Below are 57,153 nucleotides of genomic sequence, written 5' to 3' on the forward strand. Positions count from 1 at the left end.
CGCAGCTGGCGGCGGCGTTCAACGCCGCACTGGCCAACTTCCCGAGCCCGCAGGCGTTCGTCGATGCCCTGGTCGGAGCTTTCGCGGCGATCAACCCGGCGTTGGGTGTGCTGGCCAACGCGTTCACCACGTTCACCGGTCAGCTGAACGCGACCATCCAGGCCGGAATTGCGGCCGGGCTCACCGGATTCCAGGCGTTGCTCGACGCGCTGGGTAACCCGCTGAGCGCGCTGTCGGCAGCGTTCCAGGCAGCACTGGAGGCGTTCCCGAACCCGCAGGCGTTCATCAACGCTCTGGTTCAGGCGTTCGGCAACATCGACGTCAACCTGGGTCTGGCACTGCAGGCCATCATCAACGCCTCGATCGACGGCCCGCAGGCCTTCCTCGAAGCGCTGGTGTCGGGCGGGGCGGCACTGGCGGCGGCGTTCAACGCCGCACTGGCCAACTTCCCGAGCCCGCAGGCGTTCGTGCAGGCGTTCGCCAACGCATTGGCGGCGCTGAACCCGACGTTGGGCATCCTGGCCAACGCGTTCACCACGTTCACCGGTCAGCTGGCCACCACCATCCAGGCCGGCATCGCGGCCGGTGGGACAGCGTTCCAGGCAGTGCTCGACGCACTCGCCAACGGGGCCACCGCGCTGTCGGCGGCGTTCCAGGCGGCTCTGGCTGCCTTCCCGAACCCGCAGGCGTTCGTCAACGCGCTGATCAACGCCATCGGCAACATCAATGTCGACCTGGCGCTGGCGTTGCAGGCCGCGCTGAACGTGAACCTTGATGGGGCACAGGCGATCATCGACGCGTTGGCCAACGGAGGTGCACAGCTGGCCGCGGCCTTCAACGCGGCTCTGAGCAACCTCCCGAGTCCGGCGGCGTTCGTCAACGCCGTCACCGGAGCGCTTGGTGGTGGCCTCGAGGTCGCCCAGCAGGTGTTCAACCAGGGCGCAGCAGCACTTCAGGCTGGAATCGACGCCGGTGTGCAGGTGGGCAACCAGCTCCTCAATGCACTCGGCAACGGGCTGGTCCAGGGCGGTGCGGCTCTGAACGCGGCGATCAACGCCGCGCTGGCGGCCTTCCCGAACCCGGAGATCGTGGTCAACGCGCTTGCGAACGCGGGCGCACAGATCGCCGCAGGGCTGAACACCCTGGTCAAGTCGATCAATGCGAGCCTGGGGATCAACATCAGCTTCAACATCGGTGGCATTCACATCGGTGGCGGTATCAACGCCGGTGGTGGAGCGGGTGCTGCGGCCTTGGCCGCGGCCGGTGCCACGGCTGGTGCCGCGGCGGGGGCCGCCACCAAGGTGGCGGGTGTCAACGACACGGCAACGAGCACCAGCGGCAATGCGCCGACTGTCTCGCTGAATGTCGCGGATTCCCCGGCGCCGACGTCCTCCAAGACGACGGCACCGAGCACGAAGGTCTCGGCTCCCAAGCTGAACCTTCCTGCACCGCCGAAGATCTCGTTGCCCTCGGCACCGAAGATCTCGCTCCCCGCGCCGCCGAAGATCTCGCTGCCTGCGCCGCCGAAGGTGTCGCTGCCGTCGCTGCCGAAGCCGTCGACCAAGGGATCCTCGGATACCAAGGCCGGCACCAAGGCCGACAGCTCCAGCAAGGGCTCGGACTCGGGTTCGGGCTCGGCCAAGAGCGGATCCGCCGGCAGTGCGAAGAAGGGCGCTGCCTAACCAGCACGAAACGAACTGTGGCCCTCTCCGAAAGGAGGGGGCCACAGTCGTTGGTGCGACCGTTCACCAATCGATGACGGCGGCTTCTTTGCGCTCGGTGATAGGGCGAGCCAGACCCTGCTCCTCGCAGATCCGCTGCAGGTTGGCCAGCGTCTCGTCGAGGCCGGGGCCGAGGCGCGGTCCGGGAGTGAAATCGGCAGGCAGGTGTTTCATGCCCTGGATGACGCCGATCGTCTCGTAGTGCACAGTGCCTTCCTGGTCGCAGACGTAGTCCGGCATCCGGTCGAGGACGGCGGTGACCATCGACTTGAACACCGTCCTGGCCACGTTCGACCCGACGCAGCGGTGCACGCCGATGCCGAAGCTGAAGTGACGGTTCCCTTTTCGGTCCAGCACAACCTCGTTGGGCTTGTCGAAGACCGAGGGATCTCGGTTCGCCATTGCCCACGACAGCCACAGCCGCTCACCCTCTTTGAAGCGGTGGCCCTCGACCTCGACGTCCCCGGCGAACGTGCGGCCGTCACCGGGAGCGGGGGTGTAGTAGCGCAGGAACTCCTCCGTGGCGGAGTCCAGCAGCGCATCCCGTTCGCGACTGAGCCGTTCCCGCTCGGCCGGATGCTCGCTCAGCCATTCCAGTGAATGGGCGGTCAGGGCGGTGGTGGTGTCGAAGCCCCCGCCGATGATCAGCCCGAGGTTGCCCAGTATCTCCAGATCGGGGGCGGGCTGACCGTCAATCCGTAGTTGCAGCAACGCGTTCACCAGACCGGGCCGCGGATTTTCGCGGACCTCCATCATGGTGGTGACCATGTCGAGACCCATCTGCCGGTTCATCTCGGCGACGCGCGCGGCGTCGGGCGAGTGTTCCGGGGTGGACACCGACAGGTGAGCGGGCTCGCTGTAGACCGGCCACTTCTGCAGCTCGATACCCATCATGGCGAGGGTGAGCACCGCGGGCACGATGTTGGCGAGGTCATCGACGAAGTCGATGTGGCCCGACTCGATCTTCTCGTCGAGCGACGCACGTACGATCTCGTCGACGAACGGCACCCACCGCTTGACCGCGGCGGGGGACAGGTACGGGTTCAGCGCGCCGCGGTACGAGCTGTGTTCGGGCTCGTCCATCTCCAGGATGCCGCCGCGAACCACAGTGGCCCGCTGAGCCTTTGGGATCGTGATGCCTTTGTAGGGAGTCTCGCCGGTGAGGTCGTGGTGGTTGGAGACCACCGGACAGCGCGCGAGCTCGAAGACCTCCTTGCTGCCGGCGGCCACCCAATGACCGTCGTAGACATCGGTCCACGCCATCGGGCAGCGGGACTGCATCTCTTCGGTGATCTTCTCGAACTGCTGCCGGTATTCCGGCGTGTGCCGATCGAAGTGATAGGTCGGCTGCTTTCGTTCGGTGTCGTCGGTGACGTCATCGATACTCAAGGCATTGTCTCCCTTGATATTTGGCTGGCAAAAACTGGAGGTCAGTCCTCTTCGATGAGGATTGCCTGTTCAGGACAGGAGTGTGCGGCTTCGCGGACGAGCTCGATCTGGTCGGCCGGCACCTCTTCGGTCACCGGCGACGAGCTGCCGTCGATATCGCTGAGCTCGAACATGTCTGGAGCGATCATGGCGCACAGCGTGTGTCCCTGGCACCGGTCCTGGTCGACCCGAACCTTCACGGATTCCCTCTCAAATCTCTTGATAGTTCCGGTGTTCAGACGTGGTAGTCGTACCACTTGAGGTAGCCGCCGGCATCCACGCGCAGCTGCATACCGGTGACGTAGCGGGCCTCATCTGACGCCAGCCACAGCACCGCATTGCTGATGTCCAGCGGCTCGACGAAGTTGACCTTCATCGCCTGCTGGATGCCGAAAACCGGTTCGGCGTCGGCGCGGGTCGGGTTTTCCAGATCCGGCCGGAACGAGCGGTACATCGGATCGCTCTGCAGCATGTCGGTGTTGCAGTTGGTCGGGTGAACGACGTTGGCCCGGATACCGCGCACGGCGAGCTCGGTGGCGAGGTCGTGGACATAGTTGGACAGCAGGCGCTTGGCGACCATGTAGGACATCCCGCCGGGGTCCGCGCCAGGGTTGTCCTTCTGGTGTGCGTCCATCAGCGCCGCGGTCGAGCCGGTCGCGATGATCGAGGCGCCCGCCTCGAGATGAGGGAGTGCCACCTGGATCGCGTTGATGGTTCCGATCAGGTTGGTGTTGATGACGTCGCACCAGGCCTGCAGTGGGGGTTGCCCTTTCATCCCGGCGATGCCGGCCTGGGCGACGACGATGTCGACCTTGCCGAACTCGGCGAGCCCTTGGTCGAGAGCCGTCTTGAGTTCGGCGGCCTCACGAACGTCGGCCTGCGCGGTGACGATGCCGCGCCCGGTCTTCTTGACCAGTTCGGCGGTCTCCTCGAGATCCTCGGGGGTCGCCATCTTGTAGCCGATGGTGTCGATGTCCTTGCACAAGTCGACAGCGATGATGTCGGCGCCTTCTTCGGCCAGCCGCAGGGCATGGCTGCGGCCCTGCCCGCGCGCGGCACCGGTGATGAAGGCAACTCTGCCCTGGACTCGTCCCACAGGTATTCCTCTCTCTGACTGCTGTCTCGTTGTGTTGAAAAGTCTTGTGGTGCCGTTGCTCAGGTGTGGGCGGTATCGAGGAATCGCCGAAACGAGTGGCGGCCCGAACCGCCACCGGTTACCAACGCCGTCTTCACCAACGGTCTCCGTCGCGGTCGGGATAGGGCAGACACGCGTCACCACAGCGTGCACATCCGGTCGTGTCGCCGGTCCAGCGGATCTCGTAGTTCAAGAATCGCCCTTTCTGATATGAGAACGCTACTCTCGGTGTGATCCATTTCGCAAGACACTTCGGCGCAATGTGTCTAACTGCGGAGATGCCACGCCGGACCGCACCACGAGGGTGCGTCCTGGATGTGACGTGTTCGGCCAACGCGGCTTGAGTTCTCTCGCTCCGAATGTATGATTCGCCGGAGATGAGAACCGAGTTATCCGACGACTGGAGGAGTTGCTGATGTCGGCCCAGGACACAACGGTCACCATCGCAAGCGGCGAGCACGCGGGGCGGGGCCAGGTGTCCGAGCGGCACATGCTGATCGACGGCCGGCTCGTCGGCGCGCAGCACACCTATCCGTCGATCAATCCCGCCACCGGAGATGTGGTGGGCTACGCGCCCAATGCAGATGTCGCCGACGCCGAGCGCGCGATTGCCGCGGCCCGGGCAGCCTTCGACACCACCGGCTGGTCCACCAACGTCGAGCTGCGAATCCGGTGCCTCGAGCAGTTGCACACCGCGCTTGTCGAGCACAGCGACGAACTGCGTGCGCTGACGATCGCCGAGGTGGGTGCCACCAGAGCGTTGACCGAGAGCGCCCAGCTCGATGACCCGATCCGGATCGTCGGCTACTACGCGAACCTGCTGAAGACGTATTCGATGTCCGAAGACCTCGGCGAGATCGAGAGCCGAGGGCAACGCCACCACCGCTGGGTCGAGAAGGAAGCCGCCGGCGTAGTGGCCGCGATCATCGCCTACAACTATCCGAACCAGCTGGCGTTGGCCAAACTGGGTCCGTCGTTGGCGGCCGGATGCACGGTCATCCTCAAGGCCGCGCCGGACACCCCGCTCACCACGCTCGCGCTCGGTGAGGTGATCGCGAAATACACCGACATCCCCGCCGGCGTCATCAACGTGATCAGCTCCACGGACCCCGCGGTCGGTGCCGCACTGACCACCAGCCGCGACGTCGACGTCGTGACCTTCACCGGGTCGACGGCGACCGGACGCAAGATCATGGCAGCGGCCAGCGACACCATCAAGAAGGTCTTCCTGGAGCTCGGCGGCAAGTCGGCGATGGTCGTGCTCGACGACGCCGATTTCACCAACTGCGCCATGATGGCGGCGTTCATGATCTGCTCGCACGCGGGCCAGGGCTGCGCGATCACGACGCGGCTGCTGGTTCCCCGCACGCACCACGACGAGATCGTCGAGCTGGTGAAGAACTTCATGGGCATGGTCCGCTACGGCGATCCGGCCGACCCTGCTACGTACATGGGTCCGCTGATCAACGACACCCAGCGCGAGAAGGTCGACGCCATGGTCCGGCGCGCGGTGGCGGCCGGCGCGACCGTCGTCATCGGCGGGAAGAAGGTCGACGGCCCGGGCTTCTTCTATGAGCCCACGCTGATCACCGGAGTCGACCCCGACAGCGAGCTCGCACAGGAGGAGATCTTCGGGCCGGTCCTGGCGGTCCTCGCCTACGACGACGACGACGATGCGGTGCGGATCGCCAACAACTCCATCTACGGGCTGTCCGGCGGAGTGTTCGGCGGCCAGGACCGTGCGCTGGCGATCGCCCGGCGGATTCGCACCGGCACGATGGGCATCAACGGCGGCAACTACTTTGGCCCGGACAGTCCGTTCGGCGGCTACAAGCAATCCGGTGTCGGCCGCGAGATGGGTGTGGCCGGCCTTGAGGAATTCCTCGAGCGCAAGACGCTCGCGGCGGTGGTGTCGTGAGGCCGCTCGACGGGGTCCGCATCCTCGAGGTGGCGATGTACGGCTTCGTGCCGTCGTGCGGTGCGGTGTTGGGGGAGTGGGGCGCCGAAGTCATCAAGGTCGAACACGCGGTCACCGGTGATCCGCAACGGGGCTTGCGGCAGACCGGTTCTCTGCGGGTCGAGGGTGACCCGAATCCCAATGTGGAGCACGCCAATCGGGGCAAGCGCAGCATCGGACTGGACATGTCGGTACCGGAGGGCAAAGAGGTTCTCTACGAACTCGCCCGCCGATCCGACGTGTTCCTGACCAGCTTCCTGCCCGGGCACCGCACCAAGTTCGGCATCGACGTCGAGGACATCCGCGCGATCAATCCGAACATCATCTACGCGCGCGGTAGTGCCTTCGGTCCGCGTGGCCAGGAGTCGGAAAAGGGCGGTTACGACATGACCGCCTTCTGGTGCCGCGCGGGCACCGCGGCGACGATCACACCGCCGGGAACCGAGGGCATGATCGCCCCGCCCGGACCGGCCTACGGCGACACCATCTCTGGCACCAATCTCGCAGGTGGAATCGCGGCGGCGTTGTTCAAGCGCGAGCGCACCGGCGAGGCGTCGGTGGTCGACGTGTCACTGCTCGGCAGTGGCCTGTGGGCGATGGGCCACACCATCGCGCTGACTCAGCATCTCGGTGAGCAGTTGGTGGCACCCGTGCCGGGCGTGCACGGCTCACCGATCAATCCGCTGGTGGGTCTCTACGAGACCGCCGACGGCCGCTACATCTCGTTCGTGATGATGCAGCCGACCAAGTTCTGGGCCGACGTGTGCCGCCACATGGATATCGCCGAGTACATCGACGATCCGAGGTTCGCCGGCGTCGAGCAGATCGCCGCCAACACCGCTGACGCCGTGGAGATTCTGGGCAAGGCGATGGCCACCCGGACCCTGTCGGAATGGTCGACGCGGTTCGCCACGCTGGCCGGACCGTGGGCGCCGGTCCAGGACACGCTGCAGGCCGCAGCCGATGCGCAGGTACGGGCCAACGAATACCTGGTGAAGGCAGGGGAATTGGAGCTGGTCGCCAATCCGGTGCAGTTCGACGTCGCCGCGCCGCAGAGCGGCCCGGCGCCGGGATTCGCCGAGCAGACCGACGAGATTCTCACCGAGCTCGGCCTGGACTGGGACCGCATCATCGAACTCAAGACCGCTGGCGCGGTCACCTAGGTCGCGCCGGAGAATCCATGCCCTACATCGTCGCCATTGGCACCTACCTACCCTCATGGGGGTGTGACGCGCATCGCATTGCCGGCGATGACGAGGACGCCATCACACTCGCTGTTGAAGCGGGCCGGGCGGCGCTGTCCGAGGGTGGTGCCGTCGAGCGGGTGGTGCTCGTCAGCCGCGACCTCCCGCTGGTGGAGAGCAGCAATGCGGCGGTTCTGCTGGCGGGTCTCGGTTTGGATCCCGAACTCGAGGTCGACGAGCGGCTCGGCGGTGCGCCGGCCACGCTCGATGCGGTCAGCTCGGCCCGGCCGCGCACGCTGGTCATCGGCTCCGACTTGGATCCGGCCGGCGCAGCGGCGATCCTGACCGGCGAGGATGGATTGCAGGTTCGCACCGCCGCGCGCGTGGCCCGCAGTCTGCCGGTCCGCACCCGCAATGCCGACGGGGTGGTGCACGACTACGGCGACCCGCGGCTGCTGCACGAACGCGGGCTGGTCGCCTCGCTGGCTGCGGCGTGGCTCGACACCCCGGTCGCGCTGGCCGGTGTCGACCATGACCGCGCGATCGAACTGTGCGGCGGCGAGGCGCCCGTCGTGCCGACAGCGGGTGCCAGTGCTGGGCTGTTCGCCCTGGCAGCGCTGGCGGAGTCGAATATCAACGGTCCGTTGGTGGCCGTCGAACAGGCCAGCCTGTCCGGCGTCACGGTGGCCGGCGGCGGTGCCGCCGTGTACCGGCGGGAGCCGACGGCGCAGCCGCGACCGCAGACCAGAATTGTCACCGGCCCTGACATCCCTATTTCCCTTGCTGCCTATGAGCGGGCTTTCGAAGCGAAGGTGCGGTGGGAGGCCGGGCGCCACAGCGGCAGTGCGGAATTGGACTTCCCACCCCGCTACCACCTTGACGATGCCGGCCGGCTGGCCACCGACTACGAACTGGTGCCGCTGCCCCGGGTGGGCAGCGTGTACACCGAAGTCACGGTTCACATTCCGGTACCGGGCCTGCGGACTCCCTACTCGCTGGTGATCGTCGAGCTCGACGGAGTTGCGGTGCGGGCACTCGTCAAGGTCACCGGCGTCGAGGCGGGCACGGTGCGGATCGGCGATCGCGGCCGGCTCACGCTGCGCCGGGTGGCTGTGCGATCGGGTGTGCCCGACTACGGGTACGCGTTCGAGCCATATGAGTCCGCTGCACCGCGGGAACCATCCGTCCGGTCATGGGGTGCGGCATGAGGCGTGTCGCCATCGTCGGGGCCGGCATGACGGCGTTCGGTGAGCACTTCGCCCTCGGGCTGAAGGACCTGCTCCCGATGGCGTTCGCCGAGTGTGCCGCCCGGGTTGACAAGGGCGTCAACAAGTCTGAGATCGACGCGGCATGGTTCGGCGCGATGGGAACCGCCGACGGCTTCCCGGCGGGGATCCTCGCCGATTCGCTCGGACTGCCCGACCTGCCGGTGACCCGGATCGAGAATTCCTGTGCGACCGGCAATGACGCGATTCGCAACGCCCTGTACGGCATCGCTTCGGGGGCAGCAGACGTCGCGCTGGTGATGGGCGCGGACAAACTGCGGGAGACCGCGTCCAAGCAACTGCTGTGGGAGTGGGAGGCGATGGCCCGCGACATGGCGTGGGACTATCCGTTGGGATTGGTTGCGCCCGCGGGGTTTGCCCTTCATGTTGCGCGTTATTTGCACGAAACCCCGGCCACCCGTGAACACATGGCGATGGTGGCGGTCAAGAATCACCGGCACGGGCTGTCGAATCCGAAGGCGCGGCTCCGTTTCGAGGTCACCATCGACGAGGTGCTCGCTGCGCCGATGGTGGTCACGCCATTCGGTGTTTACGACTGCGCGCCCCAAAGTGACGGTGCCGCAGCACTTTTGTTGGCCGCCGAGGAAGTCGTGGATCGTTTCACAGACCGGCCGGTGTGGATCCGCGGGGTGGGGCTCGGGCTGGATTCCGTGATGCATCAGCACAAGGCGGACATGACGACGTTCCCGGCGACGACTCGCGCGGCGAAAAGAGCCTTCAGTATGGCAAATTTGACGCCCGCTGATATCGATGTGGCGGAAGTTCACGATTTCTTCACCGGCATCGAACTGATCAGCTATGAAGATCTCGGCTTCGCCGAACCTGCGGAGGCCTACAAGTTAATGGAGGCCGAAGTGACATGTGTGGGTGGAGCTTTGCCGGTGAATCCCAGCGGCGGCCTGAAGGCCAAGGGGCATCCACCGGGTGCCACCGGAGTGGCCCAGTGCGTGGAGCTCTTCGACCAGCTGCGCGGCGAAGCCGGCAATCAGGTGGACGGCGCCCGAATCGGACTGGCTCACAACATCGGTGGGCCGACGGCAGTCGCTGCGGTGACGATTCTGGAAGGACCGGGTGACCATGGCGGGTAAGGGGGTCGATCGTTGGTCGCCGGGCATTGCGTTGAGCAGTGCGGCTGGTCCGATGCAGGCTATTGGTGGCTTGTTTGCGATGTCGGCGGATGCTGTGCGGTTCATTTTTCGGAAGCCGTTTCAGTGGCGGGAGTTTTTGGAGCAGGCGTGGTTTGTGGCGCGGGTGTCGTTGGCGCCGACGTTGTTGGTGGCGATCCCGTTCACGGTGTTGGTGTCGTTCACGCTCAATATTTTGTTGCGGGAGTTGGGTGCTGCTGATCTGTCGGGTGCGGGGGCGGCGTTTGGTGCGGTGACTCAGGTGGGCCCGTTGGTGACGGTGTTGATCGTCGCGGGTGCCGGGGCGACGGCGATGTGTGCGGATTTGGGGTCGCGCACGATCCGTGAGGAGATCGACGCGATGGAGGTGCTGGGGATCAATCCGGTGCAGCGCCTGGTGACTCCGCGGATGTTGGCTTCTGGACTTGTTGCGCTTCTGTTGAATTCGTTGGTGGTGATCATCGGGATCTTGGGTGGCTATGTGTTCTCGGTGTTCGTCCAGGATGTGAATCCGGGGGCGTTCGCGGCGGGGATCACGTTGTTGACCGGGGTGCCCGAGGTGATCATCTCGTGTGTCAAAGCGGCGTTGTTCGGGTTGATCGCCGGTCTGGTGGCGTGTTATCGGGGGTTGACGATCACCGGGGGTGGCGCCAAGGCGGTGGGTAATGCGGTCAATGAGACGGTGGTGTACGCGTTTATGGCGTTGTTCGTGGTGAACGTGGTGGTCACGGCCATCGGTATCCGGATGAGTGCCCGGTAGATGGCATCGTTACAGGCGTTGTATCCGCGGATCGCCCGCCAGGTCCGGCGTCCGTTGGGCACGATCGGGCGGATCGGGGATCACACGATCTTCTACGGTCGGGCGTTGGCCGGCACCCCGCATGCGGCCCTGCATTTCCGTAAGGAGATCATTCGGCTGATCGCCGAGATCTCGATGGGGGCGGGGACGTTGGCGATGATCGGCGGCACCGTGGTGGTCGTCGGGTTCCTGACGTTGGCTGCTGGTGGCACGTTGGCGGTGCAGGGCTATAGCTCGCTGGGCAATATCGGTATCGAGGCACTCACCGGCTTTTTGGCCGCGTTCATCAACGTGCGGATTTCAGCGCCGGTGGTGGCCGGGATCGGGTTGGCCGCGACCTTCGGGGCGGGGGTGACCGCCCAGTTGGGGGCGATGCGGATCAACGAGGAGATCGACGCCCTGGAATCGATGGGCATCCCCCCGGTCGAATACCTCGTGTCGACGCGGATCGTGGCCGGCATGGTGGCGATCACCCCGCTGTACTCGATCGCGGTGATCCTCAGCTTTGTGGCCTCGCAGTTCACCACGGTGGTGCTCTTCGGCCAGTCCGGCGGCCTCTACGACCATTACTTCAACACGTTTTTGAATCCCATCGACCTGTTGTGGAGCTTCCTGCAGGCGATCTTGATGGCCATCACGATCTTGTTGATCCACACCTACTTCGGCTACTTCGCCACCGGCGGACCCTCTGGAGTCGGGGTGGCCGTGGGCAACGCCGTACGCACCTCCCTGATCGTGGTCGTCTCGGTCACCCTGCTCATATCCCTGGCCATCTACGGCTCCAACGGCAACTTCAACCTCTCCGGATAGGGAGATGACGTGACACGAAATCTCGGTCCGGGTCCGGCCGACCGGTCGGAAACCGAAACCGCCGCCGTACCGGTGGCGGCCCGAACGGGCGCAAGCTTCGGCGCGACGGGGTGGGCGCGACCGGTGGCCGGCCTGTCCACGGTGGTCGTGGTGGCGGCGATCGTCGCGGTCGCGGTCGGCCTGTTCCGTGGCGACTTCACCAAAACCGTTCCGGTGACCGTGATCTCGGACCGTGCCGGCCTGGTGATGAATCCTGACGCCAGGGTCAAGATGCGCGGTGTGCAGGTCGGCAAGGTCGAGTCGATCGAGAGCCGGGCCGACGGCACGGCAGCGTTGCACCTGGCGATGGATCCCGCGGAGCTGCGCAAGATCCCGTCGAATGTGGTCGCCGACATCGCCTCGACGACGGTCTTCGGCGCCAAGTACGTCAATTTCGAACCCCCGACCGATCCGTCGCCGAAACCCATGTACGCAGGCCAGGTTCTGCAGGGTGAGCACGTCACGGTCGAGATCAACACTGTGTTCCAACAGCTGAACCAGGTCCTGAACAAGATCGACCCGACCCAGCTCAATGCAACGCTGGGCGCACTGTCGCAGGCGTTCGCGGGGCGCGGCAAGCAGTTCGGGCAGACCGTTGCCGACTTCGACAGCCTGCTTGCCAAGCTGGAACCCAGCCTGCCGAACCTGGCCAAGGACATCGAACTGACCGCACCGGTGACCGCCGCCTACGCCGACGCCGCGCCGGATCTGGTGCGGACGGTGCAGAACACCAACAAGATCAGCCAGAGCATCGTCGACGAGCAACAGAACCTGGACACCTTCCTGGTCAACATGATCGGGCTGGCCGATCAGGGCAACGAGGTGCTGGGAACCAACCAGCAGGCGCTGAGCAAAGTGCTCCATCTCCTGACGCCCACCACGGCGCTCTTCAACGAATATGCGCCCGTGATCCCCTGCACGCTCAAAGCCATGGACTGGATTCGGTTGTCGCCGCCTCTGCAGGACCCTGGCGTGGCCGTGGCTGTTGCCTTCACCCTGGGCATCGATCGGTACCGCTACCCGTCGAACCTGCCCAAGGTGGCGGCCACGGGCGGGCCGCAGTGCATGGGCCTGCCGTACCTCGGATTCGGCAACAAGGCCAAGTACCTGGTGACCGATACCGGCGTCAACCCGTGGCAGTACGGCAACCAGGGCATCGTGCTCAACTCGGACGGTCTCAAACAGCTGTTGTTCGGCCCGCTGGAAGGGCCGCCGCGCAACACCGCACAGATCGGACAGCCGGGATGATGCGCACCACAAGCACACTGGTCAAGTTCGGCGTGTTCGCCGTGGTGATGGTGGTTCTGACCGCGTTCCTGTTCCTGACGTTCAGCAACTATCGCAGCGGCTCGACCAACGGGTACTCGGCGGTGTTCGGCGACGCCTCCCGGTTGAAGCAGGGCGACACCGTCCGCGTCGCCGGTGTCCGGGTCGGCACCGTCGACAGCGTCGACCTGCTGGCGGACAAGAGTGTGCTGGTCACGTTCGATGCCGATCGCGACATTGTCTTGACCACCGGAACCCAAGCGGCTGTGCGCTATCTGAACCTGACCGGCGACCGCTATCTGGAACTGATCGACGGTCCCGGCTCGACCCGGGTGCTGCCTGCGGGATCACAGATACCCAGGGATCGCACTCAGGCCGCACTGGATCTGGACCTCCTTCTCGGGGGGTTGCGGCCGGTCATCCAGGGACTCAACCCGCAAGACGTCAACGCGCTGACCGCGTCACTGATCAACATCTTGCAGGGCCAGGGCGACACGCTCGACTCGCTGTTGAGCAAGACCACGTCATTCTCGAATGCGTTGGCCGACAACAGCCAAACGGTCGAGCAGTTGATCGACAACCTCAAGGTGGTCGTGGACACGCTCGCCAAAGACGGTGACAAGTTCTCCGGGGCGATCGACAAGCTGGAGAAGCTGATCACCGGGTTGTCGCAGGATCGCGAACCGATCGGCACCGCGATCACCCAGCTGGACAACGGAACCGCGTCGCTGACCAGTCTGTTGAACGAGGCCCGCGCTCCGCTGAAAGGGGATGTCGAGCAGCTCAACCGTTTGGCGCCGCTGTTGGACGACAACAAGATCGTCTTCGACAGAGGCCTGCAGAGGGGGCCGGACAACTATCGCAAGATGGCCCGACTCGGGGCCTACGGCGGCTGGATCATGTACTACATCTGCGGTCTGTCGATCCGCGTGACCGACCTTCAGGGACGAACCGGGGTCTTCCCGATGATCAAACAAGAATCCGGTAGGTGTTCGGAGCCCTAATGCTGAAATACCGAGCTTCAAACCTGTGGCGTGCCGGCTTCCTCGGCGCGGTCCTGATCCTGTTGGTGATCGCTATCGGTTTGCAACCCGAGCGCCTGCTTCAGCTTGCGACATCGGTGCGCCATCAGGCGCTGTTCACCGAGGCCGGTGGTATCACCGTCGGCAACGACGTGACGTTGTCCGGTATCAAGATCGGCACGGTCACCGATGTTTCGCTGGACAATGGTGATGCGCTGGTCACGTTCACGACTGCGGGAAAGTACTCGCTGGGGTCCGAGACCACCGCGCACATCCGCACCGGCTCCCTGTTGGGCGAGCGGGTGGTCACGCTGGAATCGGCAGGCAGCGGGAGCCTTCATTCCGGCGATGTCATACCGACTACGCGCACATCGTCGCCCTATTCGCTCACCGAGGCGGTCAGCGATCTGACCAGCAACACGGCCGGGACAGATACCGCGTCGCTCAACCAGTCGCTGGACACGCTCTCGGCCACGATCGACCAGCTGGCGCCGAAGCTGGGGCCGACGTTCGATGGCTTGAGCAAGCTGTCGCGATCACTGAACAGCCGTAACGAGAATCTGGCGGGATTGCTCAAAAGCGCCGCCGACGTCACCACGGTGCTGGGGCAGCGCAGTCAGCAGCTGAACACCTTGATTCTCAACGCGAACGACCTACTCGCTGTTCTCAACGACCGACGCGAGGCGATCGTCGACCTGCTGGCCAACACCGCGGCGGTGTCCGCGCAGCTGACGGGTCTGGTCCACGACAACGAGGACAAGTTGGCGCCGACACTGCAGCGGCTGAATTCGGTTGTCGCCGTGCTGGAGAAGAACAAAGACAACATCGCCCAGATGCTGCCGAACGTGAAAAAGTTCATCTTGTCCGAGGGTGAAACGCTGGCCAACGGTCCGTACTACAACGCGTTCGTGCCGAACCTGCAGCCCGCGCAGTTGCTGCAGCCATTCATGGATTACGCATTCGGCTTCCGGCGCGGTGTCAACGCCGGCCAGCCGCCCGACAACGCGGGGCCGCGCGCCGAATTGCCGCTGCCGTACAACGGTATTCCGGGAGGGTCCCGCTGATGATGCGCAGACGCTGGGTGAAGGTGCTGTCGGTGCTGTTGGCCGGGCTGCTGGTGGTGGGTGCGGCGGTTCTCGTGCGCAACATCTTCTTCGGCCCGAAAACGGTCAATGCCATCTTCACCACCGCGACGGGTATCTATCCCGGTGACGATGTCCGGGTGTCGGGAGTCAAGGTCGGCACCATCAAAGCGATCGAACCGCAGGGCACCCAGACCAAACTGGTGCTCGACGTCAATCGTGACGTCCCGATTCCCGCCGACGCCAAGGCGGTGATAGTGGCGCAGAACCTGGTCGCCGCCCGCTACGTGCAGCTCACCCCGGCCTATCGCAAGAACACCGGGCAGAGTGAGATGGCCGACGACGCGGTTATTCCGCTGGACCGCACGGCAATTCCGGTGGAATGGGATGAAGTGAAGACACAGCTCATGCGGCTGGCCACCGACCTCGGACCGCAGAGCGGAGTCTCGGGCACTTCGGTGTCACGCTTCATCGACAGCGCCGCCAACGCCATGGATGGCAACGGCGACAAGCTTCGTCAGACCATCACCGAGCTGGCCGGGGTCTCCCGGGTCCTGGCGGGCGGCAGCGGCAACGTCGTCGACATCATCAAGAACCTGCAGACCTTCGTCACGACATTGCGTGACAGCAGTGAACAGGTGGTGATGTTCCAGAATCGATTGGCGACATTGACCAGTGTGATCGATGGGAACCGGTCGGATCTCGACGGCGCTCTGAAGAATCTGTCGGTGGCGATCGTCGATATCCAGCGGTTCGTGGCGGGCAGCCGGGATCAGACGTCTGAGCAGTTGCACCGGCTGACGAACGTCACCACGAACTTGTTGAACAACAAAATGGAGATCGAGAACCTGCTCCACATCGCGCCGAACGCGTTGAGCAATGCCTACAACATCTACAACCCGTCCTCTGGTAGCGCGGTCGGCCAGTTCGTGCTGAACAATTTCTCCAATCCCACCGAATTCGTCTGCGGCGCAATCGGTGCGATCGAGAACACCACCGCCCCGGAAACAGCGAAGCTGTGTAGCCAATACCTCGGCCCGGCGCTTCGTCTGCTGAACTTCAACTACTTGCCCATCGGAATCGATCCCTATCTGATGCCCGCAGCGTCGCCGGACGAACTCGTCTACTCGCAGCCGAACCTCGCCCCGGGTGCCGGTGGTCCGACCCCCGACGTCCCCCCGTTGCCGCCCTACCATTCGGCGTACGAGGGTGTCCAAATGGGCCCGGGTCCGTTCACCGGGCGCGCGCCAGGCGAGGCGCCCCCCGGCGCTGCCCAGTTGCTCCCGGGCGGATCTCCGGCAATACCACCATCGGTGATCTCCTCGCTGCCGGGCATGTTGAACCCGGCGGGAGCGCCCGGTCCGGCACCTGGGGGACCCCCGATGGCCGCAGAAGCAGGAGGGACGCCATGATCGGTGGAAAGTCCTTGCGACGGGCGGTGATCGCCGGGGCGTGCGCCGCGGTGACCACCAGTGCGTGCGCATTCCAGGGTGTCAACTCGCTGCCGCTGCCCGGTGCCGTGGGCCGCGGATCCGATGCGGACGTCTACCATGCCGAGGTTGCGAATATTGCGACTCTGGAACCGAACTCGCCGGTCATGATGAATGACGTCGTCGTCGGCAGCGTGCGGAAGTTGACGGTCAAGAACTGGCATGCCGACGTTGAATTCTCGGTGAAGCCCGATGTCGTCGTGCCGGCCAACGCCGTCGTCAGTGTCGGCCAGACCAGCCTGCTCGGTTCCATGCACCTGTCGTTGAACACCCCGATCGGCCAAGCGCCGAGCGGCAAGCTCAACCCGGGCGCGACGATTTCGCTGAACGCGTCCTCGACCTATCCGACCACCGAGCAGACCCTGGCCTCGCTGGCGGCGGTCGTCAACGGCGGCGGGCTGGGCCAGATCGGTGATGTCATCCACAACTTCAGCACCGCGGTCAGCGGCAACGAGGCTGCGTTCCGCGACCTCATCACCCGGTTGGACACCTTCGTCGGAACGCTGGACAGTCAGCGCGACAACATCGTCTCGGTCATCCAGTCGTTGAACCGGATGACGTCGACGTTCGCCGGGCAGCGCGACGACCTCGCTGCGGCTCTGCAGAAGATCCCGCCGGCGATCGACGTCCTGATCAAGGAAAGGCCCACCCTCACAACGGCGTTGGAGAAACTCGGCACCTTCAGCGATACCGCCAATACGCTGGTCAACGAGTCACAGGCCGACCTGGTGGCGAACCTGAAGAACCTGGAACCGGCGTTCAAGGCCTTCGCTGACGTCGGCCCCAATCTCGACGCACTACTGGAATACGCGGTCCACTTCCCGTTCACCCAACAATTCATGGATCGCGCGATTCGTGGTGACTACTACAACCTGTTCGCGACCATCGACCTGACGGTCCCACGGTTGAAGCGCACGCTGATGCTCGGTACCAGATGGGGAGACGCGGACGCACAGCTGATTCCCGCTCCCGGCGATCCGTACTACCTCAACTACACCTACGACCCGCTCAAGACCGGTGTCGCCCCGCCGCCGCCGGATGTCTTCGCCGACAACCCGCCGGTCCCGCCCCCGCCGGCGGCCATCGCGGCCGCAGGTCCGATCCTTCCGCTGGTGCCTCCGCCTCCGACCTCGGTGCCCGGCTCCGAGATCTACACCCGGGAGCAGCTGGCCGCAACGGGAGTCACCCCGATCTTCGCCGGACCCTATGGGGCCCAACCCAATACGCCGGCCAGCGTCGCGCCGCCGGCTCCGCCGACAGGAGGGGGCGGCTAAATGCTGACGCGTTTCGTCCGGACTCAGCTGATCATCTTCACGATCGCCTCGATCGTCGGTGTGGCGATCATGCTGTTCGCCTACATCCAGATACCCACTCTCCTTGGGGTGGGCCGCCTCACCGTCACGCTGGATCTGACCGCTACCGGCGGTCTCTACAAGTTCAGCAACGTTACCTATCGTGGCCTGCAGGTCGGCAAGGTCACCTCGATCGAACTGACCGACACCGGAGCTCTGGCGACGTTGTCTCTGGACACCTCGCCGAAGATCCCGGCGGATCTCAAGGCCGAGGTGCGCAGCATGTCGGCGGTGGGCGAGCAATATGTGGAGCTGTTGCCGCGCACCGACAAAGCGCCTTACTTACAGGACGGGTCGGTCATCTCGGTCGCCAACACATCGATCCCACAGTCGGTGGGCCCGATGCTCGACCAGGTGAGCAAGCTGGTCGGCAGCATTCCGAAAGACAAACTGAGCCAACTGCTGGGCGAGACCTACCAGGCGTTCAACGGGACAGGGTACGACTTCGGGTCGCTGGTGGACTCCGGTGCGACGATCACCAGAGACGCCAACGGAATCTCGGATAACACCCGCGCGCTGATCGATGACGCACGCCCGTTCGTGGGGGCGCAGGAGATGACTACCGACTCGATTCGGACCTGGGCGCAGAGCCTGGCCGGTATCACTGAGCAGGTCGCCGACAACGACCCCCAGTTCCGGTCGATTCTGCGCGACGGTCCGGGATTCGCCCAGGAGACCTCGAAGCTGCTCGAGCAGATAAAGCCGACGTTGCCTGTCCTATTGGCGAATCTGACCACGTTTGGTCAGATCTTCCTGACGTACAACAAGTCGGTTGAGCAGCTGATGGTGCTCGTGCCGCCGTTCGTCGCCCAGATTCAGACCTACCTTCAATCCAACAACCCTGCAGGCATGCCGAATGGTGACTTCTCCCTGGGCCTCGGCGATCCCGCGGCCTGTACGGTCGGGTTCCTCCCGCCGTCGTCATGGCGCAACCCGGCCGACACCTCCGTGATCGACACACCGGACGGGCTCTATTGCAAGCTGCCGCAGGACTCGCCGGTGGCCGTGCGCGGCGCCCGTAACTACCCGTGCATGGAACATCCGGGTAAGCGGGCACCCACCGTCGAACTGTGCAACGACCCCAACGGATTCCAACCGCTGGCGCAGCGTCAGCACGTCACCGGTCCGTACCCGATCGACCCGAACCTGGTCGCGCAGGGCATCCCGATCGACAGCCGAGTTCTGCCGGACTCCAACATCTATGGACCCCTGCAGGGCACTCCTCTGCCGGCTGGTGTGACCGCCCCGCCACCGGGCGCGGCGCCGATCGACCCACCGCCGCCGAATTTCGCGGGCACTGGACCCGGTCCGCTGCTGCCGGGTCAGCCGATCTACCAGACGCCGCCGGTGTCACCGCCTGGGCCGGAAGGAAACATCGGGCCGGATCCGATCATCCAACCGGGACCCGGAAACATGCTGCCTTCTGATATGCAACCGCCGCCGCACCCGGAACCGGGTGTGCCCCACATTGCTCCAAGTGCCTTTACTCCCAATGGCCAGAAGGCGCCCGGACTGCAGGTCGCCAAGTACGACCCACGTACGGGTCAGTACATGGGCAGCGACGGAACGCTCTATCGCCAGACCAATTTGGCCAAACCGGCGACGACGTGGCAGGACATGCTGCAGAGCTGAAAGGGGTATGTCGATGCGGGCACGTCAGGCGCTGAGCGCCATGGGGGTGGCGATCGCCGTTGGGATCTGTTGCGCCGCACCCGCTGCGGCGGACCAGGCTTGGGGGATCAACGGTACGTTCGCGACATCGTCGAACGGTGACTGGGCGAAGCTCAACGAGCGCTACGAGGATCAGCCATCGGAGCGCGAGACCTGGACGATTTCGACCCAGTGCATTTCGCCCACGGAGTGCACCGGAACAGTGCAGAGCGACGCTGGCTGGGCCGCACCCATCTACACCACGAGCGGCCTGTGGTACATCAAGCGCACCATTCCGAATTGGCGGTTTTGTGCCGACGGTGCGGCGATCGAGGGCTTCCAGGAGTACCGAATTTATCCGGTCGGCGCCGACGGTCACTATGACGGGGCGGCGAATGAATACACCGGCGAGAATCGCGTAATCGGCCCGAGCGGGTCGTGCGGGCGCAACCAGCCGCCAGTGATCCGGATGCCGTTTTACATGAAAAAGCTTTAGTAACTACCAGTTTCGGATGGAGCAGAGCGCGCCCCTGGGTCCGCTGTTCTGCCTGACTACTTGCCCGTTGATCTCCATCGTGCAATTGAAGCCGGCGGCGGCTTTGGGCAGTGCACCGGTGGCCTGGACGAGAACCATGCCCCACTGGATCGGATCAGTCAGGGTTGCCTCGAGCACCCACGGCTTGTTGGGGCCGACCGTGGCTTCGGCACTGGGGCTGAACACGTACGGGTCGTGGCTGTAGTCAGAGAACGTCGGCGGATCGGTGTCGCGGTAATAAATCTCGGCGTTGACCGGTTTATCTGCGGTGACCGTGTATCGGACGTTGAAGACCTGCGGCGGTGGGGGAGGAGCCGGATCGACTCCCGGCGGGGGGTCGTCCGCCACTGCGGGCGATGCGAGACCCGTTGCGGTGCAGAGCATTATCAGGGCGGCGGAGATCGTCGACGTGAATCTCATGGTCACATCCGGCTCAGGTGGAACGGGTAGGTGAAGGCGCCGCCCGGTGCCCCGTCGCAGCCGGCGTCGAACGACGACACCATCGATCCGCTGAGCGTGTGCTCGTCCCAGGTGTAGACGTCATGGGTGGGAATGGCTGGGCCGTAATAGATGTCACCACATCGCAGACCGAAGGGATCGTCGATGGTCAACGTGTACTGGCCGTTGACCAGAGGTGCGTCGGCCTTGCTTTGAACGGCCTTCGCTATCGGTCGCGGCAGGGTGAACACGTGAACACAGTTGGCGACATTGTCGGAAGTGTTCGGCGCTACGCACGGCGTCACAGACCAGACCCAGGTGTGAAAGTCCCTGCGGTCCGGCATGATCAGCTCGTAATTGCCGAGGTACATCTCAGCGGACGCGGGCGGTGCCAGTGCCACCGTTGCCGCCACCACGACTGTGGTGATCACGAGGGATTTCACGCTGGCTTCCTCCACGTTCGGCGCGCTCGCTGCGCTACCCCGATTGTCGCACGCTGCGAGATTGGCATTCTCGTCATCGGAGAATACCGTCTCCCGGCTGTCCGGAGAAAGGGTTTGGTGGTTCTGGCCGCCGGTCAGGCGAATTCGACGTCGGACACCTTCAGTTGGTCGCCGTCGCGCTGCAGGCTGACCACGACCCGCCAGACGCGGGGCTGCTGATCCTCCTTGGGCGCATCGGGACCGGTGCGCTGTGAGGTGGCCGCGACCAGCACGGTGGCCGAGTCCTTGTCCATCGACTCGACGGCGGTGTCATTGACGGTGACCTTGGTGACGACCTTCGACTGCTGCATCGCCTTGATCAGATCGTCGGCGCCGTCCTGGAAATTGGATTTGAACTTGCCGGTCGAGTCGTCGATGACCCGCTGCACGCTCTCTTTGGCCTGGTTGAAATCCATCGACATCAGGTTCACCACACCCTGGCGGGCTGCCGCGGAGAACTCGGCCGTGCGGTGCCGCTGCGCCTCGGCGTCGCGGTGTTTCCACACCATGTATCCGGTGGCACTGAGTAAGCCGATGATCGCGAGGACGGCGACCGCGGCGGCGACCGCCTTGCCGAGGGGAAGGCGCCGCCGACGTTTCTTCTCGGGCGCGGCAGCCGCTTCCACGTCGTCGGCAGGCGCCGGCTCGACGTCATCGACGGTGTCGGCTTCGGCGCTCTCGGGATCGGTCCCGGTCTCCGAGACTTCCGGCGCCTCGTCGCGGGACTCGGCCAGCTTGCGGCGCAATTCGTTTGCGCGAGCCCGGGCTGCCTCGGCGCGAGCCTCGGCCGCTGCTGCTGCAGCCTCCGCCGCCTCGGCTGAGTCGAGGTCGTCGGCGTCGGGAGCTTCGGATTCACGGTTGCCCGGCGGCATGGGACCCTCCTCGTCCGTCGCGGTCGCATGGCGACGCGCGACGCTAGCACTGCCGCCCAGCATTACACAGCGGCGAATCCGCTCTGTGGGAGGCAGGTTTTTCTTCCCGGTTTCTTCTCTGAGCCGGAGAATTCGGTTACCGAATATGCGAGAGTGTTCGGGTGCGATGGACCGTGGCAGTTGTTGCTGGACTCATGGCGGCTGGAATGCTGATGCCGGCGTCGGCTTCCGCGGATCCCGACGGGCCGCCGATCAACGCCAACGAATGCAACGACGCGTTCTGCACCCCGGGCATCACGCCGGGTGTCGAACTCGGTGCCCCGTGCAGCAATACGACGTATTACGTGTTCGGCGTCGACACGCGCAACAACTGGGGCCGGTTGATCTTCTGCGGCTCACCACGGCGCTACGAACCCCGGTATTTCCGGTCGCCGCCCATGGTGGGCGTCAAGAATTTGAATGCCGACTGCGTGGGCTATGAGAACTCCGTCGCGCAGGCTCCCGACGGGATGTTTCTGACGTGCGTCGCGTTCGGCGGGCGGACCCGCTGGGTGCAGGGCGACGCCTGAGTCACCCGTGCGGGGCGACGCCTGGGCGCCGCCCCGACGGCGTCAGCCCCTGCCGGTGAACCGGACGTGGATGTCGGCCAACCCGCGCAGGATGTACGTCGGCTCGTAGTTGTAACGACGATCCCCGGCGGTGCCGTGGAACTCCTCGTCGATGGTGATCTCGCCCATCCGGTCCAGCATGCGTTCCAGGGAGACGCGCCCCTCCACCCGCGCCAGCGGTGCGCCGGGGCAGGAATGGGCGCCGCGGCCGAATGCAATGTGCTCGCGGACGTTGGGCCGGCGGACCTGGAATTCATGGGGCTCGGTGAATCGCCGCGGATCCCGGTTGGCCGCGCCCGGCAACACCATCACGACGGTGCCGGCTTTGATGCTCATGCCGCCGAGCGTGGTGCTCCGGCGAGCCAGGCGGGAATCGCTCTTGACCGGGCTTTCCAGGCGCAGTGATTCCTCGACGAAGGTAGGGATCAAACTGCGGTCCTCGCGCAGGGCCTGCTGAAGGTCGGGCCGCTCCACCAGAGCCTTGATCGCCGCGGACAGCAGCTTGGCGGTGGTCTCCTGGCCGGCGGCGAACAGGAACGTCGCGGTGCGGACCACGTCGATGATCTCCGGGGTCGACCCGTCCGGGTACTTCGCGCTCGCCAGATCGGTCAGAACGTCCTCGCGGGGACTGCGGCGACGGTCCTCGAGGTAGGCGCTGAACTTCTCGTCGAGGAACTCCAGCGGGTTGAGCCCCATCTTCTCGTGGTCGAGCGACCCCACCCGGGCGCCCGGCCGATCGGCGCCGAGCACCGTGCGGAATTCCTTGTGGTCCTCTTCAGGTACGCCGAGCAGGTCGGCAATCACCAACAGCGAGAACGGTTTTGCGTACTCGGCCAGGAACTCGCTGTGGCCGAGGGAGAGGAACTCGTCGAGCTGGCGATCAGCCAGCCGCCACATGAAGTCCTCGTTCTCCTTGAGGCGCTTGGGGGTCAGCAGCCTGCTGAGCAACGAGCGTGCCCTGGTGTGGTCGGGCGGGTCCATCGTCACCATGTGCTCGTACATGGGGAAGTACGACCGGTGCGCATCGATCTGCGCGTTCAGGTCGTCACCGTCCGGGGTGAACGGCAGCGGCGGGAAGGGTCCACCGAGGGCGACGATGTTCGAGAAAACCTCGGGATTCTTGTAGACCTCGAGAGCCTCCTCGTAGCCGGTGACGGCGACGAAGCCGTGCGGCTCGAGTCGCAGCACCGGGTTCTGCTCGCGCAGGTAGTCGTAGTACGGATACGGGTCGGGAACCAGCGACTGATCGGTGAGGAAGTCAACGGTGGCGAAATCGGTCATGCGTGTTATTTCCTCCCAGCGGGCTGATTGCTGTGCACCTGCTTAGCATGGCGTAAAGTGCGTGGTCAAGGCTGGATCCCATCGGCCCACGTACTATCGGCGTGTTCAATCGGCGGTTCTGGAAAGAGCAGAGGTGGCACATGGCATCGGCGCGGCGGATCGGTGCACCCGACGCGAAGAATCGCGCGGTGCTGTTGGACGCCGCTGAACAGCTGCTGATCGAAGAGGGTTACGCGGCGGTGACCTCACGCCGGGTTGCCGAGAAAGCCGGCCTCAAGCCGCAATTGGTGCACTACTACTTCCGCACGATGGACGACCTGTTCCTGGAGATTTTCCGCCGCTACGCCGATCAGGGAATGGAAGCCCACCGGGTGGCGCTCGCCTCGCCGCAACCGTTGTGGGCGCTGTGGCGATTCGGGATCAACCCCGACGCCAGCCGCCTGACGATGGAGATGGCGGCGCTGGCCAATCATCGCAAGGCGCTGCGCACCGAAATGTCGCGATACGCCGAGCTGTTCCGCGAGCAGCAGCGGGAAGTGTTCGTGACCGCACTGGAACGGCACGGGGTGCTGCCCAGCGAAGTGCCGCCGGTGGTCTGGTCGATCCTGCTGACCGGCTTGTCGACGGTGGTGATGCTGGGTGAGGCGCTCGGCGTGACCGCCGGCCACGCGGAGACGATGGAACTCGTCGAGCGTTACCTCACGCTGATGGAAGGGCCGCCGCAGTCGGTGGACGACTCAGCTCACCAGTGGCGCAGCGAGCAGAGCGCGCCCTTGGGCCCGGAGTTCTCCGCGACGACGACGCCGTCGACCGCGAGCACGCAGTGAACGTTCGGCGGGGTCGGCGATAGCCCGCTGGTGGCCGCCACCATCGCCCACTCGTCGGGGTTCGCCAACTGGACGTTGAGCACCCACTTCTTGGTGGGGCCGATGTCCGCCTCGACCTTCGGGCTGAACACGTAGGGGTCGTGGCTGTAGTCCGACCAGTTCGCCGGTTCGGTGTCCCGGTAGTAGATGTCGGCAGCCCGGAACGGCAGCTCGGAGAACACGCTGTAGGTGACCTGGTGTAGCGGCTCCTCGGCGCCGGCGGGAGCCGACGAACCGGCGACGCACACCGCAGCCAGTGCAACCGCAGAACACTTCCGGACAAAGCGCATGGCTCAGTTTGGCATGGGAAAGTCCTCCCGGGGCGCGGTTTCTTGTGTGGTGGGACCTTCTATGCGACAGTGCGCTTAGAGAACTATATTCTCGCTTTCGGCGAAGCAGCATTCCCAATGAGGGGGTCGGCCATCAGAGACGCACTCATTCTCGACGCGGTGCGCACTCCCCGCGGCCGGGGTCGTCCCGACGGCGCGCTGCACGGCATCCATCCGCAGGATCTGTTGGCGCAGTGCCTCACCGCGACGGTCGATCGGCTGGGCTTCGATCCCGCCGCTGTGGACGACGTGATCGCCGGCAACGGAATCTTGGCGGGGGAGCACGGTGATGACATCGCCAGACTGTCGCTGCTGTTGGCGGGCTGGCCGCAGACGGTCCCGGGGATGACGTTGAACCGGTTCTGTGGATCCGGACAACAAGCCGTCACGGTGGCGGCCGCCGGGATTGCCGGTGGCCAACAGGATTTGGTGGTGGCCGGCGGCGTGGAGTCGATGTCACGGTGGAACGTCAGCGTCGGAGCGCCGACGATCGACGGCGCAAATCCGGCATTTCGTCGACTGTATCCGACCGTGCCGCAGGGCATTTCGGCCGATTTGATCGCCTCGGTGGAAGGATTCGGCAGAGCGGACGTCGACGCGTTCGCGGTCGCCAGTCAGGACCGCGCCGCAGCGGCGATCGCGGGCGGATACTTCGACCGGTCGATCATCGCGGTGCTGGGCGGTGATGGCGAGATCGCCGCGGACCGCGACGAGCACCCTCGGCCGGGAACGACAGTGGAGAAGCTGGCCGCGCTGCCGCCCGCCTTTGAGCGCATGGGCGCAGCGAACCTGGACGGCGAGACCCTCAGCTTCGACGAGATCTGCTTGAGCCGGTACCCCGATGTGGCGCGCATCGACCACGTGCACCACGCCGGCAACTCGTCGGGCGTCGTCGACGGTGCCGCGGTGGTGACGCTGGCGTCCGCTGAATGGGCGCGGGCCCACGGTGCGGTGCCGCGCGCGCGGGTTCGCGCGACCGCGGCGATCGGCGGCGAGCCGATCATCATGCTCACCGCACCCGGTCCGGCGGCCGAGCGCGCTCTGGCCAAGGCCGGAATGACCGTCGGCGACATCGATCTCTGGGAGATCAACGAGGCGTTCGCCGCTGTGCCGCTCAAGACGATTCGCGATCTGCGCCTGGATCCGGAACGGGTCAACGTCAACGGCGGAGCGATCGCGCTCGGACATCCGATCGGGGCGACCGGGGCCATGTTGATCGGCACCGTGCTCGACGAGTTGGAACGTCGCGACCTCACCACCGGCGTGGTCACCATGTGTACCGGCGGCGGCATGGGCACGGCGACCGTCATCGAGCGAGTGTGATGACCGAGACCCTCGAGCTCGAGACGCCGACGCCCGGCGTCCTGCTGATCCGGCTCAATCGCCCGAAGCAACTCAACGCGATCAACGAGGTGATGCGCGACGAGCTTGCGCTCACCCTGGCCTCGGCGGCGCGGGACCAGTCGGTGCACGCGGTGGTGATCACCGGCGCCGGGCGAGGCTTCTGTTCAGGGATCGACATCCGTGACTTCGGCCCGGGCATGCTCGACGCCAACGCCCCCGCCATCGACCGGCTGCGTTTCCAGGAGGCGATGGCGGGTCTGGTGCGCGCGGTCGCCGACCTGCCGCAACCGGTGATCGCGGCGGTCAACGGAGCGTGCGTGGGCGCCGGATTGGCGCTGAGCTTGGCCGCCGATATCCGGATCTCTTCCACCGCAGCCACATTCGGCAACGCAGCGATCTTGCTCGGACTGTCGGGCGCGGAGATGGGGATGAGCTATCACCTGCCCCGGATCGTCGGGGCAGGGGTGGCCGCGGACTGGATGCTCACCGGCCGCACCGTGCCTGCTGAGGAAGCGGACCGTCGCGGGCTGGTCAGCCACCTGGTGGAGCCCGAGGAGCTGGTCGAGCGATCCGTGGACATCGCCCGTCGGGTCGCCGAACTGGCGCCGTTCGGAGTTCAGCTGACAAAGCGTGCGCTGCAGGTCAACATCGCCGCCGCGGGGCTGGGCCCGGCGCTGGAACTGGAGAACCGCAATCAGGTTCTCAGCCACGCGACCGATGACGCGGCCGACCGCCGATCCACCTGGTCGTAATCGGAAGGGACGAAACACATGTCATGGGATTTTTCCACCGATCCGGAGTGGGCCGATCAACTGAAGTGGGTCGAGGAATTCGTCCGCTCGGAGTGCGAGCCGATCGACTACATCGTCTCCGAATCGCATGACCTCACCGACCCGGTACGCCAGGCATTGATCCCGCCGCTGCAGCAGATCGTCAAAGACCGCGGCCTGTGGGCCGCTCACCTGGGCCCGCATCTCGGCGGCCCGGGCTACGGGCAGGTGAAACTGGCGCTGCTCAACGAGATCCTGGGCCGCTCAGAGTGCGCGCCGATCGTTTTCGGTTCGCAGGCGCCGGACTCGGGCAACAGTGAGATCCTCGCCCACTACGGCACCCCGGAGCTCAAGGAGCGTTACCTCGAGCCGCTCCTGGACAACCGCATCATTTCCTGCTTCTCGATGACCGAACCGCAGGGCGGCGCCGATCCCAAAATCTTCGAGACAACCGCTGTGCAGGACGGCGACCACTGGGTCATCAACGGCGAGAAGTGGTATTCGTCGTTCGCGTCCAAAGCATCGTTCATCATCGTGATGGCGATGACCGACCCCGACGCCGCGCCGTACGACCGGTATTCGATGTTCGTGCTGCCCGGCGGCATCCCCGGGATCAACGTCCTGCGTGATGTCGGGCTGGGTTACCAGCCGCTCGGGGGCGGTGGCCGCGAGGGGTACGTGCGGTACGAGAACGTGCGCGTCCCCGCCGACCACATGCTCGGCCCGCGCGGCGGTGCGTTCGTGGTGGCGCAAACCCGGTTGGGTGGCGGCCGAATTCACCACGCGATGCGGACCGTCGGCCTGGTGCGGCGGATCTTCGACATGATCTGCGAGCGGGCGGTGTCGCGCTACACCCAGGGCAGCGTGCTGGCGGACAAGCAGATGGTGCAGGAGATGGTCGCCGACTCCTGGATGGAGATCGAGGCGTTCCGGCTGCTGACCTTGCAGACCGCGTGGAAGATCGACCAGTACAACGACTACAAGGCGGTACGAGCCGATATCTCGGCCGTCAAGGCGATGATGCAGAAGGTGTTGCACGACGTCTCCGCGCGTGCACTGCAGATCCACGGTTCGCTGGGCACCAGCCACGAGATGCCGTTCGTGCAATACCTGACCGAGTCGTTCGTGCTGGGCCTCGCCGACGGGCCGACCGAGGTGCACAAGGTGACCTTGGCCCGCCTGCTGCTCAAGAACCGCGAACCGGCGCCGGATCTGTTTCCCTCCGAACACCTCTTGCGATTGCGAGCCGCCGCCGAGGAGAAGTTCGCCGACCGGCTGGCCGGCATTCCGCGCGGCTAGTCCTTTTCGTCGTCTTTGGGGAGTAGGCGTTCGGGGTGGTGGTAGGTGTTCGTGCCGCCGATCAGCGGAACATCCTGCGGCGGTGTCCATTCGGTGTGGCCGTCGGCGAGTTGACGGGTGGTCCAGCCGTGGTTTTCGACCAAGAGGTTGTCGCATTTGCAGGTCAGGGTGAGGTCGTCGATGTCGGTGCTGCCGCCGTGTTTCCAGTCTTTGGCGGCGTGGTGGACGTGGCTGTTGTAGCCGTTGACGGTGCAGCCGGGTGCGGTGCAGCCACGGTATTTGGCCAACAGCATGATGCGCTGGTCGGCTGAGGCCAATCGTTTGGATCGGCCCAGCCAGAGTGATTGGCCGGTGACGCCGTCGAAGACCGCCAGGTAGTGGTGGGCGGGGGTGGCCATCTGGATCAGGTCGCTGATCGGGAGCAGGGTGCCGCCTGCGGTGACCGCGTGCCCGGCGCCGGCCTGCAGGTCCTGCAGTGTCGTCGACACGATCACGGTGACCGGAAGGCCGTTGTGCCGGCCGAGTTTGGGGTCTCCCAGCCGCCCGCGAACCAATTCCGCCAACGCATCGTGCTGGCGTTGGGCATGGCTACGTAGGTCGGGCTCGTCACCGTCGGGTTTGGGTGCGGCGAATTTCGCCATCCACGCATCCAGCATCGCCCGCAGCTGCGGATCGGCCACCAACTTCCCGGCACTCATGCCGTCGGCGCGCTGCCCGCCGCACCACACGAACCCGCGCTTGCGTGCCCGGTCCTCCTCGGAGTACTTCCCATCGGGGTTGAGGTGGGTGGCCAGCCGGTCGGCGATCTTCTCCAGCTGATCGGGTCGCATGGTCTGGGCGTGCTCGGCGAGGGTGCGTTCAGCCTTCTCGATCTCGACCGGCCCGACATGATCGGGTAGCTCGCGGAAGAACTTCTGAATGACCCGCACGTGCTCACCGTCGAGAAGCCCGGAATTCCAAGCCTTCCCCGTCGCCGGCAAGAGCGGCGGCAACTGCTCACCGGTCAGCGTGGTCCGCGGCGTCAACTGTTCAGCATCACGGACCCGACGCTTGGCCGCCGAGCGGCTGATCCGCAACACGTCGGCCAACACGATCGAAACCGGCGGGCAGCCCTCGTAGCGCTCCAGATGGGTGATCTGCTCGTGCGAGACCGCGACCTGGCGACGCACCGCAGTTTCTAGCCGCTCGATGGCCGCGAAGCGTTCCGGCGCGGGCAGTTCCTCGATATCGGCGGCACCCACGAGCTCGACCGCCGCGTCAAGCGCATCCAACGCCGCTCGTATCGAACTCATGTTCGAAACACTACCCTCGCCCACCGACAGAAAATCAGCCAGGCGATCGACCTGTGGATGAACGCAGAACTGGGGAAAACCCTGCCCTGCTTCGTCGTTCGTGCTTCAAGCCAGGTACTGGGCCGCTCGGTTGAGTAACTCGGGCAGGGCCTCGGCCATCGCCTCCAGCTCCGGATATGGTGCGGATCGGCGCCGGTTGTGTTTGACGATCAGCGACCAGGTGGCCGTCGACTTGAAACAGGCGAGCGCCTGGAACCATTCGAGGTCGGGTACGTGGCTTCCGACCGCATCCCGGTAATCGGCGACCAGTTCGCGCACCGGCGGGGTCGTCCCGCGGTAGGGGGTGGCTCGCCGATAGGTGTCCGGGTCGGAGTTGATCAGGAACCAGCCGACGTCGACACGCGGGTCGCCGACCGACCAGATCTCCCAGTCGATCACAGCGGTGATGCCCTGCTCGTCGGCCAGCAGGTTGCCCAATCGGAAGTCGCCGTGCACGATTGCCGGCGCGATCGGGGGCGGGGTCGCGGCGCGCAACGCGTGCGCAACCTGTTGCCAACCGGGCGCGAGCGCCGGATCCACCGTTTCCAATGTGCGACACCATTTGTCGACCTCGGCAGCCGGGGCTATGACCGGTTCGCCGGTCAGGCCGAACTCGGCAGGTGACAGCCGGTGCAGCACACCCAGAGTGTGGGCGGCACGATGGAACCGCGCGGCGACCGCGGTCTCGGGACCCGCGTCGTCGGTGTCGAACAGCGGCTCCACCGACGTTCCGTGGGAGAACGACATCACGAACAGCGGTGGTATGTCCGGTGGTTCGCCCGCGTCGTCGAACAGGATCTGCGGCACCGGAACTTCAGTGCCCCACAGGGCGCGAATGATTCTGGCCTGACGGAGGACGTCGCGGTGCGCGATGGGCGCGTGGCCGGGCGGGGCGACTTTCACAACGACACGACGATCGGCGAGGTCACCGGCGAAGGTCAGGCTCGAGGCCCCACCGGTCAACGCCCGCAGCCCGGAAATCCCCTGGGAGGCAAGGCGGGCCCGCAACTCGTCGAGGAGATCGCTGGTCAGCTCAGCGCGCCGATCTCGCGAAGAAATGTCTGGGTCTGCACGATGCGCCCGGTCACGGTCGACGGATCGCCGGTACACAGCTCCAACGCGGTCCTCGTGATCAGCTCGATGTCCTCGGTATCGGTCTTCGCGAGGTCCAGGCTGCCGGCCCCCGGAGTGGCGACAGGGTTGGTCGGCGCGGCGGCGTTCACGGCGATACCGTCGTCGTACAACTCGGCCGCAAGGCTTTTCGTCATCCGGTTCACCGCCGCCTTGACCGTGCCGTAGATCCCGAACCCGGCGGTGCGGTCGAACTCGGAGAACGGCGGTCCCGGGGGCAGATCGCCGCCGACCGAGGTGAGGTTGAGCACCCACCCGCGGCCGCGCTCCCGCATGGCCGGGATGGCGAGCTGCGTCAGGTGCAGCGGTGCAACGACGTGCATCTCCAGCATCAACCGGACCCGCCGCTCGGGGAATCCGTCCAGCGGGCGCAGGAAGGTGACCGCGGCGTTGTTGATGACGATGTCCGGGGCGCCGACCTGAGCAACGGTCTCGGCGAACAACCGCTCGCGGTCCGCGGAGTCGGACAGGTCCGCGGCGATGGTGACGGCGGTGCCGCCGGCGTCGACGATCTCCTGCTGGGTCTGTACCAGTGAGCCGTCGTACTTCGGATCGGGTTCGGCGGTGCGGGCGGTCAGCACCACGGTGGCGCCCTCGGCGGCCAGTCGCTGCGCTATCGCCTTGCCGAGGCCCCGGCTACTGCCGGTCACCAATGCGACCTTGCCTGTGCACCGTCCTGACACGTCGGCTCCTCTCACGACTATCCGAGAACCGGTTCTCCGAAAGCGAGAATCACGTTACCCTGCACCTCGGCGCGACGGACGCGAAAGGTCGAATCATGGTCGAGTGGCACCTGTACATCCCGCAAAGCCGAATGGGCATCGACGATTTGGTGCTGCGAGCCCGGACGGCCGAAGCAAGCGGTTTCGACGGGGTGGCCTTCCTCGATCATCTCGAGACGCCGATGGCACCGGCCAGCCCGATTTGGGAAGCGATGACGACGGCGACCTGGGTGGCCGCCCGAACCGAGCGCCTGCGGATCGGTCACCTGGTGCTCTGCGATCCCTTCCGTGCGCCCGCGGTGTTGGCCAAGCAGGCCGTCACACTTGCCGAGGCATCGGGCGGACGATTCGATCTGGGCCTGGGCTCCGGGTCCATGCCCGACGAGCTGGCCAAGTTCGGATTCGGCAACGCGACAGGAAAGCAGCGGGTAGCCGCTCTCGAGCAGACCCTCATCGCGCTGAAGGGGTACTGGGCCGGTGACGACGCCCAGCAGCCCCAACCGAGCAGGCCGATCCCGCTGCTGCTCGGCGGTCGCGGACCCCGGATGCTGGAGCTGGTACGCCAGTACGCCGACTGGTGGAACCTGCCCGCCACCTACGTCCAGGAGTTGCCGAAACTGTTGCCCGCCATCGGCGCGGCGCGCGCCTCAGTCCAGCAGATGGTCGGGTTCATCGGCCGCAACGCCGACGGCGACGAGGTGGCTGACAAGAGTCTGCGACGCTGGGGGCATCTCGGTCCCGGTCTGGTCTGTGGCCGTGCCGACGAACTCATCGCGTACTTCGCCCGACTGCGTGACCAAGGGGCGCAACGGTTTTACATTTGGTTTGCCGATTTCGGTGCACCCGAGTCGATCGCCGAGTTCGGCGAAACGGTGATCGCGGCCTTCCCGAACTGAGCGTCTCTAGTCGCCCGCACCGGCCAGGACTTCGGGGCCGTACTTACTTGCGATGAAGTTCCACGGGTCGGCGTACCGGCCGCGGCCTTCCTGGCGGCGTTGCGCGGCCAGCACCAGTCGCATCACGGGCCTGATCACTGGTCCGGCCACCCCGAGAACGGTCTTCAGTGCACCGCTCTGCGATCCGGCCACCCAGGCCACGGTGTCGGACCAGGGATGTTCTTGAAAGTCCAGCAACGCTTGGGATTCCGTCGTGTCATACCACCCGGTGAAGCTCCAGCCCCGCTCGTCGTCGGGGTCGCCGGGAAGACTGGCACCGGCCCCGAGCCGGCCGAGTCCCATCGCGGACATCATGTCGTCTTCGACGTCGCGATGCGTGTGCAGGTGGGTTTCATCGCCGCCGATCAACAACACCTTGCCGTCGATGGCCTTGGCGCGGTCGACCCCGTTGGCGAAGGCCAACGCGACGTCACGGGCGTCGACGGTGTGCAACCGGTTGTCGCCGGGAGTGGCCCGCATCAGAACCAGATAGTCACTGTTCATCGAGCCTGCGGCGTCGGGGGAGATGACACCGGCCAGGCGCAACATCGCATGCGGCAGGCCGCCATCGGTGATCACCTTCTCGGCCAGCACCTTGTCCTCGCCGTACTGGTCGATGGGATTGGCCGGCGTCTGCGGGGTGATCAGTTCGGGGTAGCGATAAGGGTTTCGGGACCCGTACACCGACGCACTGGATGCATAGATGACCGTCGGTGGTTCGGGCAGTGTGGCGGCGGCCCGCACCAGATTGGTGGTACCGCCGACATTGACCCGGCGAGCCAGTTTCGGATTGCGGTAGGAGGCCGGTGCCAGCATCGCGGCCAGGTGGACGATCGCGGTAGGAGGGTGGTCGCTGAGCATTCCGCTCACCGCATCGGCGTCGGTCAGGTCGGCGTACACCGGCAGGAATGTTCCGGGGTGGCGCCCGGCGGCCAGCCGGGCCGCGACCGTCCGGGACGTCTCGGTCGGCAGGTCGGTGGCGACGACGGTGTACCCGCGGTTCACGAGGATTTCGGTGCAACGCCAGCCGACTTGACCGAATGCCCCGGTGACCAGAACTGTGCGTTGTGACATCAGACCATGCCTCGCTTTCGTGCCAGCCGCGCCGCGGAATCACGCAGGCGTGGCGAAATCCGAATGGAGAATAGGGGATTGAATACGTCCTCGCGCAGCCTGGTCAGGGTGGAAGTCTTGATCCGCCACTGTCCGTCGGCCTTCTCGTAGGTCTCGTGATAGTGGCCATACCCCGCGAGGTTGACGCCGGGGGCAAGGCGCACAACGTCGTTCAGTGCCCAGATTCCTGTGGCGGTGGATGAGGAGGTCAGCTCGATCTCTGGGGCGTGAACCTGATGCACGGTGGGTTGCGAGGGCTTGCCCAGAGTCTTCTTGATGAACTCGACCATGTTGTCGGCGCCGGTGATGAGCACACCGCCGGATGGGGTGGTGTCACTGACGAAGTCGTCGGTGAAGACGTCCCGCCAGCCTGCCCAGTCTTTGGTGTCGAGCAGGCGGCAATATCGGGCTTTCAGCTTCTTGATCTCTTCGATGTCCATTGCCGCGTCGGTCACCGGCACAGGCTAACGAACAGCGGCTGTGCCGGCGGCGAACTCACGCGGCAACGCCCGATGTGATAGATCGCGCCGTAAACTCTCGCGAATGGCACAGGCGTCGTCGGATGCGCAGCGGCGGGGCGGACGGCCGACGCAAGCTGAAGCCGCGGCTCTGCACCTTCGGATCCGGGAAGCGGCGGTGCGGACGTTTCTCGAGAACGGCTACGACGCGACGACGATGGTTGCGATCGCCGAGGCAGCCGGAATCGCCAAACCGACGCTGTACGCCCGATACCCTGACAAGCGCGCGGTGTTCCTCGACGTCATCCCGTGGGCGTTCAGCCGGGCGGTGCCGGTCGACACCGGCGATGCCGCCGACGAGCAGGATTTGCGTGCCGCCTTGGTCGCCATCGGCGAAGGTGCGCTGCGTCAAGCGCTCGATCCGGACATCGTGCAGCTGCATCGAATCGCGCGAAACGAAGCGCACCGCTTTCCCGAATTCGCGCTCAGCGCCGACTCTCTCGGCTGGGCGCGCCGCCAGCGGCAGGTGATGGATCTCCTTGCGCGCCATGCCGAGTCCGGTGCCATCGAAGTCGACGACATCGAACTCGCGGCAGAGCATTTCCTGGCCATGGTCGAGGTGTTGCCCGCCCGGTTGGCCGATTTCGGCCTCTACCGCAGCCACCAGGAAGAGCGCCGACGTCTGCTGCACGCGGTCGATTTGTTCCTGCACGGAATCCTGCCTCGGTAACTATACGCCTGTGTATAGTTACCGGCCATGAGCCTGTCGGTTGTAGATATCGCACCGGCTATCGCCTCCGAAGTCCGGGCCACCAAGGCGGACTTGCTCAGCGGTGTGCATGCCGACAGCCTTCGTGACCTCCTCGAACGCCGCGGTGTGCTGGTGTTTCCGCAGATCGGTTTCAGCGACGCCGAGCAGGTCGAATTCACCGAGACGCTGGGCATATTCGCGCCGGAACGCACCGGAGAGCAGGTCTATTCCGTCACGCTGGACACCAGCATCAACGAGCTGGCCGACTATCTGAAAGGCTCGCTGTACTGGCACATCGACGGGACGATGAACAGCGTGCCGATCCGCGCCTCGCTGCTGTCGAGCAAGGTCGTGTGCCCGGACGGCTCCGGCGACACCGAATTCGCCAATACCTATGCGGCCTACGACGCGCTGGACGAAGCCGACAAGCACGCGCTCGAATCGCTGCGGGTGATGCACTCGGCGTGGAACACGCTGTTCTACTACGAGCCCGAACCCAGCTACACGACGCTGCGGGCGATGATGGCGATCGGCGACCGCGAACTTCCGCTGGTGTGGAACCACCGCTCTGGGCGCAAATCCCTGGTGCTGGGGTGCACGGCGCGCCACGTGGTGGACATGGACTTCCGCAAGAGCGTCGAACTGCTTGTCCGGTTACGGGATTGGGCCACCCGACCTGAGTTCGTCTACCGCCACCACTGGACGGTCGGCGACCGGGTCGTCTGGGACAACACCGGAACCATGCACCGCGCCACGCCCTACGATCCGCAGTCCGGCAGGTTGCTGCACCGCACCAAGCTGGAAGGCGAGGAGCCGTTCGCCTGATGGACGTCCAGCCGGCCGCATTCCTGCGCACCACCCTTCCGTTGGATCTGTCCTGCCTCACCGACCTGGACAGTGGTCGATACCACTCGATCTGGTTACCCGACCATATGGTCAGTTTCTGGCCGGATTCGTTGTGGACGCCGGAATTCACCGACCTGGCCACCGTGTCACCGTCGCCGCACCGACATCTCGACGGCATGGCGGTCGCTGCCGCCGCGGCAGTGCTCACCACCACCGTGCCCTTGGCCACCAGCGTGGTCGACACGGTCCGTCGCCATCCCACACTCCTTGCCCAGAGCGCCCTGACCATCGACCACCTGTCGCGCGGTCGGTTCATCTTGGGGCTCGGCAGTGGTGAGAGCGAGAACATCGTGCCGTACGGCTTCGACTTCGCCAAGCCCGTCAGCCGTTTCGAGGAGGCGCTGAAAGTCATTCGGCTGCTGTGGGATAGCCCCGGGCCGGTCGACTTCCACGGCCAGTTCTACCGGCTGGAGCACGCCCGCCTCGACACCGAGCCTTACGCGGGACGCGTCCCGCCGATCTGGATCGGTGCCAGCGGCCCGCGCATGCTCGAAATCGTCGGCCGGTACGCCGATGGCTGGTGGCCGGCCGGCGCATGGACCCCTGATCACTATGCGGAGATGTTGCGCACCGTGCGCCAGTCAGCCGACCGAGCGGGCCGGGACCCGATGGCGATCACCCCGTGTTTCGTGCAGGTGTGCCTGATCGGTGAGGACGACGCCGCCATCGAGCGGATCGTCCGGGCGCCGCTGGTGGCCAGCTTCCTGCTGCAGGTATCGGCACCGGTGTTGCGCCGCTTCGGATTCGACCATCCGATGGGCGAGGACTGGGCCGGGTTCCATGACATCAACCCGGCCACCCTCACCCGGGAGCGCGTCGTCGATTTCCTTGCCCGCGTGGATCCCGAGGCGATTCTCGCCCTGGTCCCGCACGGTACCCCAAAGCAGGTCGCACGGACCATCAAGTCCTATGTCGACGCCGGGCTTCGGGTTCCCAAGATCCTGGACTACAGCACGATGGCAGGTCTGGAATTCAGCGCGGCATCGGCGGCCAACGTACGCCGGACCGAAGATGAGCTGCTGATCCTGTGCGGGGGACGGCCATGACCGACCGACTGGATGCCGCTGATCTGCTCACCCGCGCGCGGGCCGAGACCGGCTGCGACGACTTCGGCGATCCGAGCCTGCCGGAGCGGTTCACCCTGGCCGTCGATCACCTCAACGGTGTCGGCCTGGACGCCAACGGAATTGCCGAGGCCGAGCGTGTCTGCCACTGGCTGTTGACGTCGCGACTGGAACTGATCGCGGACCGGAGCCGCTTTCCGATTCCGGACGAGGTGATCGACCGGCCGATGTTTGTCACAGGCGAGCCACGCTCGGGCACCACATTGATGCACGCCCTGATGTCGGTGGACCCGCACGGCCGTGCGCTTCGCTTCTGGGAAGTGATGTACCCGTCGCCGCCGCCGGGCCTTGCCGCTGCGGGCGATCCGCGCCGGGACAAAGCCGATGCCGACTGGCGTGAGATCAACACCACGATGCCCAAATGGCTGCACAGCCATCCGTACAACGACATGCTCGGTGACGGACTTCCGGAAGACGAACGCACCTGGGCGTACGACTTCCGGGTGATGACACCGACCGCATGGTGGCGGGTGCCGATGCCGACGCTCGTCGGCGGACTGCCGACGGATCCGGCTGCGCAGTACCGGCTGCACAAGGCGATGTTGCAACAGTGCCAATACCACCGGCCACGCAAATACTGGGTGCTGAAGGGTTTCCACGGCTTCCGTCTGGAGGCATTCTTCGACACCTACCCCGACGCGAATCTGCTCTGGCTGCACCGTGATCCGGTACAGGTCGCCGCATCGCGCACCATGATGATGGCCGACATCCTCGAGGGCATCCTCGGGCCCGTCGACCTCCAGGCCGCCGCAAGGATGCATCTCGAATTGACCCGGGCCAGCATCAAGAACACGATGAGCGCGCCACTGGTCGACGATCCGCGCATCATGCACATCCCGTATCTCGATTTCATCGCAGACCCGATTGCGACCGTACGGAACTACTACGCCTTCTGCGGTCGTGATCTCAGCGGCGGGGCTGAGTCGGCCATGCGCACCTACCTGGCCGAGAACCGTGGCGACCGCTATGGCAAATTCCGCTACTCCACATCGCTGTTGACCGACATCGGGGAGAACCTGGACGATCTACACGCCGAGTTCGCACCGTTCCGGGAACGCTTCGGAGTCCCGATCGAAAAGCGGGACTGAGCCCGGTATGCACGAGCAGCTGTCCGTCCACGACGTCACCTTCCTGGGGGCGAGTCCGGCTGAACTGCAACGCCATTGGACGCAACTCGGTATGCGGTGTCTCAGTGTCATCGACACCGAGCTGCTTGATCCCGACTTCCGGCGAATCGTCGGATCTGGTGACTATCTGGTGCAGGCGGTCTGCCACGTCTTCGGTTCCGGCCTGGTCCCGAATGACCGGCGGACGGCCGGCGCCGCCCGCAGCGCACTGTCTCGGCTGATCGACGTCGCTGCATCCGTCGATGCCCGCTGCATCTACCTGCTCACGGGAGGCCGTGGCGAGCTCAACTGGTCGGAGGCCGCCGAGGCCTTCGGCACGGCGATTGAGCCGTGCCTGCACGAGGCCGCACAGGCCGGCATCAGCCTGGCCATCGAGAATGCCAACGCCCTGTACGCCGATATCCACATGGCGCACAGCCTGCGCGACACCATCACGCTCGCCGAATCGGCCGGACTCGACATCTGTATCGATCTGTTCCACTGCTGGGCCGAGGCCGACCTTGTGGGCTTGCTGCGCAGGGCGCTTCCTCGGACGCGGTTGATCCAGCTGAGTGACTATGTGCTGGGCGACCGCGCGCTGCCTGCCCGGGCGGTACCGGGTGATGGCGGGATCCCGATCGAATCGTTTGTGGCCCAGGCCCTGGCCGATGGCTATCGGTTCGGCTTCGACCTCGAGCTGCTGGGGCCGAGAATCGACGCAGAAGGACGGCTGCCGGCAGCGCAGCGGGCGTGTGATGCGGTCAGCGGGATGCTCGACCGGCTCGGCGGCTGAAGAGAGGGGAGTCCGGTGGCGTTTGGCGATGGCCCGGAGGACAAGGCGCTCGATGATGCGTGGAGCGAGTTCTGCGATCGACTGAAGGCCGCCGGCCGGCAGTCGTTCAAGGACTTCAACGCCACCTCAGGGGCCCAGCGGACCGACGCGTTCCGTTTCCTCACCCAGAACCTGGGGCAGGCCTTCGACCTTGCGCTGGAAACCCGGGATCCGCGGTACCCGAGCATCCACGCCTTCTGCGGTCCGACCCGCAAACTCGGCGGCGACTGCGCGGACTTCACCTATCAGCAGGCATGGATTGACGGTGAGTCGATCTATCGTGTCACCGGAACACGAGGTACCGCGCGATTTTTCAACGTCACCGTACAGGGCGCTCGCCCGGTCGGCCCCCACGTCCTGCACGAGCCGTTCGGTGATGTGCCGGAGGCCAATGTGTTCGGCCATCAACTGCATGTCGAACCGGACGGCACGTTCGAGCTGTACATCGGTGGGCCCGAGCGTGGCCTGAACTGGCTGCCGACCACACCTGCCACCCGGAAGCTGTTCATTCGACAGGGTTTTGACACCTGGGATGAGCGGCCCGGTGTGCTGCGCATAGAGCGGGTCGACATGGCCGCACCCAAGCCGGTTCCGACTGCGGCCGCAATGGTCGACGCGATGGGCTGGGCCGGTGATTTCGTCACAGGCCTGATGACCAGCTGGCCCGAATTTCCGTTCACCTACGGCGGCGTCGACAACGAGCACCCGAATCGGTTTCCGGAAACGGAAGCCACCGAGGCCGACGCCAAGCGCGGCCGCGTCGCTGCGAACATGTACTGGGAACTGGGCCCAGACGACGCGCTGATCGTCGAGTTCGACGCGCACGAGGGTCTCTGGATGATCACCAATATGGGGACATTCTTCACCAGCATGGACTTCCTCTACCGTCCCGTCAGCTACACCCCGAGCCGCGCGTCTGTGGACGACGACGGCAAGATCCGGCTGGTTCTCGCCCACGACGACCCGGGCGTGCACAACTGGGTCGACACCCAGGGCTTCGAGCGCGGCAACCTCACCTACCGTCACATGCTCGGGGGAGAGCCCGCCGTGCTGTCCACTCGCCTGGTCGCTCATTCCGAACTCGGCGATGCGCTGCCGCCGGAGACCAAGCGCGTCAACGCTTCTGAGCGCACTGCGCAGATGTGGGAACGGTTCACCGCAGTGCGCGCCAGGTTCCCGCTCTGATGCGGGCGCTACTTCCCGCGGTTCATCACCCGGTCGGCAGCTTCCCAGTGCTCGTCGGACACCCACAGTTCGGCGAAGGCGTCGATGGCTTCGGCCGGGGTGACACCGCCGATCACCGTCTTGATGCGACCGGCCGGCCGGTTGGCCAACGACATTGCCAACGTTCGCCATTCGTCGTCGAACGAATCTCGGGGAACCACCCGATCGATCAGGCCCCACCGCTGCGCCTCAGCGGCGGTCAGTACCGTGCCGGACCCGGCGAGCAGCAAGGCTTTGCCGTTGCCGACGAGTGCCGCCAGCCGCTCGGCGCCGCCCCAGGCCGGCATGATCGCCAACGAAACCTGGTTGAAGCCGATCTTGATGTCGTCGGCGGCGATCCGGATGTCGGCGGCGACGGCGACTTCGGCCCCGCCGCCGAGGGCATGCCCGTTGAGTGCGGCGATGACGGGGGCGGGGAAACCGGCGATGCGGTCGCAGATCGCGCGCATGCGGGCAGCCATCGCGGCGGCCTCTTCGGTGGTGCGCAGCGCGCTCAGTTCCTTGAGGTCGCCGCCGGACACGAATGCCCGGTCGCCGCCGCCACGAATGACCAAGGCCAGCGCCCCCGCCGCCTCGTCGAGCGCCTCCTCGAGTTCACCCATCGTCGACAGTGCGATCGCGTTGCGGGCGTGCGGACGGTCGATCGTGAGGACTGCAAGGCCGTCGCTCGTCTCCAGATCGACCATGTGTGCGTTCTCCAATTCCGGTATTGGCATTCTCGATGACGGAGAATAGCATCGCCAAGCGGAGGTGCAGCAGTTGAGGAATATCCCGGTTGAGCTGAGCAAACGCTACATCGAGGAAGGCTGGTGGACACCGGATACTCTCGGTGAGCTGCTGGCCAAGGGTCTGGCGGCGCACCCCGACACCGGGTTCTGGGTGCACTCCGCGGTACGGCCGTTCAGTGGGACCTTCCGCGAGGTGGAGATCCTTGCGCGCCGGCTGGCGGCCGGGTTGCGGGCCCGCGGGGTCGGCCCCGGTGATGTCATCGCCTTCCAGCTGCCCAACTGGGTCGAGGCCGCGGTGACGTATTGGGCGACGTCGTTCCTGGGTGCTGTCGTCGTGCCGATCGTGCACTTCTACGGTCGCAAGGAATTGACCCACATCATCGGCACGGCACGGCCCAAGGTCTTCATCACCACCGAGCACTTCGGACACATGACGTATCAGCCGGATCTGTGTGCCGAGATCCCGATCGTGGGCCTGGTGGGGGACAACTTCGATGACCTGCTGGCCGACGAGCCGATGGACGGCGAGTTGCACACCGATCCGGCCGGCCCGGCGCTGATCGCGTTTACCTCCGGAACAACCCGCGACCCCAAGGGCGTGATCCACAGCCATCAAACGCTGGGGTTCGAGACTCGGCAGCTGCTGGAGAACTATGCGCCCGACCGCGGCAGGCAGATCACCGCGACGCCCGTCGGCCACTTCATCGGTATGGTCGCTGCTTTCCTGATTCCGGTGCTCGAAGGCGCGCCCATCGACCTGACCGACGTCTGGGATCCCGGCCGGGTGCTGGAACTGATGGAGTCCGAAGGCATGTCGATCGGCGGCGGCCCGCCGTACTTCGTCACAAGCCTGCTCGATCACCCCGATTTCACCGACGCGCACATGAGCCGGATCAAACACGTGGGCCTCGGTGGCTCGACGGTGCCGATCGCGGTGACCCGTCGGCTCGCCGATCTGGGTGTGCACGTCTTCCGCTCCTACGGCAGCACCGAGCACCCCTCGATCACCGGATCACGGCCGAGTGCGCCGGAGGACAAGCGGCTGTTCACCGACGGTGACGCGCGACCGGGCGTGGAGGTCCGTCTGACCGACGAAGGCGAGATCCTCTCCCGCGGACCGGATCTGTGCCTCGGGTACACCGATGACATGCTGACTGCCAAGGCTTTTGACGCTGAGGGCTGGTATCACACAGGGGACATCGGGGTGCTCGACGAGGATGGCTACCTGACGATCACCGACCGCAAGGCGGACGTGATCATCCGCGGTGGTGAGAACATCAGCGCGCTTGAGGTCGAGGAGCTGCTGTTGGGCATGCCGGCGGTCGCCGAAGCGGTGGTGGTCTCTGCGCCGGACGCCCGTCTCGGCGAGCACACCGCTGCCGTGCTGCGCGTCCGAGAGGGCCACCGGATGCCGACGTTGCAGGAGGTTCGCGCGCACTTCGACAGCTGCGGAGCGGCACGGCAGAAGTGGCCCGAGGAACTGCACGAGGTGGCCGACTACCCCCGCACCGCCAGCGGCAAGGTGCAGAAGTATCTGGTGCGCAAGCACATTGCCGAGCGTTGACATCGCACTGGGAGCGAACTTTTCGTCGAAGGCTCGCTCTCAGCGCGCTCTCAACGCCACGCCTCATGGACTCGTCGCAGGATGTCGTACTTTCGGTGACCTGCCAGCACTCTGACGCGCCGCCAGCCTACCTGTGTGATGTACTCCGATCGGATCACGTCGCCGCCGTAGATGTCGCGATCGAGGCGGTGTTGCTCGCCGTCGTATTCGACCGCGACCATGACATCGGGCCAGCCCATGTCGAGAAAGTAGTGCGAATACCCGTCGGCTCGGAGCACTGGAATCTGAGTTTTTGGCCGCGGAAATCCGGCGTCCATCAGCAGCAGTCGCAACCAGGTCTCACGCGGTGACTGCGCGCCGGCGTCGACAAGCTCCAGCAGCTGAGGCACGCGACGCAGACCTTTGACGTGGGGATGACACTCGGCAACCGCGAGAACATCACCGACTCGGAAGTCGGTGGCCGCGGCCAGCGCGTCGAGCCGCTGGACAGCCTTGGCCGTGGGCCCGTGTCGCGCGAGGTCGAACGCGGTCCGCTCGATGCTGGTGACGGCCACACCGTGCCGCGACGTGATTTCCGCGTCGAACAACGTGTCTCGGCAGATCTGAACGCCCGCTGGAGATTTGCGCCCGGGCCAATTCACTTCGATGACGGCGTTGTGGTCCACCCACTGTGCGCCATGCAGTGCTGACGCGGCCGCACCCGAGATGACACCTTGGCGTCTGGACCACAACCATGTGGCAATGGTCCTGTCACGGAGCGAAGGCGCACACTTCGCGGTGTAGACGTCAGGCAGCACGCGTTGGTAGTGCGCCCGCAGGTCGTACTTCGTAACCCTGCCCGCCGCCAATGCCTCGCTGCCGATGAACACCTGGGCCATGACTTGGAGGGTGTCAAAGGGTGCACCGGGACGTGTTCACCCATCCACAGGGCGTTGAGGGCGCACTCAGAGAGAAGAATTCGCGAAATCGTCGCCCTCAATGCGCTCTCAACGAGAAGCAGCCGCCAGGCCCGCGCGGTAGCCGAACACCATTGCCGGACCCAGGGTTCCGCCGGCACCGCCGTAGGCGCGGCCGGTCACGCCGGCCATCGCGTTGCCCGCGGCGAACAGCCCGGGGATCGGCGCACCGCTGACGTGCAGCACCCGGCCGTCGCGATCGGTGCGCGGGCCGCCCTTGGTGCCCATGGCACCGATGCCCACCGGCACGGCGTAGTACGGCGGGGTGTCCAGGGGGCCGAGGGTCTGCAACGCCGGAGTGGACGCCGAATTGTCGCCCCAGTATCCGTCGTAGGCGCTTGCGCCACGGCCGAATTCGGGATCGATCTCCGCGCCGACGTTGTCATTCCACACGGACAGGGTGGCGCTCAGCCCGTCGGCGTCGATGCCGGTCTTCTCCTCCAGCTCGGCCAGCGTCGCGGCCTTGTTGAACCAGTCGGGTGCCTCACCGCCGGGCTCGACACCCAGGAAGCCGTAGCGCTTCAGATGCTGATCGTCGAAGACGATCCACGCCGGATCGTTGACGTATCCCAGGCGCGGATCGAGCTGATGGAACGGCCCGGACATCGAGTTGTACTCGCCCGCCTCGTTGAGGAAACGTTTTCCGAACCGGTTGACGATGATGCTGCGCGGCCGGGTGCGCTCGAGGCGCACACTGCGGCTGCGCGGCCTGCCGCCCAACGTGTCGCCGGGGATCTGAATGACCGGCACCCACCAGGCCTCGCCCATGTTCGCCAGGTCGGCGCCGTGCGCCATGGCCATCCGCAGGCCGTCGCCGGTGTTGTTCGGCGGTGACACCGGTCCGCGCAACGGGCCGCGCAGATAGGCCTCGACCAGCCTCTGATCCCATTCGAATCCGCCGGTGCCGAGTATGACCGCCTTCTCGGCTCGGACTCGAATCTCTTTATCGCCCAAGGCAATCCGTACACCGGTGATCGTCGAGGCCGACCCGATGAGCTCCATTGCGCGGGCCTCGGTCACCGGGGTGACACCGAGGTCCAGCAGGCCCTTGAGCAGGCCCGCGATCAACGCGGTGCCGGCGACGCAGTAGTCGCCGTCCATATCGTCGACGGCGGCGTGGATGCGTGCCCGGGTCTCGGCGTCGATACCCACGTTGCTGAAGTCGATGGGGAACGACGTGATGCGCGACGCCCAGTCATCCAGCGTGGCGAGGTCAAATGGTCTGGCGTTCAACGACCGTCCGCCACCTGGCTGCCCGCCCGGCAGTTCGGGCTTGTAGTCGGGGAAGCCCTCGGCGACCTCGAACTGCAGCGCGCTGTTGCCTTCGACGAAGTCCAGCATCTCCGGGCCGGTGCGGACGAACGTCTCGACCAGTTCACGATCCATGACCCCCAGCGATTGGGCCTCAAGGTATTTCAGCGCATCCTCGACGGTCAGCTCACCACCGGCCGCCCGGTCGTGCGCCGGAACCCAGACGATGCCGCCGGAGACCGCGGTCGTTCCCCCGACGGTCGGCGCCTTCTCGAACACCGCCACCGATGCGCCACTGGCCGCTGCGGTCAGTGCGGCGGTCAGACCGGCCGCGCCGGTGCCGAGCACCACGACGTCGACTTCGCGGTCCCACGCAGGTGGGCCAGACCTGCCGGAGTCCCACACAGGTGGGCCAGAGCTGCCGGAGTCCCAGGTGGTGTCCGCCATCGCTTCACTCCTATTGCCGCACACTGGTATTGGTGTGTGCATTTACCGAACGCAGGTGTTCGTTGTTGTCACGCTAACGACGCCGATCGCACAGTGTCAAGCGCTCCATCCGGCATAACCGCAGTTCAGCGGGGTGCTTAACTCAGAACCATCGAAAGCCGCTGGGCGGCTGCGATCGCCGACTCCCGCCCGTGCAGCACCACGTCTTCACGGTGTGAGATCAGGTTGATGCACGAGTGCGGCGAGCCTGCCGGCCGAGGCACCGGCACCGCGAGACCGTAGGTGTTGGGCTCGACCTCCCCGTAGGTGATGACCCAGCCCTGCTCCCGCGCGCGCGTCACCAGTGGGCGTTCGCCGGGCCGCGCAGGCATGCTGGCCAGCAACGCGATACCGGCCGCGCCGCGGTCGAGGGGATAGCGGCTGCCCTCGTGGAAGGACAGTTGATAGGTCACCCGGGTCGGCACGATCACGGCGATGGCCACCTGTTGATCACCCTCGGCGACCAAGAGGGACACCGTGGTGTCGAGCTCGTCGGCAAGGTCGCGCAGCGTCGGCATGGACAGTTCGCGGATGTTGTTGTCGAACGACGCACCCAGGGCAGCGAGCCCAGCCGCGGCGCGGAACCGCCCGTCCTCGGCTTTGGCGACCATCCGGTATGAGGCCAGCGTGCTCAGCAGCCGGTAGGCGATGGTCCGGTGCACCCCGATGTGGTCGGCGACCTGCTGGATGGTCAACCCGCCCTTGGCTGCCGCGACCAGCTGCAACGCGTGCAGTCCGCGGGCCAGGGTCTGTGACCCCGGCGCAGCGCTGACCGGGCTTTCGGTGGGTGTCTGCGTCATGTCGTCCCCGTGCGTGAGGTGCGAATGCGGGCTCGAGTCACCCCGGAGTGCCTTGACAGACGGCACTCCGAGAGTGATGCTCTTAAACTATCGCACACCGTAGTTCAATAATTACACATACCGCTTACAAAAAGCGAGAATCCCATTATCACCGAGGATAGGGGCAGCCGGGTGCCGGAGTTCGAGAGCGTCTGGAGTGATCTGCAGGGCGTTGCGTTCTCGCAGGGTTATCTGGATGCCGGCGGAGTGCGCACCCGCTACCTGCACGCCGGCGACACGAGTAAGCCGACGCTGGTGCTGCTCCATGGTTCGGGCGGCCACGCCGAGGCATACGTCCGCAACCTCGAGGCGCACGCCGAACACTTCTCGACCTGGTCGATCGACATGCTGGGGCACGGCTACACCGACAAGCCCGGGCACCTGCTGGAGATCCCGCACTACGTCGACCACCTCGCTGCCGTCCTCGACACCATCGGGGCGCAGACGGCGTACATCTCCGGTGAATCGCTGGGCGGCTGGGTCGCGTCGCGGTTCGCCGTCGACCACCCCGACCGCCTCGAGCGGTTGGTGCTGAACACCGCCGGCGGTTCGCAGGCCGACCCCGAGGTGATGAAGCGGATCATCACGCTGTCGATGGCCGCCGCGGAGAACCCGAGCTGGGACACCGTGCAGGCCAGGATCAAATGGCTGATGGCGGACAAGTCCAAGGACTACGACGACATCGTCGCCAGCCGCCAGCGGGTGTACCGGCAGCCCGGGTTCGTCAACGCGATGCGCGACATCATGGCGTTGCAGGATCCCGAGATCCGGCAGCGAAACCTGATGAGCCCCAGCGACTACGGCGCAATCAGCGCGCCGACGCTGGTGCTGTGGACCAGCGACGACCCGACCGCCGACACGACGGAGGGCCGCCGTATCTCGGAGATGATTCCGGGTGCGCGCTTCGAGGTCATGCAAGGCTGCGGGCACTGGCCGCAGTACGAGGACCCCAAGACGTTCAACCGCCTGCACATCGACTTCCTGGTGGGCCGGTGAGTATGGAGTTCGACGTCGTCGTGGTGGGTGCCGGGCCGGTTGGGCTGACCCTGGCCAATATCCTTGGCCTGCAGGGGGTTCACACACTGGTGGTCGATGAGCGAGACGCGCTCATCGACTATCCGCGCGGGGTGGGCCTCGACGACGAAGCCCTGCGGACCTTTCAGGCGATCGGCCTGGCGGACGCCGTGCTGCCGCACACCGTGCCCAACCAGATCTTGCGGTTCTACGACGGCAAGCGGAGATTGCTCGCCGAGATGGCACCGCCCGACGCGCGGTTCGGCTGGCCCAAGCGCAACGGTTTCGTCCAGCCGCTGGTCGACGCCGAGCTGTACAAGGGTCTCGGCCGGTTCGGCAACGTCGAGGTGGCGTGGGGGCATCCGATGACCTCGATCACCGAGACCGCCGACGGAGTCGTCGTCGAGCTGTCGCCTGCCGATTCCCAGCCCCGAAAGGTCAGCGCCCGCTACGTCGTCGGCTGCGACGGCGGCCGTAGCGCCACCCGCCGTGTGATGGGGGTGTCCTTCGACGGCACGACGTCGTCGACCCGCTGGCTGGTGGTCGACATCGCCAACGATCCACTGGGACATCCCAACAGCGAGGTCGGCGCCGACCCGGTCCGGCCCTACGTCTCGATCGCCATCGCCCACGGCATCCGGCGCTTCGAGTTCCTGATCCACGGCCACGAGACCGACGAACAGGCCGAGGATCCCGCGTTCGTCGCGCAGATGCTGTCCCGGCTGGTGCCCTACCCGGACAAGTGCGACATCATCCGTCGCCGCCTGTACACCCACCACTCGCGAATCGCGAGCTCATTCCGCAAGGGTCGCATCCTGATTGCCGGAGACGCCGCCCACCTCATGCCGGTGTGGCAGGGCCAGGGCTACAACAGCGGCATCCGCGATGCCGCCAACCTCGGCTGGAAGTTGGCAGCCGTGGTCAAGGGACAGGCCCGCGATACGCTACTGGACAGCTACGACGTCGAGCGCCGTAAGCACGCCCGCGCGATGATCGATCTCTCGACCACAGTGGGCAAGGTCATCTCGCCGACCAACGCGCGCGTGGCCGCCGCCCGGGACGCGGTCATTCGGGCCGCATCCTTGGTGCCCACGCTGAAGCGGTATGTACTCGAGATGCGGTTCAAGCCGATGCCCCGCTACGAGCAGGGTGCGGTGGTGCACTCCGAGCCGCGGTCACCGTCGTCCGCCGTGGGCACACTGTTCATCCAGCCCCGCGTGGACACCCGGGACAACCAGAACGTCCTGCTCGACGACGTCATCGGCCCGTGGTTCGCCTTTGTGTGCTGGAGTAACAACCCCCGACAACTGCTGGGGGAGAAGGACTTCGCCGCGTGGAAATCGCTCGGTGCGGTCTTCGTCACGTTGCGCCCGATCACCCAGTTGCACTGGACCGGACACGATGATCCCGATGTCATCGTCGTCGGGGACCGTACCGGCGCACTCAAGGCATGGTTCGACGCGCACGACGAGTCGGTGATGTTCCTGCGGCCGGACCGCTGCATCGCCGGCGCCTGCATCGCCCAACGCACACCGGAGCTGAGCGCGGCCCTGCTCGACACACTCACCTTGACCCCGGGAGGAGGCACCGATGCCACTGGCGCTCTGCTGTATGTCACACAGCCCGCTGCTGAACCTTCCCGGCCCGTCGGCGGAACTGCTTGACGACATCAACGCACGGCTGGCCGAAACCCGGTCATTCGTCGCGGAATTCGACCCCGAGCTCGTGGTGATCTTCTCCCCGGACCACTACAACGGGTTCTTCTACCGGTTGATGCCGCCGTTCTGCATCGGCACAGCCGCCCAGGGCGTCGGCGACTACGGCACGCACGCCGGACCGTTGAATGTGCCGGCCGCACTCGCCAACGAGATGGCGGCGGCGGTGTGGGACGCCGGTGTCGACGTGTCCCTGTCGGCGGCCATGGACGTCGATCACGGCACGGTCCAGCCGCTCGAAGTGCTGTTCGGCTCCGAAAATCTGCCCGCAGCCTCGCCGCCCGTCATCCCGGTGTTCATCAACTCGGTGGCCACTCCGTTGGGGCCGCTCAAGCGCACCCGGGCGCTGGGCAGCGCGATCGGTGAATTCCTTGGCGCCCTGGACAAACGAGTGCTCGTCGTCGGATCCGGTGGGCTATCCCATGACCCACCGGTGCCGACGCTGGCGACTGCGCCGCCCGCGGCGCTCGACCGCATCGTCGGCGGGGCGCCGATGTCCCCGGATGGGCGAACGGCACGGCAGGAGGCCGTGATCGCCGCGGCCCACGAGTTCGCCCACGGCGAGAGTGCACTGCAGCCGCTGAACCCGGACTGGGACCGTGCCCTGCTCGACCTCATCGACACCAACCGGCTGGCCGAGGTGGACGGCTGGACCAACGACTGGATCGCCCGTGAAGCCGGCAACTCCGCGCACGAGATCCGAACCTGGGTGGCGGCATTCGCCGCGTTGGCGTCCCAGGGGGACTATCAGACGCAGCAGCGCTACTACCGGGCTGCTCCCGAGTTGATCGCGGGATTCGCGATCCGGACGGCGGTGCCCGCATGAGCGACAACCATTTCGATCATTCAGTCGACGTCCTCGTCATCGGCTCCGGCGCGGGCGGTATGACCGCGGCGCTGCGCGCTGACGCCTTGGGGCTCGACACCTTGATCGTGGAGAAGTCGCCCAAATTCGGCGGATCCTCGGCACTGTCCGGCGGCGGCATCTGGGTGCCCGGTGCGCCGTCGCAGCGCAAGGCCGGCTTCTGCCCGGATCCCGACGGAGTGTTCACCTACCTCAAGACCATCACCGACGGTCTGGTCAGTGACGAACGGCTGCGCGCCTACGTCCACAATGCCCCCAGCATGATGGAGTTCCTCGAAAACTCCAGCGACTGGCTCGAATTCGTCTGGAAGCCGGGATACGCCGACTACTATCCCGAACTCCCCGGCGGTTCGGAGCGGGGCAGCACCATCAACGTGCCCGAGATCGATCTGCGCAAGCTCGGCGACGAGGAGGTGAACCTTCTCGCACCACTCGCGTTGGCACCGAAGGGAATCTGGTTCGCTCCCAAGGATCTGCGGCTGTTCTATCAGGTCCGGCAGAACTGGCGCGGCAAGGCCGTGCTGCTGAAGCTGATCTGGCGGATGTTCCGGGCCCGGGTGTTCGGCGACCGGATGGCGGCCATCGGGCAGTCCCTGATGGCGCGGATGCGGTTGGCGCTCAAAGAAAAGGACATCCCGCTGTGGCTGTCGTCGCCGATGACCGAACTGATCACCGATGTGGATGAGAACGTGGTCGGCGCCGTCATCCAGCGGGCCGGCAAGCCCGTACGAGTCGCCGCTCGGCGAGGCGTGGTGGTGGCCTCCGGCGGATTCGATCACGATATGGCCTGGCGCCGTGAGTATCTGCCGGTGCTGGAGAAGGACTGGAGCTTCGGCAATCCGGCGGCCACCGGCGACGGTATCCGGGCAGGGGAGAAGGTCGGCGCCGCCACCGATCTGCTCGACGAGGCGTGGTGGTTCCCCGCGATGTGCTGGCCGGACGGCCGCCTGCAGTTCATGCTCAACGAGCGGATGATGCCCGCGCAGTTCGTGGTCAATGGCGCCGGGAAGCGGTTCATCAACGAGGCCGCGCCATATATGGACTTCGCGCACGCGATGATCGAAGGGCAGCAAGCGGGCACCCAGCACATCCCGTGCTGGCTGATCACCGACATCGCGTCCTTCCACCGGTACGTGGTCGGCGGACACCTGCCCATCCCTAAGGTGCCGTTCGCGCCGGTACCCACCGGCCGCAAGATCCCGCAGGCCTGGCTGGACTCCGGAATCGTCAAGACCGCGAATACATTCGGTGAGCTGGCGGCCAAGATCGGCGTACCGCCAGGTGCATTGCAGCGCACCGCCGACCGGTTCAACGAGCTCGCGCGCCGCGGACACGACGACGACTTCAATCGCGGAGACAGCGCCTACGACAACTATTACGGCGATCCCACGCTGCCCAACCCCAACCTGGCCCCGCTGGGCGCGCCGCCGTATCTGGCGTTCCAGATCATCCTCGGCGACCTCGGCACCTCGGGTGGCCTGCTCACCGACGAGCACGCCAGGGTGCTGCGCGAGGACGGCACCGTCATCGGTGGTCTCTACGCCACCGGGAACGCCTCGGCCGCCGTGATGGGCCGCAGCTACGCCGGCGCCGGCGCCACCATCGGACCCGCTATGACGTTCGGATACGTCGCAGCAGAACACATCTCCCACAATTCCAATCGAGAGGTAACCGCATGAAGATCTCGCTGTTCTACGAGTTTCCGCTGCCGCGGCCGTGGTCGGAGGACGACGAGCACCAGCTGTTCCAGCATGGCCTCGACGAGGTGGAGCTCGCGGACAAGGCCGGGTTCTCCACCGTGTGGCTCACCGAGCACCACTTCCTGGAGGAGTACTGCCACTCCACCGCCCCGGAGATGTTCCTGGCGGCAGCCAGCCAGCGCACCAAGAACATTCGGCTCGGCTTCGGCGTGATGCACCTGCCGCCGCCGATCAACCACCCGGCACGCATCGCCGAGCGGGTCGCCACCCTGGACCACTTGTCGAACGGCCGGGTCGAGTTCGGCACCGGCGAAGGCTCGTCGGTCGCCGAGCTCGGCGGCTTCGACATCGACCCCGCCGACAAGCGCACCATGTGGGAAGAAGCGCTCGAGGTGTCGATCCGGTGTATGACCGAGGCGCCGTTCACCGGTTTCAAGGGTGAGCACGTCCAGATGCCGGCCCGCAACGTCGTCCCGAAGCCACTGCAGAGCCCGCACCCGCCGGTGTGGGTGGCCTGCACCCGCCCGTCGTCGGTCCAGATGGCCGCCCAGAAAGCCATCGGCGCACTGAGTTTCGCCTACACCGGTCCGGAGGCTCTCAAGGAGCGGGTGGACGGCTACTACAAGGAGTTCGAGGAGCAGGGCACGCCCGTCACCCCGGCGATCAACCCGAACCTGCTCGCGATCGGCGGTGACCTGTCGATGATGGTGGCCAAGACCGACGAGGAGGCGCTCAAGCGGATCGGGATCGGCGGCGGCTTCTTCTCGTTCGGCATCATGCACTACTACATCAACGGCATGCACATCCCCGGTCGCACCGGGGTGTGGGAGCTGTACGAGAACGCCGTCAAGGACGATCCGACACTGGCCTACGGCCCGGGCCGCGGGGCGATCGGTTCTCCCGATACGGTGCGCGAGTTCTTGCGTGGTTACGAGGCCAGCGGTGTCGACGAGATCATCCTGCTGCTCAACCCGCGCAGCCACGAGGGCACGATGGAATCCATCGAGATCATGGGCAAGGAGATCTTGCCGGAATTCATCGAACGCGACGAGAAAGCCGTCAAGGACAAGGCCAAGCGCCTGGCGCCGGTGATCGACAAGGTCGAGGCCCGCCGCCAGCCGTCGGAGGCTCCGTTGTTCGACGAAACCTACGCCTTCGGCGGTCTGCCCACCGGCCGGGGTGGAAAGTTCACCGCCGGTGAGATTCCCGAGGCGATGGCCGAGATCAACGAAGGCCGCGTGAAGGCCGCACAGTTGGAGAAAGAGAAGCGGGAAGCCAAGTAGCCCCGTGTCCACGATCGACGATCTGCTGCGGTACGACGGCCGCCGGGTGGTCGTCACCGGCTGCGCGTCGGGAATCGGCGCGCAGCTGTGCGATCAGCTGACCGCACTGGGTGCCGAGGTGGTCGGCCTCGATGTGCGCCGGCCGTCGAGCGGGGTCGACGACTTCGTCGAGATCGATCTGGCCGACCCCGTTTCGATCGACCGGGCGGTGAACGCGGTCGGCGGTCCCGTCGACGCGCTGTTCAACGTGGCCGGGGTGTCCTCGGGGATTGGTAACCCCGTACTGGTCGTGACGATCAACTTCCTGGGCACCCGGCACCTCACCGAGGCGATGCTGCCGCAGCTGCAGCCCGGCGCGTCGATCGTTTGCGTGTCCTCGTTGGCCGCCGCGAACTACCGTGAGAACCTGCCGCAGGCGGCCGGCTTACTGGCGACGGGATCGATGGCCGAGGGTATCGAATGGTGCCACGACAACCCCGACGCGCTGGCCGACGGCGGTTACCGGCTGTCCAAGGAGGCGATCATCGGTTACGCGGTCACCACTGCCGTGCCGCTGGGCGCCAAGGGCATCCGGATCAATTGCAGCGGACCGGGTGTCACCGACACCCCGATCCTCGACCAGCTTCGCTCTGCTTACGGGCAGGGACGACTCGACGACATCCCTAAGCCCCTGGGCCGGGTGTCGAACCCGACCGAGCAGGCGGCGGTGCTGGCGTTTCTCGGCAGCCGGGCCGCCGGCTACATCACCGGTCAGGTCATCTGGGCCGACGGCGGCAACATCGCGGCGCGGCACGCCGCCGACTACAAGAAGGGATGACCAGGTGCACAGTATGAGCGATTTCCGTCGGGTTGCCGACGATGTCCGTAACTGGGGACGGTGGGGCGACGACGACGAGCTCGGCACACTGAACTTCATCACCCCCGAGAAGGTCGCTCAGGCAGCCGCAACGGTCCAGCACGGCAAGGTGTTTCCGCTCGGCGTCGACTTCGGTTCGTCCGGCCCGCAGGGGGCGTTCCAGTATCGGCAGAACCCCACCCATGTGATGACGATCGACGGCGGCGACGCCAACACGCTGCTGGAGTACGGACCCACGTGGCTGAGAAACCCGGCGGCCGTGCAGCTGAGCGGGTACTCCACGGCCGGGCCGATGCGATTCAACGACGACATGATCATCATGCCGCTGCAGGCTGCCACGCAGTGGGATGCGCTGTCGCACGTGTACTACGAAGACAAGCTGTACAACGGTTTTCCCGCGGACTCGGTGACCAGTCTCGGCGCGTACTACCTGGGCATCGACAAGGTCGTCGGCAAGGGCATCACCTCCCGCGGTGTGCTGCTGGACATCGTGAAGCTGCGCGGGGTACCGACGTTTTGCGAACTCGGTGAGCCGATCACGCCGGCCGAACTCGACGAGGCGGCCCGCAGGCAGGGTGTCAGCATCGAACCGGGTGACATCGTGCTGATCCGAACAGGCTGGTGGGCGCGCTTTGTGGAGACCCGCGACGGTCGGGAGCCCGGTGCGGGATTGGATTGGACCTGCGCGTCGTGGCTACACGACCATCAGGTCGCCGCGGTGGCGGCCGACAATCTGATGGTGGAGAACCCGGTGTCGGGCGTCGACGGCACCATCCTGCCGATGCACATGTTGTGCCTGCGGGATATGGGTTTGATGCTGGGCGAGTACTGGAATCTCACCGAACTGGCCGCCGATTGCGCGGCCGACGGTCGCTATGAATTCCAGCTCGTCGCACCGCCGCTGTCTGTCACCGGTGGTGTCGGCTCGCCGGTCAACCCGATCGCGATCAAGTGAGCTATCAGCATCGGACCCTCGTCGTCGACGGCCTGGCGACACATTTCCTCGAGGCGGGGGAGGGTGATCCCGTCGTACTCCTGCACGGGGGCGAGTTCGGGGTGAGTGCCGAAATCGGCTGGGAAAGAGTGATTCCCGAACTTTCCCGGCGCTATCGGGTATTGGCTCCGGACATGCTGGGCTTCGGCGAATCGGCGAAGGTCGTCGACTTCACCGACGGCCGGGGCATGCGCATCCGGCACATCGCCCGGTTCTGCGCCCTGCTGGGCATCGACTCAGCCCACTTCGTCGGCAACTCGATGGGTGCCATCAACCTGTTGGTGGACATGACCTCGGGATCGCCGGTGCTGCCGGTGCGCAGTGCGGTCACGATCTGTGGCGGCGGCGAGATTCAGAAGAACCGGCACACCACCGCCCTCTATGACTATGACGCCACCTTCGAGGCGATGCGGGCGATCGTCGAGGCGTTGTTCCTCGATGCGGCGTACCCTGCCGACGATGAGTACGTGCGGCGGCGCTACGAGTCGAGTGTCGCGCCCGGGGCCTGGGAGTCGTTGGCGGCAGCGAGGTTTCGTCGCCCGGGCCTCGATGTCCCGCCGAGCCCCTCCAGTAAGCGAGCCTACGAGCGCATCCGCGTGCCCGTGCTGGTGGTGGAGGGGGCCGGTGACAAGCTGCTGCCCTCGGGGTGGGCCGCCGAGATCGCCGGGCAGATCACGCAGGGACGTGCGGCGGTCATCGCTGGCGCCGGGCACTGCCCTCAGATCGAGCAGCCCGACGCGCTCGCCGAGCTGCTGCTGGGGTTCTTCGCCGAGGCCTCGAGTCGCTAGGGCCCGACCCGCTCGATCCCCACGTACGCCGAACTCAATGCCGGTGTCTGCGACAGCGGATCGACAGGGGAGCCCGCGACGAGCAGGTTGCGGTTGACGCCGAACGACACCGGCTCGGCACCGCCGCGTGGGTCGAACACCCGCGAGCCCCAGCCGTGGTCGACGATCACGACGCCGGGCCGGGGCCTGTCGCTGACCACGGCGGTGAGCTCGATCGCACCGATGTCGGAGAACACCCTGACCCGATCCCCGTCGGCGATCCCGAGCGCGGCCGCATCGTGGGAGTTGATCACCGCATGGTTGTCCTTGCCCGACGGGTGCAGGCCCGGAATGTCGTTGAGCCACGAGTTCATCGAGTGCCGGCGCCGGCTGTTCGCCAGCTGGAACGGACGCCCGGCCGGCGCCACGGGATGCGGTTCCGCGAGCAGCTCGCGGGCCCGGTCCACGAACTCCGCGGGCGCCACGTGGATCTTCTTGTCGTCGGTGCGCAACGCCTTTCGCAGATGCCCGAATTCGCGCGTGCCGAACACCCAACCGTGCGGATGCGCCATCACGGCGCGCCAGCTGATCCCACGACTCGACGCGATGATCATCCGGTCGATCCAGTGCGGCCCGAACGCGCACGACGGCTTGCGGCCGACCCTGGCCAGTGCACGCGTCGCCCGGACGAACGCATTGAGACCCCGGATCCCGAGGAACGGCCGCTTCATCGCCAGCGTGAGATCGAGGAAGAACCGCCACTCCTCGCGAGCATCATCCGGCGGGTCGACCGCCCGCCGCCCGTACTGGACGTAGGGCTCGTCGTGCAGGCCGCTGGTGAGCGCCAGCAGATCGTCTCGTTCCAGCCAGTGCGCCGCGGGAAGCAGCCAATGCGCGTGGCGGTGGCTTTCGCGCTGCAGGAAGTCGATCACGACCAACAGATCGAGCTGACCCAGCGCGGCATCCAGGCGTGCGCCATCGGGCCCGGAGACGACGGGGTTGCCCGCGTTGATCACCATCGCTCGGATCTGCCCTGGCCCGGGAGTGGTTATCTCGCCGGGCAATTCGTCGAGTCCGTGATGACCGGCCACCATGGGCCGACCCTGCACCCGGCTGAGATGATCCACCGGCTTGGCGAACGCCGCCAGCGTCAACGCATCGACGTAACCACGCTCGAACCGTCGCCCACCCGGCCGGTCCATCCGTCCGGTGATGACGTTGAGGACATGCCCCAGCCACTCTCCGATGGTCCCGGCCAGATGCAGCGAGACCCCGGTGCGGGTGATCGCCATGGCACCGGGTGCGCCGGCGAAATCGCGTGCCAGCGTCTCGATGTCGGTGCGGGGAATGCCGCAGCGCGCTGCCAGGTCGTCGAGGTCGGCGTCGGCGGCCAGCGCGCGTAATGCGGCCATCCCGCCGGCGAGGTCGCGGCAGTCGTCGCGGTGCTCGCGGCCCTCGTCGAGGATCACCTTCACCATGGCGAGCAGCAGCGCCCAGTCCTGGCCGGGGCGGACGGCCAGATGAGTGTCGGCCTTCTCGGCACTCTCGGTGCGGACCGGGTCGACCACCACGATCCTGGCGCCCTGTCGTTGCCGGGCCAGCGCCCGTTTCCAGCCGCCCGGCACCGTCTCCACCCAATTCCAGGCGCTGACAGCGGGATTGGTGCCCACCAGAAGGAAGAAGTCGCAATTGTCGATATCGGAGACCGGGACGAACAACTGCGATCCGTACATGGCCTGCGCCACGACGTGCAGAGCGTTCTGATCGACCGAGCCGACGTAGTAGCGGTTCTGGCTGCCGATGGCGTCCAACCAGCCGGTCATGAACAGCAGGTTCGACGACGAGAAGCCGGACGGATTGCCGGTGTAGGTAGCCACCGCGTCGGGACCGCCGGCGGAGATGATCGCCGACATCCGCGCGGAGATGTCGGCGACGGCCTCGTCCCACGTCGCCTCGACGTAGCGGTCGCCCACCCGCCGCATCGGGCGGGTGATGCGGCGCGGATGTTCCACCAGCTGGGCGGCGGTGCGGCCCTTGGCGCAGAAGTCCGCCCAACTGTGCGGATTCTGCTTGTCCGCAGAGATTTTCACCACTCGCCCCGCCTCGACGGTGACCTCGACACCGCACGAGGCAAGGCAGTACCGGCAGAACGTGTGGACGGTCTGCGGCGGTGTGGGGGTTATTTCAAGCAACTGCCGCCGTCGACGGGCAGGGTGACGCCGGTGATGTATCGGGCTTCGTCGGATGCCAGGAATAGCACTGCATTGGCGATGTCTTCGGGTTCGACCCAGCCGATCGGCAGCGTGTGCATCAGCTGCCCGACCACCTTCATG

General features: G+C 65.9%; 53 protein-coding genes and 1 pseudogene (2 of these 54 cut by a window edge). 35 read left to right on the forward strand and 19 right to left on the reverse strand.

Translation table 11 applies throughout. From position 1 onward, the window contains the following. A protein-coding gene (locus tag D3H54_RS08980; protein WP_149378745.1) for a superantigen-like protein SSL4 crosses the window boundary here: on the forward strand, positions 1-1,682 show its final stretch. It extends 2,179 nt beyond the left edge of the window; only the last 1,682 of its 3,861 coding nucleotides appear in the window; the start codon falls outside the window, past its left edge; its stop codon occupies positions 1,680-1,682. 63 nt (positions 1,683-1,745) lie between these two features. Here D3H54_RS08980 and D3H54_RS08985 read toward each other — a convergent pair whose 3' ends face one another. The 3 genes from D3H54_RS08985 to D3H54_RS08995 are packed head-to-tail and all read right to left on the reverse strand — an operon-like array spanning position 1,746 to position 4,245. After that, positions 1,746-3,110 carry a cytochrome P450 gene (locus D3H54_RS08985; protein ID WP_149378746.1) on the reverse strand — a complete coding sequence of 455 codons (1,365 nt, stop codon included), beginning with the start codon at positions 3,108-3,110 and terminating at the stop codon, positions 1,746-1,748. Positions 3,111-3,151: 41 nt separating this feature from the next. Further along, positions 3,152-3,349: a ferredoxin gene (locus tag D3H54_RS08990; protein WP_036344115.1), complete on the reverse strand. Its 198-nt coding sequence runs from the start codon at positions 3,347-3,349 to the stop codon at positions 3,152-3,154. A gap of 35 nt (positions 3,350-3,384) precedes the next feature. Next, positions 3,385-4,245 carry a mycofactocin-coupled SDR family oxidoreductase gene (locus D3H54_RS08995; protein ID WP_149378747.1) on the reverse strand — a complete coding sequence of 287 codons (861 nt, stop codon included), beginning with the start codon at positions 4,243-4,245 and terminating at the stop codon, positions 3,385-3,387. A gap of 529 nt (positions 4,246-4,774) precedes the next feature. Here D3H54_RS08995 and D3H54_RS09000 point away from each other — a divergent pair. Genes D3H54_RS09000 through D3H54_RS09060 form a run of 13 tightly spaced genes read left to right on the forward strand, consistent with a single transcriptional unit; the run spans position 4,775 to position 19,841 of the window. Continuing rightward, entirely contained in the window at positions 4,775-6,202 is a 1,428-nt protein-coding gene (locus D3H54_RS09000) for an aldehyde dehydrogenase family protein (RefSeq protein WP_502707760.1), read from the forward strand. Then, entirely contained in the window at positions 6,199-7,404 is a 1,206-nt protein-coding gene (locus tag D3H54_RS09005) for a CaiB/BaiF CoA transferase family protein (RefSeq protein WP_149378749.1), read from the forward strand. The genes D3H54_RS09000 and D3H54_RS09005 overlap by 4 nt, the downstream gene beginning before the upstream one ends. A gap of 17 nt (positions 7,405-7,421) precedes the next feature. Next, complete coding sequence (locus tag D3H54_RS09010) at positions 7,422-8,633, forward strand: OB-fold domain-containing protein (protein WP_149378750.1); 1,212 nt, start codon at positions 7,422-7,424, stop codon at positions 8,631-8,633. After that, positions 8,630-9,799, forward strand: a complete 1,170-nt coding sequence (locus D3H54_RS09015; protein ID WP_149378751.1) for a thiolase C-terminal domain-containing protein — start codon at positions 8,630-8,632, stop codon at positions 9,797-9,799. The genes D3H54_RS09010 and D3H54_RS09015 overlap by 4 nt, the downstream gene beginning before the upstream one ends. Then, positions 9,789-10,595: an MlaE family ABC transporter permease gene (locus D3H54_RS09020; protein WP_149378752.1), complete on the forward strand. Its 807-nt coding sequence runs from the start codon at positions 9,789-9,791 to the stop codon at positions 10,593-10,595. Before D3H54_RS09015 ends, D3H54_RS09020 begins: the two co-directional genes overlap by 11 nt. Then, positions 10,596-11,444 carry an MlaE family ABC transporter permease gene (locus tag D3H54_RS09025; RefSeq protein WP_149378753.1) on the forward strand — a complete coding sequence of 283 codons (849 nt, stop codon included), beginning with the start codon at positions 10,596-10,598 and terminating at the stop codon, positions 11,442-11,444. Positions 11,445-11,453: 9 nt separating this feature from the next. Further along, complete coding sequence (locus tag D3H54_RS09030) at positions 11,454-12,731, forward strand: MCE family protein (protein ID WP_149378754.1); 1,278 nt, start codon at positions 11,454-11,456, stop codon at positions 12,729-12,731. Then, positions 12,728-13,753: an MCE family protein gene (locus D3H54_RS09035; RefSeq protein ID WP_149378755.1), complete on the forward strand. Its 1,026-nt coding sequence runs from the start codon at positions 12,728-12,730 to the stop codon at positions 13,751-13,753. The genes D3H54_RS09030 and D3H54_RS09035 overlap by 4 nt, the downstream gene beginning before the upstream one ends. Continuing rightward, on the forward strand, positions 13,753-14,835 hold the full coding sequence (locus D3H54_RS09040) for an MCE family protein (RefSeq protein WP_149383428.1): 1,083 nt from the start codon (positions 13,753-13,755) through the stop codon (positions 14,833-14,835). The genes D3H54_RS09035 and D3H54_RS09040 overlap by 1 nt, the downstream gene beginning before the upstream one ends. Next, positions 14,835-16,265 (forward strand): MCE family protein, encoded by a 1,431-nt coding sequence (locus D3H54_RS09045; RefSeq protein WP_149378756.1) that lies wholly within the window; start codon positions 14,835-14,837, stop codon positions 16,263-16,265. The genes D3H54_RS09040 and D3H54_RS09045 overlap by 1 nt, the downstream gene beginning before the upstream one ends. Then, complete coding sequence (locus tag D3H54_RS09050; RefSeq protein ID WP_149378757.1) at positions 16,262-17,617, forward strand: MCE family protein; 1,356 nt, start codon at positions 16,262-16,264, stop codon at positions 17,615-17,617. Before D3H54_RS09045 ends, D3H54_RS09050 begins: the two co-directional genes overlap by 4 nt. Then, complete coding sequence (locus tag D3H54_RS09055) at positions 17,618-19,327, forward strand: MCE family protein (RefSeq protein ID WP_149378758.1); 1,710 nt, start codon at positions 17,618-17,620, stop codon at positions 19,325-19,327. It begins immediately after the preceding gene. A gap of 7 nt (positions 19,328-19,334) precedes the next feature. Further along, entirely contained in the window at positions 19,335-19,841 is a 507-nt protein-coding gene (locus D3H54_RS09060) for an Rv2253/PknI dimerization domain-containing protein (protein WP_432246534.1), read from the forward strand. A gap of 3 nt (positions 19,842-19,844) precedes the next feature. Here D3H54_RS09060 and D3H54_RS09065 read toward each other — a convergent pair whose 3' ends face one another. From D3H54_RS09065 to D3H54_RS09075, 3 genes are all read right to left on the reverse strand, one after another. Continuing rightward, positions 19,845-20,228: an Rv2576c family protein gene (locus D3H54_RS09065; protein WP_353620048.1), complete on the reverse strand. Its 384-nt coding sequence runs from the start codon at positions 20,226-20,228 to the stop codon at positions 19,845-19,847. 74 nt (positions 20,229-20,302) lie between these two features. After that, a complete protein-coding gene (locus D3H54_RS09070; protein WP_149378760.1) occupies positions 20,303-20,761 on the reverse strand; it encodes a hypothetical protein in 459 nt (152 codons plus the stop codon). 134 nt (positions 20,762-20,895) lie between these two features. Beyond that, on the reverse strand, positions 20,896-21,672 hold the full coding sequence (locus D3H54_RS09075) for an Rv1363c family protein (RefSeq protein ID WP_149378761.1): 777 nt from the start codon (positions 21,670-21,672) through the stop codon (positions 20,896-20,898). A gap of 194 nt (positions 21,673-21,866) precedes the next feature. On the opposite strand from D3H54_RS09075, the gene D3H54_RS09080 reads away from it, so the two are divergent. Continuing rightward, positions 21,867-22,241 carry a hypothetical protein gene (locus tag D3H54_RS09080; RefSeq protein WP_432246535.1) on the forward strand — a complete coding sequence of 125 codons (375 nt, stop codon included), beginning with the start codon at positions 21,867-21,869 and terminating at the stop codon, positions 22,239-22,241. A 42-nt stretch (positions 22,242-22,283) separates the two neighbouring features. Here D3H54_RS09080 and D3H54_RS09085 read toward each other — a convergent pair whose 3' ends face one another. Further along, positions 22,284-23,561 carry a cytochrome P450 gene (locus tag D3H54_RS09085; RefSeq protein WP_149378762.1) on the reverse strand — a complete coding sequence of 426 codons (1,278 nt, stop codon included), beginning with the start codon at positions 23,559-23,561 and terminating at the stop codon, positions 22,284-22,286. 140 nt (positions 23,562-23,701) lie between these two features. On the opposite strand from D3H54_RS09085, the gene D3H54_RS09090 reads away from it, so the two are divergent. Continuing rightward, positions 23,702-24,388, forward strand: coding sequence for a TetR/AcrR family transcriptional regulator (locus tag D3H54_RS09090; RefSeq protein WP_149378763.1), 687 nt, complete (start codon positions 23,702-23,704; stop codon positions 24,386-24,388). Here the strand turns inward: D3H54_RS09090 and D3H54_RS09095 are convergent. Next, on the reverse strand, positions 24,304-24,717 hold the full coding sequence (locus D3H54_RS09095; RefSeq protein ID WP_149378764.1) for an Rv2576c family protein: 414 nt from the start codon (positions 24,715-24,717) through the stop codon (positions 24,304-24,306). The genes D3H54_RS09090 and D3H54_RS09095 overlap by 85 nt on opposite strands. Before the next feature lie 117 nt (positions 24,718-24,834). Here D3H54_RS09095 and D3H54_RS09100 point away from each other — a divergent pair, with 117 nt between their 5' ends. The 3 genes from D3H54_RS09100 to D3H54_RS09110 are packed head-to-tail and all read left to right on the forward strand — an operon-like array spanning position 24,835 to position 28,169. Further along, complete coding sequence (locus tag D3H54_RS09100; RefSeq protein ID WP_149378765.1) at positions 24,835-26,079, forward strand: acetyl-CoA C-acetyltransferase; 1,245 nt, start codon at positions 24,835-24,837, stop codon at positions 26,077-26,079. Continuing rightward, positions 26,079-26,852: an enoyl-CoA hydratase/isomerase family protein gene (locus tag D3H54_RS09105; protein ID WP_149378766.1), complete on the forward strand. Its 774-nt coding sequence runs from the start codon at positions 26,079-26,081 to the stop codon at positions 26,850-26,852. Before D3H54_RS09100 ends, D3H54_RS09105 begins: the two co-directional genes overlap by 1 nt. A gap of 18 nt (positions 26,853-26,870) precedes the next feature. After that, on the forward strand, positions 26,871-28,169 hold the full coding sequence (locus tag D3H54_RS09110; protein ID WP_149378767.1) for an acyl-CoA dehydrogenase family protein: 1,299 nt from the start codon (positions 26,871-26,873) through the stop codon (positions 28,167-28,169). Here D3H54_RS09110 and D3H54_RS09115 read toward each other — a convergent pair. The 3 genes from D3H54_RS09115 to D3H54_RS09125 all read right to left on the reverse strand — a co-directional run bounded on the left by D3H54_RS09115 (position 28,166) and on the right by D3H54_RS09125 (position 31,314). Beyond that, the gene (locus tag D3H54_RS09115; RefSeq protein WP_149378768.1) at positions 28,166-29,461 is read right to left on the reverse strand and encodes an HNH endonuclease signature motif containing protein; all 1,296 of its coding nucleotides are present in this window, start codon (positions 29,459-29,461) and stop codon (positions 28,166-28,168) included. The genes D3H54_RS09110 and D3H54_RS09115 overlap by 4 nt on opposite strands. A 105-nt stretch (positions 29,462-29,566) precedes the next feature. Further along, on the reverse strand, positions 29,567-30,508 hold the full coding sequence (locus D3H54_RS09120; protein ID WP_286199181.1) for a phosphotransferase family protein: 942 nt from the start codon (positions 30,506-30,508) through the stop codon (positions 29,567-29,569). A gap of 20 nt (positions 30,509-30,528) precedes the next feature. Further along, the gene (locus tag D3H54_RS09125) at positions 30,529-31,314 is read right to left on the reverse strand and encodes an SDR family NAD(P)-dependent oxidoreductase (protein ID WP_149378769.1); all 786 of its coding nucleotides are present in this window, start codon (positions 31,312-31,314) and stop codon (positions 30,529-30,531) included. 95 nt (positions 31,315-31,409) lie between these two features. On the opposite strand from D3H54_RS09125, the gene D3H54_RS09130 reads away from it, so the two are divergent. After that, positions 31,410-32,249, forward strand: a complete 840-nt coding sequence (locus D3H54_RS09130; protein WP_149378770.1) for an LLM class flavin-dependent oxidoreductase — start codon at positions 31,410-31,412, stop codon at positions 32,247-32,249. A gap of 6 nt (positions 32,250-32,255) precedes the next feature. Here D3H54_RS09130 and D3H54_RS09135 read toward each other — a convergent pair whose 3' ends face one another. Together D3H54_RS09135 and D3H54_RS09140 are read right to left on the reverse strand one after the other, a co-directional pair. Next, a complete protein-coding gene (locus D3H54_RS09135; protein WP_149378771.1) occupies positions 32,256-33,362 on the reverse strand; it encodes an NAD-dependent epimerase/dehydratase family protein in 1,107 nt (368 codons plus the stop codon). Next, positions 33,362-33,841, reverse strand: coding sequence for a nuclear transport factor 2 family protein (locus tag D3H54_RS09140; RefSeq protein ID WP_149383432.1), 480 nt, complete (start codon positions 33,839-33,841; stop codon positions 33,362-33,364). The genes D3H54_RS09135 and D3H54_RS09140 overlap by 1 nt, the downstream gene beginning before the upstream one ends. 103 nt (positions 33,842-33,944) lie before the next feature. Here D3H54_RS09140 and D3H54_RS09145 point away from each other — a divergent pair, with 103 nt between their 5' ends. From D3H54_RS09145 to D3H54_RS09170, 6 genes are read left to right on the forward strand one after another with little or no spacing between them, the layout of a single operon-like run. Beyond that, positions 33,945-34,589 (forward strand): TetR/AcrR family transcriptional regulator, encoded by a 645-nt coding sequence (locus D3H54_RS09145; RefSeq protein ID WP_149378772.1) that lies wholly within the window; start codon positions 33,945-33,947, stop codon positions 34,587-34,589. A gap of 27 nt (positions 34,590-34,616) precedes the next feature. Then, positions 34,617-35,435 (forward strand): TauD/TfdA dioxygenase family protein, encoded by an 819-nt coding sequence (locus tag D3H54_RS09150; RefSeq protein ID WP_149378773.1) that lies wholly within the window; start codon positions 34,617-34,619, stop codon positions 35,433-35,435. Beyond that, the gene (locus tag D3H54_RS09155; protein WP_149378774.1) at positions 35,435-36,562 is read left to right on the forward strand and encodes an LLM class flavin-dependent oxidoreductase; all 1,128 of its coding nucleotides are present in this window, start codon (positions 35,435-35,437) and stop codon (positions 36,560-36,562) included. Before D3H54_RS09150 ends, D3H54_RS09155 begins: the two co-directional genes overlap by 1 nt. Next, the gene (locus tag D3H54_RS09160) at positions 36,559-37,728 is read left to right on the forward strand and encodes a sulfotransferase family protein (RefSeq protein ID WP_149378775.1); all 1,170 of its coding nucleotides are present in this window, start codon (positions 36,559-36,561) and stop codon (positions 37,726-37,728) included. The genes D3H54_RS09155 and D3H54_RS09160 overlap by 4 nt, the downstream gene beginning before the upstream one ends. Positions 37,729-37,735: 7 nt before the next feature. After that, positions 37,736-38,539: a sugar phosphate isomerase/epimerase family protein gene (locus tag D3H54_RS09165; protein ID WP_149378776.1), complete on the forward strand. Its 804-nt coding sequence runs from the start codon at positions 37,736-37,738 to the stop codon at positions 38,537-38,539. A gap of 15 nt (positions 38,540-38,554) precedes the next feature. Continuing rightward, positions 38,555-39,763: a DUF1214 domain-containing protein gene (locus tag D3H54_RS09170; protein WP_149378777.1), complete on the forward strand. Its 1,209-nt coding sequence runs from the start codon at positions 38,555-38,557 to the stop codon at positions 39,761-39,763. Between the two features lie 8 nt (positions 39,764-39,771). On the opposite strand, the gene D3H54_RS09175 is transcribed toward D3H54_RS09170, so the two are convergent. Next, on the reverse strand, positions 39,772-40,488 hold the full coding sequence (locus tag D3H54_RS09175; RefSeq protein ID WP_149378778.1) for an enoyl-CoA hydratase/isomerase family protein: 717 nt from the start codon (positions 40,486-40,488) through the stop codon (positions 39,772-39,774). Between the two features lie 73 nt (positions 40,489-40,561). On the opposite strand from D3H54_RS09175, the gene D3H54_RS09180 reads away from it, so the two are divergent. Then, positions 40,562-42,094, forward strand: a complete 1,533-nt coding sequence (locus D3H54_RS09180; protein ID WP_149378779.1) for an AMP-binding protein — start codon at positions 40,562-40,564, stop codon at positions 42,092-42,094. Between the two features lie 50 nt (positions 42,095-42,144). Here the strand turns inward: D3H54_RS09180 and D3H54_RS09185 are convergent, their stop codons facing one another. The 3 genes from D3H54_RS09185 to D3H54_RS09195 form a co-directional block, all read right to left on the reverse strand. Beyond that, on the reverse strand, positions 42,145-42,972 hold the full coding sequence (locus tag D3H54_RS09185) for a hypothetical protein (protein ID WP_149378780.1): 828 nt from the start codon (positions 42,970-42,972) through the stop codon (positions 42,145-42,147). Between the two features lie 108 nt (positions 42,973-43,080). Continuing rightward, positions 43,081-44,748 carry an FAD-dependent oxidoreductase gene (locus D3H54_RS09190; protein ID WP_286199182.1) on the reverse strand — a complete coding sequence of 556 codons (1,668 nt, stop codon included), beginning with the start codon at positions 44,746-44,748 and terminating at the stop codon, positions 43,081-43,083. A 137-nt stretch (positions 44,749-44,885) separates the two neighbouring features. Then, a complete protein-coding gene (locus tag D3H54_RS09195) occupies positions 44,886-45,587 on the reverse strand; it encodes an IclR family transcriptional regulator (RefSeq protein ID WP_149378781.1) in 702 nt (233 codons plus the stop codon). A 171-nt stretch (positions 45,588-45,758) separates the two neighbouring features. Here D3H54_RS09195 and D3H54_RS09200 point away from each other — a divergent pair, with 171 nt between their 5' ends. Genes D3H54_RS09200 through D3H54_RS09235 form a run of 8 tightly spaced genes read left to right on the forward strand, consistent with a single transcriptional unit; the run spans position 45,759 to position 54,841 of the window. Then, entirely contained in the window at positions 45,759-46,622 is an 864-nt protein-coding gene (locus D3H54_RS09200; RefSeq protein ID WP_149378782.1) for an alpha/beta fold hydrolase, read from the forward strand. Positions 46,623-46,624: 2 nt separating this feature from the next. After that, positions 46,625-48,304 carry a bifunctional 3-(3-hydroxy-phenyl)propionate/3-hydroxycinnamic acid hydroxylase gene (locus D3H54_RS09205; protein WP_149383434.1) on the forward strand — a complete coding sequence of 560 codons (1,680 nt, stop codon included), beginning with the start codon at positions 46,625-46,627 and terminating at the stop codon, positions 48,302-48,304. After that, on the forward strand, positions 48,252-49,181 hold the full coding sequence (locus D3H54_RS09210) for a 3-carboxyethylcatechol 2,3-dioxygenase (RefSeq protein WP_286199183.1): 930 nt from the start codon (positions 48,252-48,254) through the stop codon (positions 49,179-49,181). Before D3H54_RS09205 ends, D3H54_RS09210 begins: the two co-directional genes overlap by 53 nt. Further along, a complete protein-coding gene (locus D3H54_RS09215; RefSeq protein ID WP_149378784.1) occupies positions 49,178-50,899 on the forward strand; it encodes an FAD-binding protein in 1,722 nt (573 codons plus the stop codon). The genes D3H54_RS09210 and D3H54_RS09215 overlap by 4 nt, the downstream gene beginning before the upstream one ends. Beyond that, entirely contained in the window at positions 50,896-52,203 is a 1,308-nt protein-coding gene (locus tag D3H54_RS09220; RefSeq protein WP_115320881.1) for an LLM class flavin-dependent oxidoreductase, read from the forward strand. Before D3H54_RS09215 ends, D3H54_RS09220 begins: the two co-directional genes overlap by 4 nt. A gap of 4 nt (positions 52,204-52,207) precedes the next feature. After that, on the forward strand, positions 52,208-53,020 hold the full coding sequence (locus D3H54_RS09225) for a coniferyl-alcohol dehydrogenase (RefSeq protein ID WP_149378785.1): 813 nt from the start codon (positions 52,208-52,210) through the stop codon (positions 53,018-53,020). Between the two features lie 13 nt (positions 53,021-53,033). Continuing rightward, a complete protein-coding gene (locus D3H54_RS09230) occupies positions 53,034-54,014 on the forward strand; it encodes a cyclase family protein (protein WP_432246536.1) in 981 nt (326 codons plus the stop codon). Beyond that, positions 54,011-54,841, forward strand: coding sequence for an alpha/beta fold hydrolase (locus D3H54_RS09235; protein ID WP_149378787.1), 831 nt, complete (start codon positions 54,011-54,013; stop codon positions 54,839-54,841). Before D3H54_RS09230 ends, D3H54_RS09235 begins: the two co-directional genes overlap by 4 nt. Here the strand turns inward: D3H54_RS09235 and D3H54_RS09240 are convergent. Then, a complete protein-coding gene (locus D3H54_RS09240) occupies positions 54,838-57,003 on the reverse strand; it encodes a molybdopterin-containing oxidoreductase family protein (RefSeq protein ID WP_149383435.1) in 2,166 nt (721 codons plus the stop codon). The genes D3H54_RS09235 and D3H54_RS09240 overlap by 4 nt on opposite strands. Beyond that, positions 57,000-57,153 (reverse strand): annotated as a pseudogene (locus D3H54_RS09245) (mycofactocin-coupled SDR family oxidoreductase); it runs 687 nt beyond the window's last position. Before D3H54_RS09245 ends, D3H54_RS09240 begins: the two are co-directional and overlap by 4 nt.

It is taken from the genome of Mycobacterium sp. ELW1 (assembly GCF_008329905.1).
GTDB lineage: Bacteria > Actinomycetota > Actinomycetes > Mycobacteriales > Mycobacteriaceae > Mycobacterium.

What these genes read in the sequence shown, in the direction of transcription:
- D3H54_RS09140 (WP_149383432.1), bottom strand. Translation starts at nt 33,841, where the DNA reads ATGGACATCGAAGAGATCAAGAAGCTGAAAGCCCGATATTGCCGCCTG.
- D3H54_RS09000 (WP_502707760.1), top strand. Translation starts at nt 4,775, where the DNA reads ATGCTGATCGACGGCCGGCTCGTCGGCGCGCAGCACACCTATCCGTCG.
- D3H54_RS09135 (WP_149378771.1), bottom strand. Translation starts at nt 33,362, where the DNA reads ATGTCACAACGCACAGTTCTGGTCACCGGGGCATTCGGTCAAGTCGGC.
- D3H54_RS09115 (WP_149378768.1), bottom strand. Translation starts at nt 29,461, where the DNA reads ATGAGTTCGATACGAGCGGCGTTGGATGCGCTTGACGCGGCGGTCGAG.
- D3H54_RS09230 (WP_432246536.1), top strand. Translation starts at nt 53,034, where the DNA reads ATGAGCGATTTCCGTCGGGTTGCCGACGATGTCCGTAACTGGGGACGG.
- D3H54_RS09025 (WP_149378753.1), top strand. Translation starts at nt 10,596, where the DNA reads ATGGCATCGTTACAGGCGTTGTATCCGCGGATCGCCCGCCAGGTCCGG.
- D3H54_RS09185 (WP_149378780.1), bottom strand. Translation starts at nt 42,972, where the DNA reads ATGGCCCAGGTGTTCATCGGCAGCGAGGCATTGGCGGCGGGCAGGGTT.
- D3H54_RS09110 (WP_149378767.1), top strand. Translation starts at nt 26,871, where the DNA reads ATGTCATGGGATTTTTCCACCGATCCGGAGTGGGCCGATCAACTGAAG.
- D3H54_RS09195 (WP_149378781.1), bottom strand. Translation starts at nt 45,587, where the DNA reads ATGACGCAGACACCCACCGAAAGCCCGGTCAGCGCTGCGCCGGGGTCA.
- D3H54_RS09190 (WP_286199182.1), bottom strand. Translation starts at nt 44,748, where the DNA reads ATGGCGGACACCACCTGGGACTCCGGCAGCTCTGGCCCACCTGTGTGG.
- D3H54_RS09095 (WP_149378764.1), bottom strand. Translation starts at nt 24,717, where the DNA reads ATGCGCTTTGTCCGGAAGTGTTCTGCGGTTGCACTGGCTGCGGTGTGC.
- D3H54_RS09205 (WP_149383434.1), top strand. Translation starts at nt 46,625, where the DNA reads ATGGAGTTCGACGTCGTCGTGGTGGGTGCCGGGCCGGTTGGGCTGACC.
- D3H54_RS09055 (WP_149378758.1), top strand. Translation starts at nt 17,618, where the DNA reads ATGCTGACGCGTTTCGTCCGGACTCAGCTGATCATCTTCACGATCGCC.
- D3H54_RS09175 (WP_149378778.1), bottom strand. Translation starts at nt 40,488, where the DNA reads ATGGTCGATCTGGAGACGAGCGACGGCCTTGCAGTCCTCACGATCGAC.
- D3H54_RS09155 (WP_149378774.1), top strand. Translation starts at nt 35,435, where the DNA reads ATGGACGTCCAGCCGGCCGCATTCCTGCGCACCACCCTTCCGTTGGAT.
- D3H54_RS09215 (WP_149378784.1), top strand. Translation starts at nt 49,178, where the DNA reads ATGAGCGACAACCATTTCGATCATTCAGTCGACGTCCTCGTCATCGGC.
- D3H54_RS09165 (WP_149378776.1), top strand. Translation starts at nt 37,736, where the DNA reads ATGCACGAGCAGCTGTCCGTCCACGACGTCACCTTCCTGGGGGCGAGT.
- D3H54_RS09150 (WP_149378773.1), top strand. Translation starts at nt 34,617, where the DNA reads ATGAGCCTGTCGGTTGTAGATATCGCACCGGCTATCGCCTCCGAAGTC.
- D3H54_RS09130 (WP_149378770.1), top strand. Translation starts at nt 31,410, where the DNA reads ATGGTCGAGTGGCACCTGTACATCCCGCAAAGCCGAATGGGCATCGAC.
- D3H54_RS09160 (WP_149378775.1), top strand. Translation starts at nt 36,559, where the DNA reads ATGACCGACCGACTGGATGCCGCTGATCTGCTCACCCGCGCGCGGGCC.
- D3H54_RS09090 (WP_149378763.1), top strand. Translation starts at nt 23,702, where the DNA reads ATGGCATCGGCGCGGCGGATCGGTGCACCCGACGCGAAGAATCGCGCG.
- D3H54_RS09085 (WP_149378762.1), bottom strand. Translation starts at nt 23,561, where the DNA reads ATGACCGATTTCGCCACCGTTGACTTCCTCACCGATCAGTCGCTGGTT.
- D3H54_RS09145 (WP_149378772.1), top strand. Translation starts at nt 33,945, where the DNA reads ATGGCACAGGCGTCGTCGGATGCGCAGCGGCGGGGCGGACGGCCGACG.
- D3H54_RS09045 (WP_149378756.1), top strand. Translation starts at nt 14,835, where the DNA reads ATGATGCGCAGACGCTGGGTGAAGGTGCTGTCGGTGCTGTTGGCCGGG.
- D3H54_RS09105 (WP_149378766.1), top strand. Translation starts at nt 26,079, where the DNA reads ATGACCGAGACCCTCGAGCTCGAGACGCCGACGCCCGGCGTCCTGCTG.
- D3H54_RS09020 (WP_149378752.1), top strand. Translation starts at nt 9,789, where the DNA reads ATGGCGGGTAAGGGGGTCGATCGTTGGTCGCCGGGCATTGCGTTGAGC.
- D3H54_RS09040 (WP_149383428.1), top strand. Translation starts at nt 13,753, where the DNA reads ATGCTGAAATACCGAGCTTCAAACCTGTGGCGTGCCGGCTTCCTCGGC.
- D3H54_RS09210 (WP_286199183.1), top strand. Translation starts at nt 48,252, where the DNA reads ATGTCACACAGCCCGCTGCTGAACCTTCCCGGCCCGTCGGCGGAACTG.
- D3H54_RS09060 (WP_432246534.1), top strand. Translation starts at nt 19,335, where the DNA reads ATGTCGATGCGGGCACGTCAGGCGCTGAGCGCCATGGGGGTGGCGATC.
- D3H54_RS09220 (WP_115320881.1), top strand. Translation starts at nt 50,896, where the DNA reads ATGAAGATCTCGCTGTTCTACGAGTTTCCGCTGCCGCGGCCGTGGTCG.
- D3H54_RS09050 (WP_149378757.1), top strand. Translation starts at nt 16,262, where the DNA reads ATGATCGGTGGAAAGTCCTTGCGACGGGCGGTGATCGCCGGGGCGTGC.
- D3H54_RS09015 (WP_149378751.1), top strand. Translation starts at nt 8,630, where the DNA reads ATGAGGCGTGTCGCCATCGTCGGGGCCGGCATGACGGCGTTCGGTGAG.
- D3H54_RS09100 (WP_149378765.1), top strand. Translation starts at nt 24,835, where the DNA reads ATGAGGGGGTCGGCCATCAGAGACGCACTCATTCTCGACGCGGTGCGC.
- D3H54_RS09075 (WP_149378761.1), bottom strand. Translation starts at nt 21,672, where the DNA reads ATGCCGCCGGGCAACCGTGAATCCGAAGCTCCCGACGCCGACGACCTC.
- D3H54_RS09035 (WP_149378755.1), top strand. Translation starts at nt 12,728, where the DNA reads ATGATGCGCACCACAAGCACACTGGTCAAGTTCGGCGTGTTCGCCGTG.
- D3H54_RS09010 (WP_149378750.1), top strand. Translation starts at nt 7,422, where the DNA reads ATGCCCTACATCGTCGCCATTGGCACCTACCTACCCTCATGGGGGTGT.
- D3H54_RS09080 (WP_432246535.1), top strand. Translation starts at nt 21,867, where the DNA reads ATGGCGGCTGGAATGCTGATGCCGGCGTCGGCTTCCGCGGATCCCGAC.